The organism is Mycobacterium sp., from assembly GCF_008709575.1.
Taxonomy (GTDB): domain Bacteria; phylum Actinomycetota; class Actinomycetes; order Mycobacteriales; family Mycobacteriaceae; genus Mycobacterium.
Genome location: NZ_VYIK01000030.1, coordinates 1 through 42,392, shown reverse-complemented (window position 1 = coordinate 42,392; position 42,392 = coordinate 1). Strand labels below are relative to the sequence as shown.

Annotated in this window: 39 protein-coding genes and 2 pseudogenes; 13 read left to right on the top strand and 28 right to left on the bottom strand. The window is 69.0% G+C overall.

Annotated elements, in window-relative coordinates; all coding sequences use genetic code 11:
• Nucleotides 1–163 precede the first annotated feature (163 nt).
• A complete protein-coding gene (gene otsB / locus F6Q13_RS08860; protein WP_293055215.1) occupies nucleotides 164–1,315 on the top strand; it encodes a trehalose-phosphatase in 1,152 nt (383 codons plus the stop codon).
• A gap of 57 nt (nucleotides 1,316–1,372) precedes the next feature.
• Nucleotides 1,373–2,569, top strand: a complete 1,197-nt coding sequence (locus tag F6Q13_RS08855) for a serine hydrolase domain-containing protein (protein ID WP_293055213.1) — start codon at nucleotides 1,373–1,375, stop codon at nucleotides 2,567–2,569.
• Nucleotides 2,570–2,576: 7 nt separating this feature from the next.
• Here the strand turns inward: F6Q13_RS08855 and F6Q13_RS08850 are convergent, their stop codons facing one another.
• Nucleotides 2,577–3,455, bottom strand: a complete 879-nt coding sequence (locus tag F6Q13_RS08850; RefSeq protein ID WP_293055212.1) for a MaoC family dehydratase — start codon at nucleotides 3,453–3,455, stop codon at nucleotides 2,577–2,579.
• A gap of 93 nt (nucleotides 3,456–3,548) precedes the next feature.
• Between F6Q13_RS08850 and F6Q13_RS08845 the strand changes: the two genes are divergently transcribed.
• The 3 genes and pseudogenes from F6Q13_RS08845 (at nucleotide 3,549) to F6Q13_RS08835 (ending at nucleotide 7,244) form a co-directional block, all read left to right on the top strand.
• Nucleotides 3,549–4,253, top strand: coding sequence for a histidine phosphatase family protein (locus F6Q13_RS08845; RefSeq protein WP_293055210.1), 705 nt, complete (start codon nucleotides 3,549–3,551; stop codon nucleotides 4,251–4,253).
• Between the two features lie 46 nt (nucleotides 4,254–4,299).
• Nucleotides 4,300–6,177: pseudogene (locus tag F6Q13_RS08840) on the top strand (SDR family oxidoreductase); the annotation flags it as partial.
• A 20-nt stretch (nucleotides 6,178–6,197) separates the two neighbouring features.
• Nucleotides 6,198–7,244: a nucleoside hydrolase gene (locus F6Q13_RS08835; RefSeq protein WP_293055208.1), complete on the top strand. Its 1,047-nt coding sequence runs from the start codon at nucleotides 6,198–6,200 to the stop codon at nucleotides 7,242–7,244.
• A gap of 54 nt (nucleotides 7,245–7,298) precedes the next feature.
• Here F6Q13_RS08835 and F6Q13_RS08830 read toward each other — a convergent pair whose 3' ends face one another.
• The 3 genes from F6Q13_RS08830 to guaA all read right to left on the bottom strand — a co-directional run bounded on the left by F6Q13_RS08830 (nucleotide 7,299) and on the right by guaA (nucleotide 11,193).
• Nucleotides 7,299–8,825 carry a DNA polymerase Y family protein gene (locus tag F6Q13_RS08830; protein WP_293055219.1) on the bottom strand — a complete coding sequence of 509 codons (1,527 nt, stop codon included), beginning with the start codon at nucleotides 8,823–8,825 and terminating at the stop codon, nucleotides 7,299–7,301.
• Between the two features lie 33 nt (nucleotides 8,826–8,858).
• Nucleotides 8,859–9,482, bottom strand: coding sequence for a hypothetical protein (locus F6Q13_RS08825; RefSeq protein ID WP_293055206.1), 624 nt, complete (start codon nucleotides 9,480–9,482; stop codon nucleotides 8,859–8,861).
• Nucleotides 9,483–9,639: 157 nt separating this feature from the next.
• Nucleotides 9,640–11,193: a glutamine-hydrolyzing GMP synthase gene (gene guaA / locus F6Q13_RS08820; RefSeq protein WP_293055204.1), complete on the bottom strand. Its 1,554-nt coding sequence runs from the start codon at nucleotides 11,191–11,193 to the stop codon at nucleotides 9,640–9,642.
• Nucleotides 11,194–11,316: 123 nt separating this feature from the next.
• Here guaA and F6Q13_RS08815 point away from each other — a divergent pair, with 123 nt between their 5' ends.
• Together F6Q13_RS08815 and F6Q13_RS08810 are read left to right on the top strand one after the other, a co-directional pair.
• On the top strand, nucleotides 11,317–12,060 hold the full coding sequence (locus tag F6Q13_RS08815) for a beta-phosphoglucomutase family hydrolase (RefSeq protein ID WP_293055202.1): 744 nt from the start codon (nucleotides 11,317–11,319) through the stop codon (nucleotides 12,058–12,060).
• Complete coding sequence (locus F6Q13_RS08810) at nucleotides 12,057–14,447, top strand: glycoside hydrolase family 65 protein (RefSeq protein WP_293055200.1); 2,391 nt, start codon at nucleotides 12,057–12,059, stop codon at nucleotides 14,445–14,447. Before F6Q13_RS08815 ends, F6Q13_RS08810 begins: the two co-directional genes overlap by 4 nt.
• Before the next feature lie 12 nt (nucleotides 14,448–14,459).
• Here F6Q13_RS08810 and F6Q13_RS08805 read toward each other — a convergent pair whose 3' ends face one another.
• A complete protein-coding gene (locus F6Q13_RS08805; protein ID WP_293055198.1) occupies nucleotides 14,460–15,026 on the bottom strand; it encodes a TetR/AcrR family transcriptional regulator in 567 nt (188 codons plus the stop codon).
• Between the two features lie 65 nt (nucleotides 15,027–15,091).
• On the opposite strand from F6Q13_RS08805, the gene F6Q13_RS08800 reads away from it, so the two are divergent.
• Nucleotides 15,092–15,997 (top strand): TauD/TfdA family dioxygenase, encoded by a 906-nt coding sequence (locus F6Q13_RS08800; RefSeq protein WP_293055197.1) that lies wholly within the window; start codon nucleotides 15,092–15,094, stop codon nucleotides 15,995–15,997.
• On the opposite strand, the gene F6Q13_RS08795 is transcribed toward F6Q13_RS08800, so the two are convergent.
• From F6Q13_RS08795 to guaB, 4 genes are read right to left on the bottom strand one after another with little or no spacing between them, the layout of a single operon-like run.
• The gene (locus F6Q13_RS08795; RefSeq protein WP_293055195.1) at nucleotides 15,994–16,848 is read right to left on the bottom strand and encodes a phytanoyl-CoA dioxygenase family protein; all 855 of its coding nucleotides are present in this window, start codon (nucleotides 16,846–16,848) and stop codon (nucleotides 15,994–15,996) included. The genes F6Q13_RS08800 and F6Q13_RS08795 overlap by 4 nt on opposite strands.
• 48 nt (nucleotides 16,849–16,896) lie before the next feature.
• Nucleotides 16,897–18,633 carry a GMC family oxidoreductase gene (locus tag F6Q13_RS08790; protein ID WP_293055193.1) on the bottom strand — a complete coding sequence of 579 codons (1,737 nt, stop codon included), beginning with the start codon at nucleotides 18,631–18,633 and terminating at the stop codon, nucleotides 16,897–16,899.
• Nucleotides 18,634–18,655: 22 nt separating this feature from the next.
• A complete protein-coding gene (locus tag F6Q13_RS08785) occupies nucleotides 18,656–19,795 on the bottom strand; it encodes a GuaB3 family IMP dehydrogenase-related protein (protein WP_293055218.1) in 1,140 nt (379 codons plus the stop codon).
• A 20-nt stretch (nucleotides 19,796–19,815) separates the two neighbouring features.
• The gene (guaB, locus tag F6Q13_RS08780; protein WP_293055192.1) at nucleotides 19,816–21,390 is read right to left on the bottom strand and encodes an IMP dehydrogenase; all 1,575 of its coding nucleotides are present in this window, start codon (nucleotides 21,388–21,390) and stop codon (nucleotides 19,816–19,818) included.
• 134 nt (nucleotides 21,391–21,524) lie between these two features.
• Between guaB and F6Q13_RS08775 the strand changes: the two genes are divergently transcribed.
• Nucleotides 21,525–21,938, top strand: a complete 414-nt coding sequence (locus F6Q13_RS08775; RefSeq protein ID WP_293055191.1) for a DUF5319 domain-containing protein — start codon at nucleotides 21,525–21,527, stop codon at nucleotides 21,936–21,938.
• Between the two features lie 100 nt (nucleotides 21,939–22,038).
• On the opposite strand, the gene F6Q13_RS08770 is transcribed toward F6Q13_RS08775, so the two are convergent.
• The 6 genes from F6Q13_RS08770 to F6Q13_RS08745 form a co-directional block, all read right to left on the bottom strand.
• Nucleotides 22,039–22,815 carry a hypothetical protein gene (locus tag F6Q13_RS08770; RefSeq protein ID WP_293055189.1) on the bottom strand — a complete coding sequence of 259 codons (777 nt, stop codon included), beginning with the start codon at nucleotides 22,813–22,815 and terminating at the stop codon, nucleotides 22,039–22,041.
• Nucleotides 22,816–22,865: 50 nt separating this feature from the next.
• Nucleotides 22,866–23,567: a hypothetical protein gene (locus tag F6Q13_RS08765; RefSeq protein ID WP_293055187.1), complete on the bottom strand. Its 702-nt coding sequence runs from the start codon at nucleotides 23,565–23,567 to the stop codon at nucleotides 22,866–22,868.
• A gap of 37 nt (nucleotides 23,568–23,604) precedes the next feature.
• Nucleotides 23,605–23,979, bottom strand: coding sequence for a hypothetical protein (locus F6Q13_RS08760; protein ID WP_293055186.1), 375 nt, complete (start codon nucleotides 23,977–23,979; stop codon nucleotides 23,605–23,607).
• Between the two features lie 190 nt (nucleotides 23,980–24,169).
• Nucleotides 24,170–24,820, bottom strand: coding sequence for an anti-sigma-D factor RsdA (locus F6Q13_RS08755; protein WP_293055185.1), 651 nt, complete (start codon nucleotides 24,818–24,820; stop codon nucleotides 24,170–24,172).
• Nucleotides 24,813–25,391, bottom strand: coding sequence for a sigma-70 family RNA polymerase sigma factor (locus F6Q13_RS08750; protein WP_293055183.1), 579 nt, complete (start codon nucleotides 25,389–25,391; stop codon nucleotides 24,813–24,815). The genes F6Q13_RS08755 and F6Q13_RS08750 overlap by 8 nt, the downstream gene beginning before the upstream one ends.
• An 89-nt stretch (nucleotides 25,392–25,480) precedes the next feature.
• Complete coding sequence (locus tag F6Q13_RS08745) at nucleotides 25,481–26,314, bottom strand: hypothetical protein (protein WP_293055181.1); 834 nt, start codon at nucleotides 26,312–26,314, stop codon at nucleotides 25,481–25,483.
• A gap of 336 nt (nucleotides 26,315–26,650) precedes the next feature.
• On the opposite strand from F6Q13_RS08745, the gene F6Q13_RS08740 reads away from it, so the two are divergent.
• Nucleotides 26,651–26,959 carry a WhiB family transcriptional regulator gene (locus F6Q13_RS08740; protein WP_293055217.1) on the top strand — a complete coding sequence of 103 codons (309 nt, stop codon included), beginning with the start codon at nucleotides 26,651–26,653 and terminating at the stop codon, nucleotides 26,957–26,959.
• Between the two features lie 85 nt (nucleotides 26,960–27,044).
• Here F6Q13_RS08740 and groL read toward each other — a convergent pair whose 3' ends face one another.
• Both groL and groES read right to left on the bottom strand, forming a co-directional pair.
• On the bottom strand, nucleotides 27,045–28,661 hold the full coding sequence (gene groL, locus F6Q13_RS08735; RefSeq protein WP_293055179.1) for a chaperonin GroEL: 1,617 nt from the start codon (nucleotides 28,659–28,661) through the stop codon (nucleotides 27,045–27,047).
• Nucleotides 28,662–28,740: 79 nt separating this feature from the next.
• On the bottom strand, nucleotides 28,741–29,043 hold the full coding sequence (gene groES, locus F6Q13_RS08730; RefSeq protein WP_293055177.1) for a co-chaperone GroES: 303 nt from the start codon (nucleotides 29,041–29,043) through the stop codon (nucleotides 28,741–28,743).
• Nucleotides 29,044–29,377: 334 nt separating this feature from the next.
• Between groES and F6Q13_RS08725 the strand changes: the two genes are divergently transcribed.
• On the top strand, nucleotides 29,378–30,031 hold the full coding sequence (locus F6Q13_RS08725; protein ID WP_293055175.1) for a C39 family peptidase: 654 nt from the start codon (nucleotides 29,378–29,380) through the stop codon (nucleotides 30,029–30,031).
• Between the two features lie 9 nt (nucleotides 30,032–30,040).
• On the opposite strand, the gene tsaD is transcribed toward F6Q13_RS08725, so the two are convergent.
• The 9 genes from tsaD to glmS form a co-directional block, all read right to left on the bottom strand.
• Nucleotides 30,041–31,066 (bottom strand): tRNA (adenosine(37)-N6)-threonylcarbamoyltransferase complex transferase subunit TsaD, encoded by a 1,026-nt coding sequence (gene tsaD / locus F6Q13_RS08720; RefSeq protein ID WP_293055173.1) that lies wholly within the window; start codon nucleotides 31,064–31,066, stop codon nucleotides 30,041–30,043.
• Entirely contained in the window at nucleotides 31,063–31,524 is a 462-nt protein-coding gene (rimI, locus tag F6Q13_RS08715) for a ribosomal protein S18-alanine N-acetyltransferase (protein ID WP_293055171.1), read from the bottom strand. The genes tsaD and rimI overlap by 4 nt, the downstream gene beginning before the upstream one ends.
• On the bottom strand, nucleotides 31,521–32,135 hold the full coding sequence (gene tsaB, locus F6Q13_RS08710) for a tRNA (adenosine(37)-N6)-threonylcarbamoyltransferase complex dimerization subunit type 1 TsaB (RefSeq protein WP_293055169.1): 615 nt from the start codon (nucleotides 32,133–32,135) through the stop codon (nucleotides 31,521–31,523). The genes rimI and tsaB overlap by 4 nt, the downstream gene beginning before the upstream one ends.
• 10 nt (nucleotides 32,136–32,145) lie before the next feature.
• Entirely contained in the window at nucleotides 32,146–32,607 is a 462-nt protein-coding gene (gene tsaE, locus F6Q13_RS08705) for a tRNA (adenosine(37)-N6)-threonylcarbamoyltransferase complex ATPase subunit type 1 TsaE (RefSeq protein ID WP_293055167.1), read from the bottom strand.
• Entirely contained in the window at nucleotides 32,600–33,709 is a 1,110-nt protein-coding gene (locus F6Q13_RS08700) for an alpha/beta hydrolase (RefSeq protein ID WP_293055165.1), read from the bottom strand. Before F6Q13_RS08700 ends, tsaE begins: the two co-directional genes overlap by 8 nt.
• The gene (gene alr, locus F6Q13_RS08695) at nucleotides 33,706–34,878 is read right to left on the bottom strand and encodes an alanine racemase (protein ID WP_293055163.1); all 1,173 of its coding nucleotides are present in this window, start codon (nucleotides 34,876–34,878) and stop codon (nucleotides 33,706–33,708) included. The genes F6Q13_RS08700 and alr overlap by 4 nt, the downstream gene beginning before the upstream one ends.
• A 59-nt stretch (nucleotides 34,879–34,937) precedes the next feature.
• Nucleotides 34,938–36,320, bottom strand: coding sequence for a glutamate decarboxylase (locus F6Q13_RS08690; protein ID WP_293055161.1), 1,383 nt, complete (start codon nucleotides 36,318–36,320; stop codon nucleotides 34,938–34,940).
• Between the two features lie 28 nt (nucleotides 36,321–36,348).
• A complete protein-coding gene (locus F6Q13_RS08685; RefSeq protein WP_293055159.1) occupies nucleotides 36,349–37,770 on the bottom strand; it encodes an NAD(P)H-hydrate dehydratase in 1,422 nt (473 codons plus the stop codon).
• A gap of 94 nt (nucleotides 37,771–37,864) precedes the next feature.
• Nucleotides 37,865–39,733 carry a glutamine--fructose-6-phosphate transaminase (isomerizing) gene (glmS, locus tag F6Q13_RS08680; RefSeq protein ID WP_293055157.1) on the bottom strand — a complete coding sequence of 623 codons (1,869 nt, stop codon included), beginning with the start codon at nucleotides 39,731–39,733 and terminating at the stop codon, nucleotides 37,865–37,867.
• A 92-nt stretch (nucleotides 39,734–39,825) separates the two neighbouring features.
• Between glmS and F6Q13_RS08675 the strand changes: the two genes are divergently transcribed.
• On the top strand, nucleotides 39,826–40,668 hold the full coding sequence (locus F6Q13_RS08675) for a hypothetical protein (RefSeq protein ID WP_293055155.1): 843 nt from the start codon (nucleotides 39,826–39,828) through the stop codon (nucleotides 40,666–40,668).
• A 25-nt stretch (nucleotides 40,669–40,693) separates the two neighbouring features.
• Entirely contained in the window at nucleotides 40,694–41,737 is a 1,044-nt protein-coding gene (locus tag F6Q13_RS08670; protein ID WP_293055153.1) for an LLM class F420-dependent oxidoreductase, read from the top strand.
• Here F6Q13_RS08670 and F6Q13_RS08665 read toward each other — a convergent pair.
• Nucleotides 41,701–41,892: a hypothetical protein gene (locus tag F6Q13_RS08665; protein ID WP_293055151.1), complete on the bottom strand. Its 192-nt coding sequence runs from the start codon at nucleotides 41,890–41,892 to the stop codon at nucleotides 41,701–41,703. The genes F6Q13_RS08670 and F6Q13_RS08665 overlap by 37 nt on opposite strands.
• Nucleotides 41,889–42,392 (bottom strand): annotated as a pseudogene (locus F6Q13_RS08660) (hypothetical protein); the annotation flags it as partial. The pseudogene F6Q13_RS08660 and the gene F6Q13_RS08665, both read right to left, overlap by 4 nt.

Here is a 42,392-nt window from a genome sequence, read left to right as displayed (position 1 = left end):
CCAGCAATTCCTACGACGATCGCCGCCTACCATCATCTGCATGCACCCAACGCACGGTGGGCCCATTTTCTTATCCCACGGCGGCGCACAGCGCCTGGAAAACTAGCCCATACAGTCGAGCTTGCCTGGCCGTTGATCCGGCCGGCACGCGGAAGGCGGGTTGATGTCGGTCACCGTTGATCCTCGTCACCACGACGCGGTGCTGTTCGAGTTCGACGGCCTGGGGACCGACGGCGCGCTGTCGGCGCGACTGCGCGATGCCGGGATCCGTACCGACGCACTCGGCCCGCATGCCCTGCCCGAGCCGGAGCTGTTCGTGCGGGCGGCTGACCGGCTGGGGCTGCGGCCGGGCCGCTGCGCCGTGCTCGCGGCGAGCGCGACCGGGGTCGCGGCCGCCCGGGCCGGCGGATTCGCGTTGGTGATCGGCATCGAGGCCGACGGCAACGGTGCGGAGCTGCGTCGCCACGGCGCCGACGCGGTGGTCAGCGGGCCCGGCGAGGTCCAGGTGCGCACCGGATACCGGCGAATGTCGAAGCTTCCCGACGGCCTGCAGGCCCTCGACGTGGTGAGCGCCGCACACCCCGCGGTGTTCTTCGACTTCGACGGCACGCTGTCCGAGATCGTCGACCGGCCCGACGCGGCCCGCCTCGCCGAGGGCATGGCCGAGGTGCTGACGGCCCTGGCCGCGCACTGCCCGGTCGCGGTGCTCTCCGGGCGCGACCTTGCTGATCTACGGCAACGGGTCGGCCTGCCCGGAATCTGGTACGCGGGCAGCCACGGTTTCGAGCTGACCGGACCCGACGGCGCACACCACCAAAACGAGGCGGCGGCGGCGAGCATCCCGCTGCTGGAACGAACCGCCGCCGAGCTGGCCGACCGGCTCGGTCACATCGCCGGTGTCCTGGTGGAACACAAGCGGTTCGGGGTCGCGGTGCACTACCGCAACGCCGCCCGGGACCGGGTCGGCGAGGTGACCGCCGCGGTGCGCGGCGCCGGTCAGCGCAGCGCACTGCGGGTGACGACGGGTCGCGAGGTCATCGAGTTGCGCCCGAATGTGGACTGGGACAAGGGCAAGGCCCTGCGGTGGGTGCTCGATCACATCGACGACCCCGCCGGCCCGCCGCGGTTGCCGGTCTACCTCGGCGACGACATCACCGACGAGGACGCCTTCGACGCGGTGCACGACGACGGCGTGGGCATCGTGGTGCGCCACAGCGACGACGGTGACCGCGCCACCGCCGCACGCTACGCGCTGGACAACCCGGCCCGAGTGCGCGACTTCGCGGCGCGACTGGCGCGCCGGCTCACCGGCTGAGCGACGCCGGCTGCCGGTCGCCGCGCCTGCGGCCGGGCCGGTTTGTCAAGATCGGGTATGACCTTCTCCCGGCGCCTGGGTTCCCTGCTGTGCGCACTGGCCGTGGTTGCGCTGGGGTGCTCGCCGCGGAGCGCCCCGCCCGGTGGGGGCTCGGGCGGCTCCGCCGACCCCGCTACGGCCGGCGCCGTGCTACAGATCGTGCGCGACACCATGGCAGCGGCGCACCTGAAGGCGGTGATCGTTCGCGTCACCAGCGACGGCAAGGACATCGTGACCCGGGCGCTCGGGGAATCGATGACCGGGGTGCCGGCCATGCCCAGCAACTTTTTCCGCAACGGTGCCGTAGCCGGCTCCTACATCGCGGCACTGCTGCTCAAACTCGTCGACGACAAGAAGGTGAGGCTCACCGACACGCTGTCGCAGTGGCTTCCCGAGATCCCCAATGCCGAGCGGGTAACCCTGGGCCAGCTCGCCCACATGACTTCCGGATACCGCGATTATCTACTGGACAACCCCGCATTCAGCGCCGCTGTGGATGCCGACCCGTTTCGGCAGTGGACGCCGCAGGAACTGCTCGGCTACGCGGTGACCAAGCCGCTGCTCTACGAGCCGGGAACCAACTGGAACTACGCCGTCACCAATTACGTGTTGCTCGGTTTGGCGCTGGAGAAAGCCACCGGCCAAGAGATGGCGAAGCTGTTGCAAGACAAGGTGCTCGGACCGCTCGCGTTGATCAACACCGCCAACTCGCTCACCCCGCAAATCCCGGTGCCCACACTGCACACGTTCACGTCGCAGCGTCGATCAGCACTGAAAATCCCTGCCGGCACACCGTTTTACGAGGAGTCTACGTTCTGGGATCCGTCATGGACGATGGCCCGCGGCGCCACCGAGACGACCAACATCTACGACCTGGAGGCCACCGCGGTGGGCATCGGTTCGGGCAAACTGCTCTCGCCCGACTCGTACAAGGCGATGGTGTCGATCGACCTTCGCCGGCGCACCACCGACGGAGTCTGTAGCTACGGGCTGGGGATCGTCGTGTGCGGGCACTGGCTGCTGGCACAGTCGACGATCGCCGGGGAGTCCGTGCTCGAGGCGTACCTGCCGTCGCGCAAGATCGCGATGGCCGTGGCGGTCACCTACCGGCCCGAGGCGTTCGACGACCGGGGCAACTACCGCAACGAGGCCGAAACGCTGTTCCGCCGCATCGGTGCGCAACTGGCCCCCGACGACGCGCCGCCGACGAAGTAACCGGCCGTCAGCTTTGGTATTGCACCTCGCCGTCCTCGAGCACCAGCCGGGCGACCCCGCCCTCGACGTCGTCGGCGCCGGAGGCTTCAGTGGTGAACACCGCCCTGCCGGGCTCGGTGCGCCAGATCGACGTGGTCAGGGTCTCCCCGGGAAACACCGGCTTGGTGAACCGGGCGCTGATCGCGGTGATGTTGGCGGCGACGCCGCCGCCCAGCTCGGCGACCAGCGCGCGCCCGGCCACCCCGTAGGTGCACAGGCCGTGCAGGATCGGCCTGGGGAAGCCGGCGAGTTCCTTGGCGAACCACGGATCGCTGTGCAGCGGGTTGCGGTCGCCGGAAAGCCGGTAGATCAGCGCCTGGTCCTCGCGGGTGGGCAACGCGATGCGGGCATCGGGTTCGCGGTCGGGGATTTCCGGCGCGGCCGGCCGCTGACCCGGCGCTCCGCCGAAACCGCCGGCGCCGCGGATGACCAGAGTGGTCAGGGTCTCGGCGACCAGCTGCCCGGAATCCGGATCGGTGCCTCGGCCGCGCAGCATGATGACCGCGTTCTTGCCTTCGCCCTTGTCCTGGATGTCGGTGACTTCGGAGACCACCGACAGCTTCCCGGCGGGCGGGAGCGGCGCGTGCAGCCGGATGCCCTGCGAACCGTGCAGCAGCATGGCGGGGTTGAAGGTGCCGATCTTGCCCGCCGCCCCGAACGCCGGGCAGCAGATCACCGCGTAGGTCGGCAGCACCTGCTGGGTGATGCCGTGACTGTTTTCGGTGGTGAACGACAGATCGTCGATGCCGGCGCCGACGCCGAGCGCGTAGAGCATCGTGTCGCGGTCGGTCCACTCGAACAGCATCGGTTTGGTCGTCGCTCCGACGGCCGTCGGGTCGATCGCCACGCGGGACTCCTCTCGATCGGGTCGGTCGGGTTGGACCTTATCCGATGTGACAAAGCCGCCACACCGAGATCCTCGACCAGGCAAGCTATGGCTATGCCCAACCGATCCCTCGTCTGGAAGGCGGCGGCCGCACTCGCCGCGACCATCGTCGTCGGGGCCTGCTCGTCGGCGCCGCACCCGAGAACCATCACCCTGACGTTCGTCCGGCACGCCCAATCCGAGAGCAACGCCGCCGGACTGATCAACACCGATGTGCCCGGCGTCGGTCTCACCGAGGAAGGCCGGACCCAGGCCCGTCAGCTCGCCCGCCAGCTCGCCCGCGAAAAGTACGACGGCGTCTACGCCTCCACCATGGTTCGCACCCAGCAGACCGCGCAACCTCTGGCGAAGGAACTCGGCAAGCAGGTCGAGGTCCTGCCCGGGCTGCGTGAAGTCGACGCCGGCTGGTATCAGGACACCCCGGCCTCGACGGCCGAGTTGACGTATCTGCTCGCGCCCAAGGACTGGCTGGCCGGCGACCGCAAAGACGCCATCCCCGGCTCGATCAACGGCGACGAGTTCAACGACCAGTTCAGCGGCGCCGTCCAGAAGATCTACGACAGCGGCAACACCAAACCGGTCGCGTTCTCCAGCGGCGTGTCGATCATGTACTGGACGCTGATGAACGTGAAGAACCCCAAGAACAGCCTGGCCACCAGCCACCCGCTGCCCAACACCGGCAAGGTGGTGATCACCGGCAGCCCGGCGTTCGGGTGGACCTTGGTGGACTGGGACGGCATCCGCGATTTCGGCTACTGACCCTTCAGGTTGACGCGCGGCGGTAGCGGCGGCGACGATGGCTGGCATGCGCTATGTCGTTACCGGCGGTACCGGGTTCATTGGCCGCCGGGTCGTGTCACGTCTGCTGGACACCTGGCCGCAGGCCCAGGTGTGGGTGGTGGTCCGGCGCGCATCGCTGAGCCGCTTCGACCAGCTGGCCGCGCAGTGGGGTGAGCGGGTCAAGCCGCTGGTGGGCACGTTGCCGCAGCTTCGGTTAAGCGACGAGGCCGTCTGTGAGCTCGGTGCGGTGGACCATGTGGTGCACTGCGCGGCGATCTACGACCTGGCCGCTGCCGATGCGGTGCAGCGCGCCACCAACGTCGAGGGCACCCGCGCCGTGATCGAGCTGGCCCGCCGGCTCGGCGCGAGGCTGCATCACGTGTCGTCGATCGCGGTGGCCGGCGACTTCCCCGGCGAGTACACCGAGGCCGATTTCGACGTCGGCCAGCGGTTCCCGACGCCGTATCACCAGACGAAATTCGAGGCCGAGTTGCTGGTGCGCTCGGCCCCGGGATTGCGCTACCGGATCTACCGGCCCGCGGCGGTGGTGGGCGATTCGCGCACCGGCGAGATGGACAAAATCGACGGCCCGTACTACTTCTTTCCGGCGCTGGCCAAGCTGGCTGCGCTGCCGTCGTTCACCCCGATCGTGGTACCCGACATCGGGCGCATCAACATCGTGCCGGTGGACTACGTCGTCGACGCGCTGGTGGCGTTGCTGCACGCCGACGGTCTGGACGGCCGGACGTTTCATCTGACGTCACCGAAAAGTATTGGGCTGGCAGGTATTTACCGGGGGATCGCTGCCGCCGCGGGGTTGCCGCCGTTGCGTGCCTCGTTGCCCGGCTCGATGGCCGCACCGGTGCTGCGGGTCCGTGGCCGGGCCAAGGTGTGGCGCAACATGGCCGCCACCCAACTGGGCATTCCCGCGAAAGCGTTCGACGTCGTCGCCCTGAAAACGACCTTTGCCGCCGAGCAGACGCGGGCCGCTTTGTCCGGCAGCGGTATCGACGTGCCCGACTTCGCCGACTACGCGCCCTGGCTGTGGCGGTACTGGGCTGCGCACCTGGACCCGGCCCGCCGCGACGATCCGGCCGGCCCGCTGGTCGGCAAGCACGTGATCATCACCGGCGCCTCCAGCGGCATCGGCCGGGCCTCGGCGATCGCGGTCGCCCGGCGCGGCGGATGCGTGTTCGCCTTGGCCCGCAACGGCGAGGCGCTCGACGAGCTGGTCGCCGAGATCCGCGCCAACGGCGGACAAGCCTATGCCTTCCCCTGCGACGTCACTGATGCGGCGTCGGTGCAGCACACCGTTACCGACATCCTGAGCCGGTTCGACCACGTCGACTATCTGGTCAACAACGCCGGCCGGTCGATTCGCCGGTCGGTGGTCAACTCCACCGACCGGCTGCACGACTACCAGCGCACGATGGCGGTCAACTACTTCGGCGCGGTGGCGATGGTGCTGGCGCTGCTGCCGCATTGGCGGGAGCGCCGGTCCGGTCACGTCGTCAACGTGTCCAGCGCCGGGGTGCAGGCCCGCAACCCCAAGTACAGCTCGTATCTGCCCAGCAAGGCCGCGCTGGACGCGTTCGCCGACGTGGTCGCCGCCGAGACGCTCTCGGAGCACATCACGTTCACCACCATCCATATGCCGCTGGTGGCCACCCCGATGATCGTGCCGTCGCAGCGGCTCAACGCGGTTCGCGCGATCAGCGTCGAGCGCGCGGCGGCGATGGTGGTGCGCGCGCTGATCGACAAACCCGCCCGCATCGACACCCCGCTGGGCGCGTTCGCCGCGGCCGGACACTATTTGGCGCCCACGCTGTCGCGACGGGTCTTGCACCAGCTGCACCTGGGCTACCCGGATAGCCCGGCCGCGCGCGGGATACCGAATGCTGACCCGGTCACCGCCGTGCGACGATGACAGTCCCTCGTGGGCGCGCCCCGGTCTTCGTCGACGTCGACACCGGCGTCGACGACGCGCTGGCGCTGATGTATTTGCTGGCCAGCCCGGACGCCGAGCTGGTCGGGATCGCCGCCACCGCCGGCAACGTCGCCGTCGAGCAGGTCTGCCGCAACACCCTGGGCCTGCTCGAGCTGTGCCGGGCCCCTGCCATCCCGGTCTCACGCGGCGCCGACAATCCGCTGTGCGGCCCGCTGCGTGCGCCCAGTCACGCCCACGGCGCCGACGGGTTGGGGTATGCCCAGCTGCCACCGAGCGGGCGCGAGCTCAGCGGCGAGGATGCCGCCACAGCCTGGGTGCGCGCCGCCCGCGCCCATCCCGGCGAGCTGATCGCGGTGGCCACCGGCCCGCTGACCAACCTGGCCCTGGCCCGCCGCGCCGAACCCGCGCTGCCGTCGCTGCTGCGCCGGCTGGTCATCATGGGCGGCGCCTACGACCATCGCGGCAACACCACCCCGGTGGCCGAATGGAACATCAGTGTCGATCCCGAAGCCGCCGCCGAGGTGTTGGTGGCCTTCAACCGCGCCGAGCAGCTGCCGATTCTGTGCGGGTTGGACCTGACCCGGCGTATCGCGATGACCCCGGAACTTCTGGCCCAGTTGGCTGCCGCCGCGCAGGTGAGCACACCGGTGATGAGTGCCAGCGACCCCCGCGGCACCCGCAGCACGGCTGCCAACCCGCTGATCCGGGTGATCGAGGACGCGATGCGGTTCTACTTCGAGGCCCACGCTGAGCGCGGCCACGGTTATCTGGCGCACCTGCACGATCCTTTAGCCGCGGCCGTCGCACTGGATCCACAGCTGGTGAGCACCAGACCCGCCACCGTCGACGTCGAGTTGACCGGGACGCTGACCCGCGCCATGACGGTCACCGACTGGTCGGGACGCTGGGGCCGAGACCCCAACGCGCTCATCGGCGTCGACGTCGACCCTGCGGTGTTCTTCGAGCGGTTCACCAGCCGGGTGGCAGGGTTGGCGCGTAAGCGCGCAGTGAAAACCCGCTAAACAATCCACCCCGCGCCAGCGGCCGGTTCACTCTCGGCGCGAAAAGGTGGGCAACTACTCATAAATCCCCTCCAGATACCAGCGCCGCTTCCGGTAGCACAACAGCAGCGCATGCTGGCCCTGCGGCAACACCTGCGCCCGGGCGCTACGCCCAGCCGCTGCGCGAGGATCCCACCAGCGTTCGTCGACGGGCCAGGGCCCCGCCCACCAGCGCAACCGGTCGTCACGGCCGCGGGCGGCCAGCCGCGCCGGGTCCGCGGAGAACAGCCCGCGGCCCGTCACCTGAATCGGATTACCTTGGGCGTCGAGAAGGTCCACCGGCTCATCGAGGAGCACCGCCGGTGACGGCTCGGGCAGTGCTCCCGGCCACGGCTGACGCGGATCGGCAGCCGGCACCGGCTCGTCGCCTAACGGTGCCAGGGTGACGCGTTCGGCGGGCCCGCGGCCACCGGACAGCACCGGCACCTGTACGGCCTGCGGGCCGAGCAGGCCCTGCACCCGCACCAGCGCGCGATATGCCCGCAGCCGGTCGTCGTCACCGAGGCCACCCCAGAGCGGCAACTGCAGCGCTCCGCCCGAGACCACCTCGATCGCCTGCAGCCGTAACCCGGTCACCGGTCCGATGGGCCCGTCGGCGGTCCGCAGGGTCAACCACCCGTCGAGCTGCCAGCGCACCCGATCGGCGATAGCCTCCTCGGTCAGTGGCTCCGCGCAGCGCCACACCCGGCTGCGCTCGTCGCCGGCGGCGGTGACGGCATGAACAGCCAGCCGGGTGCATCCCACCCCGGCGGCCATCAACCGCTGATGCAGCGTGGCAGCCAGCGATCGTGCGGCGAAGGCCGCGGCGTCGATCCGCTCGATCGGCGGGTCGCAGTCCAGCACGGCATCGAGATCGGCCGGCAGCTCGCGCCCGCACGGCGCGCGTTCCGGCTCGCCGCGGGCGAACCGGTGGGCGATCACCGCGTCGGCGCCGAACCTCGACGCCACGTCGCTGCGCGACAGCGCGGCGAACCGGCCGATGGTGCGAATTCCCAGTCTCCACAGCAGATCCGCCAGCTGATCCCGGCCCGGACCGGACAGGCTGGGCTCGACGGCGAGTTGGCGGATCGACAACCCGGCCAAAAACCGCGCGTCGGCGCCCGGCTCCACGATGCGACCCGCGCGGGCGGCGAAGACCGCGGTGGACAACCGGTCGGCGATCCCCACCTGACATTCGGCGCCGGCGGCGGCCACCGCGTCGATCAGTTGCTCGGATGTTTGCTGCTCGGATCCGAAAAACCGGGCCGCCCCGTGTGCCGGCGCCACCACCAGCCCGGGGCGCAGCACCTCGGGGCGGGGTATCAGGTCGTCTATCGCGGCGAGCACCCCTTCGAAGAAGCGCGCGTCGCGGTCGGTGTCCGCGGCCACGACATGCAGATCCGGGCAGTGGGCTACCGCCTCGCGGCGCCGCAGCGCTCGCCGCACCCCCGCCGCCCGGGCGGCCGACGAGCAGGCGATCACCCGGTTGGCCAGAGTGACCGCGACCGGGGCCGTCGCGGGCAGGCCCGCCGCCGCCGCGGCGGCGACCGCGGGCCAGTCCATACACCAGATCGCCAGCACCCGGGAGGCCACGAACTATCCCGCCCGTATCCGGCCGATCGCCCGCCCCCGGGCACTGACCTGCAGCCGCACCCTGCTGATCCGTCCGAACCCGGGCGCACCGGTCTGATAGCCGCAGACCCGGGCCTCCAGCCGCAGCGCCGCCCCCGGCCAGTCACCGTCGGTGACCAGCAGGGTGCAGCCCCGCTGACGCGCCCGGGTCAGCACCGCACGCGTCCGGGTCGGCGGCACCGAGCGTCCGCCCAGCCCCAGCACCACCAGATCCATTCCGTCGGTGAGCACCGCCGCCACGTCGACCGGGTCGGTCCCGGGATCCGGGATCACGGCCAGCCGACTCAGGTCCACCCCCATCTCCGCGGCCGCCAACAACCCGACATCGGGCTGCCCGACGATGGCCGCGTGCCCGCCGGCGGCCGTCACCGCAGCCACCATGCTCAGCGACAACGATCGGGCGCCCGACAGCACCGCCACTATCCCTCGGGGCAGCCCGTCGGGCAGCGTTTCGGCCAGCGACTCCGGGACCGGCAACCGGGCCTCCACCGGCGCCGACAAGCCCTCGGCACCGGCCGACATCGCCGCCATCCGCCGACGCAGCAGTGTCAGCTGCTCGGCGCGGTCGTGAATCCCAGCCGCCGCCATTGCACTCTCCGTTGGCATCGAATATACGTTCGATAGCCTGAGTCAACACCGGCCCACCGACAACGTCAAGCGGTCTGACGCGGCGAGATTGCCGTCATGGCTGCGGTCGAGGCGGCGGCCACGACCGTGGACGCAATCTCGATGAAGGACCGGGCCGTCACTCCCACTCGATGGTGCCGGGTGGTTTGCTGGTCACGTCCAACACCACCCGGTTGACCTCGGCGACCTCGTTGGTGATCCGGGTCGAGATGCGCTCGAGCACCTCGTAGGGCACCCGGGTCCAATCGGCGGTCATCGCGTCCTCGCTGGACACCGGTCGCAGCACGACCGGGTGCCCGTAGGTGCGGCCGTCGCCCTGCACGCCGACCGAGCGGATGTCGGCCAGCAGCACCACCGGGCACTGCCAGATCTGGCGGTCCAGGCCCGCTGCAGTCAACTCCTCACGCACGATCGCATCGGCGCGCCGCAGGGTGTCCAGCCGGGCCGCGGTGACCTCGCCGACGATGCGGATCGCCAGACCCGGACCCGGAAAGGGCTGGCGTGCCACGATGTCCTCCGGCAGACCCAACTCCCGCCCGACCGCGCGCACCTCGTCTTTGAACAACAGCCGCAGGGGCTCGACCAGGGTGAACTTCAGGTCGTCCGGCAGCCCGCCGACGTTGTGGTGGCTCTTGATGTTCGCCGCGCCGGTGCCGCCACCGGACTCCACCACATCCGGGTACAACGTGCCCTGGACCAGGAAGTCAACGGTCTTGTCTCCCATGATATCTCGCACCGCGCCCTCGAAGGCGCGGATGAACTGCCGGCCGATGATCTTGCGCTTGCCCTCGGGGTTGGCGACTCCCGACAGCGCCGCGAGGAACCGGTCTGCCGCGTCGACGGTGACCAGGTTGGCGCCGGTAGCGGCGACGAAGTCGCGCTGCACCTGGGCGCGTTCCCCGGCCCGCAGCAGCCCGTGGTCGACGAACACGCAGGTCAGCCGCCGGCCAATGGCACGCTGCACCAGCGCGGCGGCCACCGCGGAATCCACCCCGCCGGACAGCCCGCAGATCGCGTGGCCCTCGCCGATCTGCTCGGCCACCTGCTCCACCAGTGCGCCGGCGATGTTGGCGGGCGTCCAGTCCGCGCCGATGCCGGCGAAGTCGTGCAGGAACCGGCTGAGCACCTGCTGGCCATGGGGGGTGTGCATGACCTCGGGGTGGTACTGCACACCGGCCAGTCGTCGCGACCGGTTCTCGAACGCCGCGACCGGCGAGCCCGAGGTGGTGGCCACCACCTCGAACCCGTCGGGAGCCGACGTGACGGCGTCGCCGTGACTCATCCACACCGGCTGGACCTCGGGCAGACCCGAGTGCAGCTCACCGCCGAGGACTTTCAGTTCTGTTCGGCCGTACTCACTGGTGCCGGTGCGCGCCACGGTGCCGCCCAGGGCCTGCGCCATGGCCTGAAACCCGTAGCAGATGCCGAACACCGGCACCCCCAGGTCGAACAGCGCCGGATCCAGCTGCGGCGCGCCCTGGGCGTAAACACTGGCCGGGCCGCCGGAGAGCACCAGCGCCCGCGGATCGCGGGCCTTGATCTCCTCGACCGACGCGGTGTGGCCGATCACCTCGGAGAACACCCGGGCCTCGCGCACCCGGCGGGCGATCAACTGGGCGTATTGCGCGCCGAAGTCGACGACCAGCACGGGACGGGGGGATGGCGCTTCCACGGCTGGAGTTTAACGACCGGAACCAGCCGGCACGCCCACGGGCGTAAACCGGCGCGCGGCGCCCAGACATGGTGAACTGGTAGCGCAATCCACCGCGAAAAGCGCCGAAAGCGAGGTTCCGCCGTGAGGCTGGGTCTACCTGATACGGTGCATGCCTGTCTGTTCGATCTCGACGGGGTGCTCACCGACACCGCAAGCGTGCATACCAAGGCCTGGAAGGCCATGTTCGACGCCTACCTTCGGCAGCGGGCCGAGCGCACCGGCGAGCAGTTCGTGCCCTTCGATCCCGCTGCCGACTACCGCCAGTTCGTGGACGGCAAGAAACGCGAGGACGGCATCCGGTCCTTTCTGGCCAGCCGCGGCATCGAGTTGCCCGACGGGGATCCCGACGACCCCCCGGACGCCGAGACGGTGCACGGGCTGGGGAACCGCAAGAACGAGATGTTCCAAAAGACGTTGCACGACGACGGCGTCACGGTGTTCGACGGGTCGCGGCGTTACCTGCAGGCGGTCACCGACGCCGGTCTCGCCGTGGCGGTGGTCTCCGCCAGCGCCAACACCGCCGACGTGCTCAAGGTCACCGGTCTCGACCGGTTCGTCCACCAGCGGGTCGACGGGGTGACCCTGCGCCGGGAACACCTCGCCGGCAAGCCGGCCGCCGACTCGTTCCTGCGCGCGGCGCAGCTGCTCGGCGTCGCTCCCGGCGCCGCCGCGGTGTTCGAGGACGCCCTGGCCGGAGTGGCCGCCGGACGCGCCGGTCACTTCGGCTTCGTGGTGGGCGTCGACCGAGTAGGACAGGCCGAGGACCTGCGCCGCTACGGGGCCGATATCGTCGTCGGTGATCTCGCGGAGTTGCTGGCATCGTGATCACCGACGATGTTTTTCCGGTCGAGCCGTGGCGGGTCCGCGAGACGCGGCTCGCGCTGAACCTGCTGGCGCAGTCCGAATCGTTGTTCGCGCTGTCCAACGGGCACATCGGGCTGCGCGGCAACCTCGACGAAGGCGAACCCTACGGCCTGCCCGGCACGTATTTGAACTCGTTCTACGAAGTGCGGCCACTCCCGTACGCCGAGGCGGGCTTCGGCTATCCCGAAGCCGGACAGACCGTCGTCAACGTCACCAACGGCAAGATCGTGCGGTTGCTGGTTGGCGACGAGCCTTTCGATGTCCGCTATGGCGAGCTGATCGACCACGAGCGCGTGCTGGATCTGCGAGCCGGCACACTGACCCGCCGCGCCCATTGGCGTTCGCCGGCGGGTAAACAGGTGAAGGTAAGCTCCACCCGACTGGTGTCGCTGGCGCACCGCGCCATCGCGGCCATCGAGTACGTGGTCGAGGCGGTCGACGAATTCGTCCGTGTCACGGTGCAATCCGAGCTGGTCGCCAACGAGGATCAGCCGCAAACCTCGGGTGATCCGCGGGCGGCAGCCGTGTTGGACCGGCCGCTGGAAGCGGTCGAGCATGATCAGACGGACTACGGCGCCATGCTCGTCCATCGGACCCGGGCCAGCGCCTTGATGATGGCCGCCGCGATGGACCACGAGATCGAGGTCCCCGGGCGGTTCGAAGCTGCTACCGACGCGCGTCCGGATCTGGCCCGCACCACGGTGATCTGTGGGCTTCGTCCGGGGCAGCGATTGCGCATCGTCAAGTACCTGGCCTATGGCTGGTCGAGCCTGCGGTCCCGGCCGGCGCTGCGTGACCAGGCCGCCGGCGCGCTGGCCAGTGCGCGTTACACCGGCTGGCAGGGCCTGCTGGACGCCCAGCAGTCCTATCTCGACGGCTTCTGGGACAGCGCCGACGTCGAAGTCGAGGGCGACCCCGAATGTCAGCAGGCGGTGCGGTTCGGGCTTTTTCACCTGCTGCAGGCCAGCGCGCGCGCCGAACGCCGCCCGATCGCGGCGAAGGGACTCACCGGAACCGGCTACGACGGCCACACCTTCTGGGACACCGAAGGATTCGTCTTGCCAGTCCTCACCTACACCGCACCGCAGGCGGTTGCCGACGCGTTGCGCTGGCGGGCGTCGCTGCTGAACCTGGCCAAGGAGCGGGCGGCGCAGCTCGGCCTGACCGGCGCCAAATTTCCCTGGCGAACGATCCACGGCGAGAGCTGCTCGGCGTACTGGCCCGCCGGCACGGCGGGCTGGCATATCAACGCCGACATCGCCATGGCGTTCGAGCGCTACCGGGTCGTCACCGGCGACCAGTCGCTGGAGGAAGACTGCGGGCTGCAGGTGCTCATCGAAACCGCCCGGCTCTGGCGCTCGCTGGGACACCACGACCGGCACGGCGTCTGGCATATCGACGGCGTCACCGGCCCCGACGAGTACACCGCTATCGTCCGCGACAATGTGTTCACCAACTTGATGGCGGCGCACAACCTGCGCGCTGCCGCCGAGGCGTGCGTACGCCATCCCGAGGCGGCGCACAGCATGGGTGTCGACACCGAGGAGATCGCTGCCTGGCGCGACGCTGCCGATGACGTGCACATCCCCTACGACGAGGAGCTGGGCGTCCATCAGCAGTGCGAGGGTTTCACGACGCTGGCCGAATGGGACTTCGAGGCCAACCGGCAATACCCGCTGTTGCTGCACAAGCCCTACGTGCGGCTCTACCCGTCGCAGGTGATCAAACAGGCCGACCTGGTGTTGGCGATGCACTGGCAAAGCCACGCGTTCACACCGGAGCAAAAAGCCCGCAACGTCGATTACTACGAACGGCGCACGGTGCGCGACTCGTCGCTGTCGGCGGCCACCCAGGCGGTGATGTGCGCCGAGGTCGGGCATCTGGAGCTGGCCCACGACTATACCTACGAGGCCGCAGTCGTCGACCTGCGCGACTTGCACCACAATGTGCGCGACGGTCTGCACCTGGCTTCGCTGGCCGGCGCCTGGACCGCGTTGGTCGCCGGTTTCGGCGGACTGCGCGACGACGAGGGCGTCCTCTCGCTGGACCCGCACCTCCCCGACGGCATCACCCGTCTGCGGTTCCGCTTGCGCTGGCGTGAATTCCGCCTGCTGGTCGATGCCGACCACACCGAGGTCACCTACACGCTTCGCGACGGGCCCGCCGGGGAACTGACCATCCGGCACGCCGGCGACGATCTCACGCTGACCACCGAGTCGCCGTCGACCATCGCGATACGACGTCGAGCACCGCTGCTGCCCCCGCCGGTTCAGCCGCCCGGCCGCGAACCGGTCCACCGGCGATCGGCCCGGTTGCCCGCCACTCCCATCCCTGCGCCGGGTCCATAACCGCGTCGACTGCTAGCGCGGCGCAACGATCCGCGCCGTCTCGGCCTCGATGGCGGCGCGCAGGTCGGCGCGGGTGATCTCATCGAGCCCGGTCGCCGAGCGCAGGAACGGCTCGAACAACTGCCAGCCCAATCGCAGCGCGAGCGCGTTGGCCACGGCCAGCCGCGCGCTGAGCTCGTCGGGGTGCCGCGGCCGGACCTCATCGAGCATCTGCGCGGCACCCGGAAACCGGGTCTGCAGCTGCCCGGCGGGATAGCCGTCCAGCAACGTGCGCGCCGTCACCCGCATGTGCCGGTCGAAAGCCTGTTCCACCTCGGCGGCCGGCGCACCGGATCGCAACAACGCGGTGGTGGTCATGCCCAGGTGGTCGAGCACAGCGCGAACCAACTGCTCCTTGGTGCCGAAATGGCGAAACACCAGTCCGTGGTTCACCTTGGAGCGGGCCGCGATGTCGCGGATCGACGTCGCGGCCGGGCCGCGCTCGGCGAACAGCTCGGCGGCCGCCGCCAAGACGGCCGCTGCCACCTGTTCACGTCCCGCCGGCGTCTCGGGCTCGCGGGTTGCATTGGGTGTAGTCACGCGACTACACTAGCGGAAGGATCGTGTGTAGTCATCTGACTACGTACCACGGAGAAGGTGATTCGATGACCAGTCCCGCACCAACCCTGCTCACCGTGACCAAGCTGGGCAGCCGCATCGGCGCCCGCGTGGACGGCGTCCGCCTCGGCGGCGACCTCGACACGGCCACCGTCGAGGGGATCCGCGCGGCGCTGTTGGCGCATCGGGTGATTTTCTTCCGCGGCCAGCATCACCTCGACGACGACCAGCAGCTCGCGTTCGCCCGGTTGCTGGGCACCCCGATCGGCCACCCGGCCGCCGCGATGCTGGCCGCCGAGAACACGCCGGTCATCACCCCCATCGATTCCGACTACGGCAAGGCGAACCGTTGGCACACCGACATGACGTTCGTCGCGAACTATCCGGCGGCCTCGATCCTGCGGGCGGTGACCCTGCCCAGCTACGGCGGATCGACGCTGTGGGCCTCCACCGCGGCGGCCTACGCGGCGCTGCCCGAACCGCTGAAATGCCTCGCCGAGCAGCTGTGGGCGCTGCACACCAACCGGTTCGACTACGCGGTGCCCCCGACCTTGACCGCCGAGCAGCGGGCGTTTCGGGACGCGTTCGAAAAACGCGAGTTCCGCACCGAACACCCGGTGGTGCGGGTGCACCCGGAGACCGGTGAGCGCACGCTGCTGGTGGGCAATTTCGTGCGCGGGTTCACCGGTTTCGACGAGCACGAATCGGGCGTGCTGCTGGATTTGCTGCAACGGCGAATCACCGTGCCGGAGAACACCATCCGGTGGACGTGGGAACCCGGCGACGTCGCCATCTGGGATAACCGGGCAACCCAGCACCGCGCCGTCGACGACTACGACGGACAGTACCGGCTGATGCACCGGGTCACCCTGATGGGCGACGTGCCGGTCGACGTGCACGGCCAACCCAGCCGGGTCGTCACCGGAGCCCCGCTGCAGGCGCTCGCCGGCTAACGCTCGTCCAGCAATCGCAGCGGGTGCAGGCCGTCGACGGCGCCGACGAAAGGCGGATGGATGCTGTAGCCGATCATGCGCTGAATGTCCGGGGAGACTGTGCGGGCGGTCTCGCGCGAGATCGAGAGGGTGAAGGCCTCCATCGGTCGCAGCCACGGTTGGCAGTATTGGGCGGTGATGGCAAGGCGCGCGCGGTCGGTCGTGTTGGCGCCGCCGCCGTGCCAGAGGGTGCCCAGGAACAACACGCACGAGCCGGCGGGCATGACGGCGGGCAGGGACGGGTCGTCGGGCCCGGGCCGGCGACGACCCCAGCGATGGCTGCCGGGGTAAAGCACGGTGGCTCCGTTGTCGGCGGTGAAGTCGTCGACGGCCCAGACCGTCGCGGCGGCCAGCGGGGCCCGCGGCCGTGGAATCGGGTAGAACCCGTCGTCGTGGTGAATCAGCTGCGCGGACTCGCCAGGCTGGATGTTGATGGCCTGCAAGGCTGACAGCAGGTAGTTGGGCATCAGCAGCCGGTCGAGCGCCGCCAGCACCCGCGGGTGGTCGACCAACCGGTCGCACACCCGCGTCCGGCTCAGCACGCTGTAGACGCGCTGTGTGCGCCGCCCCTCGAACGAGTTGCGTCCGGTGTGCGCCAGCCAGGGGCGCACGGTGTCGCGGATCTGCCGGCACTCGTCGGCGCTGAGCAGGTTCTCCCAGATGACGTAGCCGTCGCGGTCGAGCACGGCCATGTCGGCCTCGACGAGCGCGGGGTCGACGGCGGCGCCGCTGCTCGGTGTCCACTTGTACCGGCCGGCCAGATCGGTTTTGAGGTCGTCCAGCGTCGTGACGGGATCGTCATCGATGCTCATACCCCCGACCCTGGACCCAACTCGACCGCCGGTCAAGGGCGTGGGACGCTAACCCGCCGCAATGATCGGCGGGGTGCGCGGCCAGCGCAGCGCGCCGGGCGCCCCGGCAGGCACCACCGGATGCAGCGGCGGGATCGGGTCCAACCGGCGATACGGCTCACCCTGGCGCGGCCGCAGATCCGCGTGCCCTTTATTGGGCCACAGCGATGCGGCCCGCTCCGCCTGCGCGGTGATCGACAGCGACGGGTTGACGCCCAGGTTCGCCGAGATCGCCGCCCCGTCGGCCACCATGAGCGTCGGGTAGCCGTACACCCGCTGGTAGGGGTCGATGACGCCGTGCTCGGGGCTCTCGCCGATCACCGCTCCCCCGAGGAAGTGCGCGGTCAGCGGAATGTTGAACAACTCGCCCCAGGTGCCGCCGGCCACGCCGTCGATCTTGGCGGCGATGCGCCGCGTCACCTCGTTGCCGATCGGGATCCAGGTCGGGTTGGGCTGGCCGTGCCCCTGCTTGCTGCTGTAGCGGCGCACACCGAAGAGGCCGCGCTTGGTGAACGTGGTGATCGAGTTGTCCAGGTTTTGCATCACCAGCGCGATCACCGTGCGTTCGCTCCACTGCCGCGGGTTGAGCAGCCGCACGGTGCCGCGCGGATTCGCCCGGGCTTGCTGCAGCAGCTGTTTCCACCGCGGCACGTCGGTGCCCTGCGGGCCGGCGCCGTCGGTCATCAGGGTCTGCAGCAGCCCCATCGCGTTGGAGCCCTTGCCGTAGCGCACCGGCTCGATGTGGGTGTCCGGCGTCGGATGGATCGACGACGTGATCGCCACCCCGTGGGTCAGGTCGAGATCGGGGCTGACCGTCGACCGGGCCGCGCCCAGGATCGACTCGGAGTTGGTCCGGGTCAACACCCCCAGCTTGTCCGACAGTGCCGGCAACTTGCCCCGGTCACGCATCTTGAACAGCAGTTTCTGGGTGTTGTAGGTGCCGGCCGCCAGCACCAGGTACTCCGCGGTGTAGGTGCGCCGCCGCCGACGTACCCAGCTGCCGGTGCGAACCGTATGGACCTCCCACCGCCCGTCGGGCCGCTGTTCGAATCCGGTCACCGTGGTCATCGGATGTACCTGGGCGCCCGCCGATTCGGCAAGATAAAGATAATTCTTCAGCAGCGTGTTCTTGGCGCCGTGGCGGCATCCGGTCATGCACTCGCCGCATTCGATGCAGCCGGTCCGCGCCGGTCCCGCCCCGCCGAAATACGGATCCGGCACGGTTGTGCCCGGCGTCGAAGTGGCGTCGGGACCGAAGAACACCCCGACCGGAGTCGCCACGAAGGTGTCTGCGACACCCATGTCCTCGGCGACCTCTTTGAGGATGCGGTCGGCGTCGGTGAAGGTCGGGTTTTTGACTACGCCCAGCATCCGCTGTGCCTGCTGGTAGTGCGGCATCAACTCGGCGCGCCAGTCGGTGATGCGGCGCCACTGCGGGTCGTTGAAGAACGGCTCGGGCGGCACATACAGCGTGTTGGCGTAGTTCAGCGACCCGCCGCCGACACCCGCTCCGGCCAGCACCATGACGTTGTTGAGCAGATGAATCCGTTGGATGCCGTAGCAGCCCAGCCGCGGCGCCCACAGGAACTGGCGCAGATGCCAGGAGTTCTTGGCGAACTCGTGGTCGGCGTAGCGGCGGCCCGCCTCCAGTACACCGACGCGGTAGCCCTTTTCGGTCAGTCGCAGCGCGGTGACGCTGCCGCCGAACCCCGATCCGATGATCAGCACGTCGTAATCCGGTTGCACCGATCTAGCTTACGACGAGCAGTCAGCACCCGACGGTCAGCCCGACCTTCTGAAATTCCTTGAGGTCGCAGTAGCCGGCCTTGGCCATCGACCTGCGCAGGCCGCCGACAAGGTTCAGCGATCCGAACGGGTCGTCGGACGGGCCGTTCAGCACCTGACGCAGCGGCGCCCGTTCACCGACGGCGATGTGCAGCAACGCACCACGCGGCAGCGACGGGTGCGCGGCGGCCGCCGGCCAGAACCACCCGTCGCCCAGCGCTTCGGCGGCCGCGGCCAGCGGCGTGCCCAGCATCACCGCGTCGGCACCGCAGGCAATGGCCTTGGCCAGATCACCGGACGTGTGGATGTCCCCGTCGGCCAGCACGTGCACGTAACGACCGCCGGTCTCGTCGAGATATTCCCGCCGGGCCGCGGCCGCGTCGGCGATCGCGGTGGCCATCGGCACGCTGATGCCCAGCACCTCGTCGCTGGTGGTCACTCCGTGCGTCGAGCCGTAGCCGACGATGACGCCCGCGGCCCCGGTGCGCATCAGATGCAAGGCGGTGCGGTGGTCGAGCACGCCGCCGGCTACCACCGGCACGTCGAGCTCGGAGATGAACGTCTTCAAATTCAGCGGTTCGCCGGACCCCTCCCGATCCTGGGCGACCCGCTCGGCGGAGATGATCGTGCCCTGGATGACCAGCAGGTCGATGCCGGCGGCCACCAACACCGGCGTGAGCGCCCGGGCGTTTTGCGGGCTGACCCGCACCGCCGTGGTCACCCCGGCCTCCCGAATCTGGGCGACCGCGGCGCCCAGCAGGTCGGGATCCAGCGGCGCGGCGTGCAACTGCTGCAGCAGCCGAATCGCCGCCGAGGGTTCGGGTTCTTTGGCGGCCGCTTCCAGGACCTGGGCGATCTTGGCGGGCACGTCGGCATGCCGGCCGATCAGCCCTTCCCCGTTGAGCACCCCGAGCCCGCCCAGCCGGCCGAGTTCGATCGCGAATTCCGGGGACACCAGCGCATCGGTCGGGTGCGTGATGACGGGGATCTCGAAGCGGTAGGCGTCGAGCTGCCAGTTCGTCGACACGTCTTTAGACGAGCGGGTGCGCCGTGAGGGCACGATGTTGACGTCGGCGAGCTCGTAGGTGCGCCGCGCCGTGCGACCCATCCCGATCTCGACCATGTCCCGCATCGATGACCCGTTCACCGCGCGGAGTAATTCGGCGCTTCGACGGTCATGGTGATGTCGTGAGGGTGGCTTTCCCGCAGCCCCGCCGCGGTGATCTGGACGAACTGAGCTCGCTGCAGCGCTTCGATCGTGGCGGACCCGGTGTATCCCATCGCCGCCCGCAGCCCGCCGGTGAGCTGGTGGATGACCAGGGCCAGCGGCCCGCGGAACGGTACCCGGCCCTCGATGCCCTCGGGCACCAGCTTGTCCTCGGAGAGCGCGTCGTCGGCGAAGTAGCGGTCCTTCGAATACGACTTGGCGTAGGACGACTTGGTGTCACCCCGCGACGAGCCCCGGCCCTGCATGGCGCTCAGCGATCCCATCCCGCGGTAACTCTTGTACTGCTTGCCGTTGACGAAGATGAGATCGCCGGGCGCCTCTTCGGTGCCCGCCAACAACGATCCCAACATCGCCGTCGACGCGCCGGCGGCCAGCGCCTTGGCGATGTCCCCGGAGTACTGCAGCCCGCCGTCGGCGATCACCGGCACCCCGGCCGGACGACACGCGGCGACAGCTTCCAAGATCGCGGTGATCTGCGGTGCACCGACCCCGGCCACGACCCGGGTGGTGCAGATCGACCCGGGGCCGACCCCAACCTTGACCGCGTCGGCGCCGGCTTCGACCAGCGCCGCGGCCGCCGCCCTGGTCGCGACGTTGCCGCCGACCACCTCGACCTGCTCGCCGACCTCGGCCTTGAGCTTGCCGACCATGTCGAGCACCAACCGGTTGTGCGCGTGCGCGGTGTCGACGACCAGCACGTCGGCACCGGCGTCGACCAGTGTCATCGCGCGCACCCAGGCGTCGTCGCCGACGCCGACGGCGGCGCCGACCAGCAGCCGCCCGTCGGTGTCTTTGGTGGCCAGCGGGTGCTGTTCAGTCTTGACGAAATCCTTGACGGTGATCAGCCCGGTCAGCTTGCCCTGCCCGTCGACGATCGGCAGCTTCTCGATCTTGTTCCGGCGCAGCAGACCCAGCGCCGCGTCGGCACTCACGCCCTCCTGGGCGACGATCAGCGGGGGTTTGGTCATCACCTCGGCGACCCGCTTGGACTGGTCGACCTCGAAACGCATGTCGCGGTTGGTGATAATCCCCACCAGCGCACCGGCGTCGTCGATCACCGGAAGCCCGGAAATCCGGAACCGGGCGCACAGCGCGTCGACCTCGGCCAGCGTGTCATCCGGCCGGCACGTGACCGGATCGGTGACCATGCCGGCTTCCGATCGCTTCACCGTCTCGACCTGCCCGGCTTGTTCAGAAATCGGCAGGTTGCGGTGCAGCACCCCGATTCCGCCGGCGCGAGCCATCGCGATCGCCATGCGCGATTCGGTCACGGTGTCCATCGCCGAGCTGACCAGCGGCACCTTGAGCCGGATCTTCCTGGTGAGCTGGCTGGAGGTGTCCGCGGTGGCCGGGACCACGTCGGACGCGGCCGGCAGCAAAAGCACGTCGTCGAAGGTCAGCCCCAGCATTGCGATCTTGTGCGGATCGTCGCCTCCGGTGGGCATTCCATCCGCTGCGGGCCCGCCAAGACGGGACGTGCCAGGAGACATCGCTGCGGCCCTCCATACGCAGGTGGAGTGAGAAGCCCATCCTATCGACTCGCCGACCGAGACCGGGGCCCGATCCGGCACGTGATCGCCGCACTACCGGGCCGAGGACCGCGCCGCTGGCGTAATGTGGAGACGTGCGCGACTACCTCCCACCGGGTTTGCCACCCGATCCTTTTGCCGACGACCCCTGTGACCCGTCGGCGGCGCTGGACGACGTTGAGCCCGGTCAGCCGCTGGATCCGCAAGAGCGGATGGCCGTCGAGGCCGACCTGGCGGACCTGGCGGTCTACGAGGCCCTGCTGGCGCACAAGGGTATTCGCGGTCTGGTGGTGTGCTGCGACGACTGCCAGCAGGATCACTACCACGACTGGGACATGTTGCGCGCCAACCTGCTGCAGCTGCTGGTCGACGGCACTGTGCGGCCACACGAACCGGCCTACGACCCCGAGCCAGACGCCTACGTCACCTGGGATTACTGCCGGGGATACGCCGACGCGTCACTCGATGAGGCCACCTCGGACACCGAAAGATTCCACGGCCGCGGCTAAGTCTGGCTCCGGCGAAGGCCAAGGACCAGATCAGTGGTGTGTCGACGACCAAACCCTCACCCCTGCTCCGGAATTCGATCCGGCAGTGACGATCCGGATTTCAGAATAGTGCGCCAAGATAGTCAATAGGAACGGCAAGGAGTCGAAGGACATCCATTTCGAGGTCGGCCGCAGTGAACGAACCGATTTCATCCGCGTTCACTCCTGAACCGCTCGCGATTGCAGCCGCTAATGCCTGCGCAGCTTCGAGTTCGGTCTCACTGGCGCCGACCCATGCTTGGTCGAGTGGGTTGAAAATCAGCTGATCGATCGGGACGGACAAAAGGCCACTGTGAGACGAAATAGCGTTCTCTGCCGTTTGCAACATGGTAACCGAGGGCAAGTAAGCCTCCAACTGTCCGCCTTGGCTTCCGGCGAAGTCGCCGCCGTCGGAGTTACTGGTCAACGGCGCCAGTGCGTCTGCACCCTGTTGCAAGTTGGTGCTAGCGGCGTCGAGTTCATTTCCCGGAAGAGAGCTTGGCGCGGTCAAAACACTGATTTCATCGATAGCGGTTGCGATCTGACTCCCGAAATATGCAGTGAAGGCACCGATGTCGGCGCCGATAACTTTGGTTGAGTCGCCAAGCTCATCGGCGATCAGCGTCCAGCCGACATCCGCAGCGCCTGCGCTCCCGGCCGGGTCGACGTCGACTCCCGGGGCGGCATGCGAGGTGGCTACGCTTCCGACAACCGAAGCCGCAGTCATCCCTCCGACGCACACTAGCCAGCCGGTCGAGCGCCGGAAGACGGCGTTGGCGTGCGTCTTCGGCATCGGCACCACCGTCCAGTGAAATTTTTTGAGCAACAATCTGGCACAAGAAGACATATTACGTTTCACTACTAGCATCATTAAATGCTCCTACGTCGATGGGGCTACGCCGTAATCTATCAGAACGGATACAATTCCAAAAGGCTGACAGAAGCCTGCACCACTGACTGATTTACTTCGACCGCCGCGTTATTCGCGGCCTCTGCCGCACTGTCCCAAGCGACCGAGAGAGGCTGTCCACCGTCTACTAGATCAGCGGCCAGGGAACTCATATCTTCCGATAAAATGTAAATCGCTCCGTCTAGCGACTCAAGAGGACCAACTAGAGCCGAATTGTTTTCATTACCCGCCAATACCGACTGCGGAATCGTCTCCAAAAATTGTTGGACAGTTTGTTCAAACGTAAGCTGCGCTTGCAGAGGCGACGCTAAGTAATCAGCTATTGAGTTAGGGGGTGGGTGTGCAATGTTACTTTGCGCGAGTTCGACGTCAGAAATAGCATCATCGATAAATGTCAATCCTTGGGCTACTAGCTGACTCGCATCCGCGTCGTCGGCTCGCGCTGGCGGCGGGGAAACGGTACCGATAATTGTTGAAGCAACAAACGCGGCCACCGCGAAACCGAAACTGACACTGACACCGTTCAGCCAGCTAAAAATCGTGCGCCATGGCCCTCCGGTCGAGTCGAAAGATTTAACTATAACGAGAGTCTTCGAAGATCTCCAAAAGTGACAGTTCACCATTATCTGGCCAATCCTTCCCTTATCTAAAATGCGGTAAGAGTAGATCGCAGAAACGACACCTAGACCGCCGGCACTCATCCATTACAATGATGTAGCGAATTAACGGCGCGGAATACTAACAGACGAGGTTGCAAAGTTCTACAACCCCATTCCAAACCCAAGTCGCAATATCATTTCCATCCTGAATTTCTGGCTGGAAGAAATCAAGAAATGCTATAGTATTGTCGAAATTAACATTGAGCTGCTCTCCAAGCTCGTCAAATAAAAGGACAGTTCCGTTTGCGGCACTGGAGGCGGCGTCGAGAAGATCGGGATCGGCGTGAGCAGGCGCGCCAACTAGACACGTACCCGTCAACCCCAGGGCGACAAGCGTCGCAGCCACACCTCCCTTCCGCTGCAGCACACCTATCGGCAACCGATCAGGACGCGTCGCCGCACGATGATCGAGCCGGCAATTGCTGAGTCCGCGCTGAGAATTTCTGAAGATCACGGTGGGGATTCTTAATCGCTATGCCCCCCCCCCGGTCAACGTGATCTGAATCACACCGAGCGGTGAACGAACAACGCCACTTAGAGACTGGCTCCCCAAAGTCCGCAGTCGAGTACCGCAAACTCGAGATAACCAACAGTCGACGGGTTCCTGAGTCGTCTCGTTCGCTCTAATCTAAGTGCTGGCGTGGTCAGCCGATGCCTGATACCGACGCGTTGGGGTCGCGGGTGACCACCTTGGCGTGCAGCCGGTTGACCCGGTCGATCAGCTCCCGCCTGCGCCCCTGGTCGTTGACGGCTTGCACGTTGTTGCCGACGGCCACCAGCTTGCGCTGGGCCTCATCCCACCGACCTTGGTTAATCATGTGCTGGACCTGCTCCAACTCGGTCTTGGCGGTCAGCACGATGCGGTCGTCGTGCACCGTCGGCGGCTCACCGAACAGCGCCGTGTGGACGCCGTAGAGCGGGTCGCCGGGCTCGGCGCCACCCACCAGCGCGCCGAACCCGCCGAGCGCCAGCACGGATGCGGCCACCGAACCGGCCAGCGCCAAGCCCCGGGGGCTGCGCCGGCCGGCCACCCGGCCGGCGTGCAGCGCCGCGATCGCCTCCTGCTCGGAAACCAGGTCGCCGACCGGCGCCCGCCGGCACTCGTCGCGCCAGTCGGCCAGCAGCGCGGCCAGCTCCCGGTCGCCGGGTTCGCCCGCGTCCAACGACTCGAGCGGCGCACCGCTCGCCAGCGCGTCGAGCAGGCGATCACTGCGGGCCAGCGCGGACACGTCCGACGGGCCGCCGGAGTCCGACGCCCAATCCGACATGCGCTCATCAAACCGCTCGTCAAACATGGTCTGGTCCTGTCGCGACAATCTCGGATTTCAGCCGCGCCAACGCGCGGTGCTGGGCCACCCGCACCGCTCCGGGAGTGCTGCCCACCGCGCCGGCGGTCTCCTCGGCACTGAGGCCCACCACCACCCGCAGAAGCAGGATCTCGCGCTGCTTCTCGGGCAAGACGTCCAACAACTCGGCCACCCGGGCGATCGAATCGGCGTCGAGAGCCCGCTGCTCGGGACCGGCTTGCGCCGACGGGAGCTCGGGAAGCGCATCGACGGGATAGGCCAGAGTGCGCCCCGCGGCCCGATGTGCATCGGCCACTTTGTGCGCAGCGATGCCGTAGACGAAGGCCAAGAACGGCCGTCCGCGATCCCGGTAGCGCGGCAGCGCCGTGATGACGGCCAAGCAGACCTCCTGTGCCACGTCGTCAGCCGAAAGCCCGCTCCGCTCCGACGGGCCGATCCGCGCGCGGCAGTATCGGACCACGATCGGGCGGATCGTCTCCAGCACTTGGGCCAGCGCATCCCGATCACCTGTCACGGCTTGGGCAACGACGGCGTCGAGACGTGCTTCCGGTAGTGTCATCGACAGCGCTATCCCCAACGTTACGAACGGGGCGCGATCGGCCCCGGCGACATTCCCCAACGATAGCGGCCCGGTCCGGGATTTCCGTGCTAGCGCGGATTCCAGGTGCCTCCGGCATGGCGCACCCGCTGAGCGCACTCCTCGCGGATGTCACGCAGTTCGAGGATGGTGTGGGTGGAGCTGGTCATGTCGAGCAGCAGGCAGGCCAGCGCCCAGCGCAACGGCACCAGACCCAGCCGGCCGGTGCGGTCCAGCGCCGCGTCGGCGAGCGCGCGGGCCTTCTCGAGCGCGCCGGCAACACCCAGAGCGGCGGCCAGCACCGCGTCGCTTTTGGCGCGGTGCCGAAGCGAGGCGGGTCCGGCGCCCGGATCTGTCGCCAACTCGACCGCGACGTGGGCCTGGCGGACGGCGGCATCGCCGTCGCCGCCCACCATCGCCAGCTCGGCGGCGACCCAGCAGCGGCGCACCGACACCCGGTGCGGCGCGCCGGCCACCAGCTCGTCGGCCCGGCGCAGCAACGCCGCCGACGCCGTCAGGCGGCCCAGGCCGAGCGCGTCGGCGGCCAGCCCGAGCAGCGCGTCGGCCCCCGCCTCGGGATCGTCGCCGGCCAGCGCCAACGCCCGGCCGTCCCAGCCTCGGGCCAGGGCATGCCAACCGAGCTGGCGCAGCAGCGATCCCATGGTGCTGTGGGCCAGCGACGCCAGGCGCGGGGTGGGTGCTCGGTGCAGCAACGCCGCTAGGTCTGCGCGGGCGCTGCCGTACCGCCCCTGCCCGCCCGCGGCGACCGCCCGCAGCCACAACTGCTGCGGCGTGGTGGCCGTGGGCAGCGGCCAACGACCGGGCTCGTCGCCGAAGGCCGCAGCGCTCAGCGCGGAGTCGACCGCCGGCCAGCGAGATAGATCACGGTGATTTCCAGTTAACATTTCGTGGTTGCCGCGTTACCGCGATATTACCGGCGGACCGGGGCAGATCAGCCAAACTTCGGCACCGCCCGGACGCGACCAGGCACATTGCCTGCGGGGCGATTTCTGTTAGCACGCCGGGTGCGCTGCACACAAGCACCTCACGATGAACCCCACGTAAATTCCCACGCCGGGCCGGTCGATCCGCCGGTTTTGACCATGTTGACGGGATTTCGGTAGCACCCCTACCTTGGAGCCGGGCGAGTAGTCATCGGCGACACCGTTCGAAGTGACGCGTGCACTTTCGCAACCTAACCCTCCACCAGACGTTTCATCAGGGGTGCAGAGAGGATGGCCATGCCACAGCCGGAGCTGCTACCAGGCCCGAACGCCGACATCTGGGAATGGCAACTGCGGGGCGTTTGCCGGGGCGTCGATTCGTCGGTGTTTTTCCATCCCGACGGGGAACGTGGCCGGGCCCGTCTGCAGCGCGAGCGGCGCGCCAAGGAGATGTGCCGGCGCTGCCCGGTGATCGTGGAGTGCCGGACCCACGCGCTGGAGGTCGGCGAACCCTACGGCATCTGGGGCGGCTTGTCGGAGATGGAACGCGACATGCTGCTCAAGCGCAACACGAGCCGGTCCCGCGGTATTCGCCACACCGCCTGACCGCGCGTCCACGGCGTCGAGGGTGCCTTTCGGGCAACGACACCCCGGCGGTCGTCGCCCTCAGTGCACAGCCGATAAACCCACCTCAGTGGTGGTGATGCCCGTGGCCGGCGTGCTCGTCCTGTTCGGCGGGCTTTTCGACCACCGCGGTCTCGGTGGTCAGCACCATCCGGGCCACCGACGCCGCATTGAGTACCGCAGACCTGGTCACCTTGACCGGGTCGATCACCCCGGCAGCCGCCAAGTCTTCGTAGGTCAACGTGGCCGCGTTGAGTCCATGCCCGGCGGGCAGTCCGGACACCGTGTTGACCACCACCTGGCCGTCCAAACCGGCGTTGGTCGCGATCCAGTGCAACGGCGCGCTCAGTGCCGCGGAAAACACGTCGACGCCGACCGCCTCGTCGCCGGATAGCGATGCGCGCAGGTCGGTCAGCGCCGTGCGAGCCGCCAGCAGCGCGACCCCGCCGCCGGGCACGATGCCCTCCTCGACGGCGGCCTTCGCGGCGGCCACCGCATCCTCGACGCTTTCCTTGCGCTCCTTGAGCGCGGTCTCGGTGGCCGCACCCACCTTGATGACCGCGACGCCGCCGGCCAGCTTGGCCAGTCGCTCTTCGAGTTTCTCCCGATCCCAGTCGGAGTCGGTGGCCTCGATCTCGGCACGCAGCTGCTTGATGCGGGCAGCAACGGCCTCGGCGGTGCCGCGGCCGTCGACGATCACGGTGTCGTCCTTGGTGACCACCACCCGCCGCGCAGAGCCCAGCACCTCGGTGCCCACCTCGCGCAACAGCAGGCCGACATCAGGGTTGACCACCTGCCCGCCGGTCACCACCGCCAGATCCTCCAGGAAAGCCTTGCGCCGGTCCCCGAAGTACGGCGCCTTGACCGCGACCGCCTTGAGCGTCTTGCGGATCGCGTTGACGACCAGTGTCGCCAGCGCTTCGCCCTCGACATCCTCGGCGATCACCAGGAACGGCTTGCCGGTTTCGGCGACCTTCTCCAGCAGCGGCAGCAAGTCGGGCAGCGAGCTGATCTTGTCCCGGTGCAACAGGATCAGCGGATCTTCCAGGACAGCCTGTTGCGAATCGAAGTCGGTGACGAAATACGCCGACAAGAAACCCTTGTCGAAGCCGACACCTTCGGTGAATTCCAGCTCGGTGGACAACGTCGAGGATTCTTCGACGCTGACCACGCCGTCATGGCCGACCTTGGTCATCGCCTCACCGACCAGCTCGCCGATCTGCTCGTCGCGCGACGACACGGTCGCCACCTGCGCGATCGCCGTCTTCTCGGTGACCGGGGTCGCCGCCGCCAGCAGCGCGTCGGACACCGCGTCGGCAGCCTTGCCGATGCCGGCGCCCAGCGCGATCGGGTTGGCGCCTGCCGCGACATTGCGCAACCCGCCCCTGATCAGCGCCTGCGCCAGCACAGTCGCGGTGGTGGTGCCGTCGCCGGCGACGTCGTTGGTCTTGGTTGCCACCGACTTCACCAACTGGGCGCCCAGATTTTCGAACGGATCCTCCAAGTCGATCTCGCGGGCCACGGTGACCCCGTCGTTGGTGACCGTGGGCCCACCGAAGGCTTTGGCCAGCACCACATGCCGGCCCCGCGGGCCCAGCGTGACCCGCACCGCGTCGGCGAGTTTGTCCGCCCCGACCTCGATGGCGCGCCGCGCGGCCTCGTCGAACTCAATCAGCTTGCTCATAAGGTTGTTCCCTCTGCTGAGCGATCCGCCCCGGCGGTCCCCGGCGAACCGGGGATCGCCGGGGCGGAACACGCCTGCGCTACTTGGCGACCACTGCCAGCACGTCGCGCGCCGACAGGATCAGGTATTCCTCGCCGTTGTATTTGATCTCGGTGCCGCCGTACTTGCTGTAGATGACGGTGTCACCCTCGGCCACGTCCAACGGAATCCGCTTCTCACCGTCCTCATCCCAGCGGCCGGGGCCGACGGCGACGACGGTGCCTTCCTGCGGCTTCTCTTTGGCGGTGTCGGGAATGACCAGACCGGATGCGGTCGTGGTCTCGGCCTCGTTGGCCTGTACGAGGATCTTGTCCTCGAGTGGCTTGATCTTCACGCTCGCCACGATGTGAGCCCTCCACTAGTAGGGCCCGGGGCCGTCCCCGGACCGTTTTGGTAGCCGGCCCGGAGCCAGCCCCGAACCGTCGGATTACCAGGTGTTCGGCTCTCGTCCGTACCCACACGCCGTCGTCGCGGGTGCCGACGCAGGGATTGTCCGATTGCCACCTAGCACTCTATACACGAGAGTGCTAGCACTCAAGGTTGTCCCGTTGCTTGCGCCGCGGCAGCGGCGGCCGCACGCCGCACGAGCGGGATGGGCGCGTGGTCTGTCGGCGACAAACTGCAGGCAGACGCAGCAGCAAGAGCTTCCCGTCGTCACCGAGTGCTAAGAATGGGTCATGTTCCTCGGGCTCCGCACCGCACACCGAATTGCCGCCAGGGCCGCCCTGGCCGCCCTGCTGGCCGTCACCGCCCTCACCGCCGGCGTCGGCCACGCCGACCCCGGCGGCCGCATGTACGGCGACCCCGAGGCCGCCGCGCCTTACTGGCGCTATCAGTTCGGCAACGACTGCGGTCTGATGGCCGTCGCGGACGTGGTCGGCCAGCTGACCGGCCAGGAACCCACCCAAGTCGGGATCGTGCTGCGCGCGATGTTCACCAAAAGCGAAGCCCACCAGGGTGACATCTACTTTTTCGACGGCACTTCCCCCGAAGACCTGGTCGACCTGCTGGGAAAGTACGGGATTCAGTCCGACCTGACCACCGGCAACACCATGGCCGGGCTGGAACAAGACCTGGCCGGAGGCCACAAGGTGATCGCCGGCGTCAACGCCGAAACGATCTGGAACTATCCCCCCGGGGAGGGCCAGCGGACCCGGGCCAACCACGCCGTCGTCGTCACCGGGGTCGACACCGCCGACGACGTCGTGCACCTCAACGACAGCGGCATCCCCACCGGCCGCGACGAGCGGATCCCCATGGACACCTTCAAGCAAGCCTGGGCGACCAGCGACAACCTGCTGATCGTCACCGTGGAGACCAACAGCATCTGATCGCGGCCCTCACCGCAGCTGGCCCGTCACCACCGGCAGGCCCGGGTCGCTGGAGACGTCCAGCGGCGAGGGCGGCGCTTTCGCGGCGACCAGCTGCGCGGCGAAGGCGGCGATCATCGCGCCGTTGTCGGTGCACAGCTGCGGCCGGGGGATCCGCAACCTCAGGCCGGCCTGCGCGCAGCGCTGCGCTGCGAGCTCACGCAGCCGCGAATTCGCGGCCACCCCGCCGGCAATCAACACGGTGCCGACACCCAGGCCGGTGGCGGCGCGCACCGCCTTACCGCTCAGCACGTCGGCGACCGCTTCCTGGAAGCCGGCCGCGACGTCGGCGATCGCCGCGTCGGGGTGTGCCTCCAGGTACCGCGCGACCGCGGTCTTGAGCCCGGAGAAGCTGAACGCGTGCGGATCGTCGCGCGGACCGGTCATGCCCCGCGGGAACACGATCGCCTCCGGATCACCGGTGCGGGCCAAGTCATCGAGCACTTTGCCGCCCGGGTAGCCCAACCCCAGCAGTCGGGCCACCTTGTCGTAAGCCTCCCCGGCCGCGTCGTCGACGGTGCTGCCGAGTTCGACGATCGGCTCGGCGAGCGACCGCACGTGCAGCAGGTGGGTGTGCCCGCCCGAGACCAGCAGCGCCACGCACTCCGGCAGCGGCCCGTGCTCGCAGACGTCGGCGGCCAGGTGCCCGCCGAGGTGGTTCACCGCGTAGAAGGGCACCCCCCAGGCGGCGGCGTAGGCTTTGGCGGCCGCCACCCCCACCATCAGTGCGCCCACCAGCCCCGGCCCGATGGTGGCCGCGACGACGTCGGGCCGGCGTACCCGCGCCGCCGCCAGCGCGCGGCGCATCGTCGGGCCCAGCGCCTCCAGGTGTGCCCGCGACGCGATCTCGGGCACCACCCCGCCGAACCGCACGTGTTCGGCCACACTGGAGGCCACCTCGTCGGCCAGCACCGTCACGGTGCCGTCGAGGTCGAGCCGGACGATGCCGACACCGGTTTCGTCACAGGAGGTTTCGATCGCCAAGATGGTCGTCATGTCTGCTTCCGCGGATCCCTGCGCATGATATAGGCGTCGGCGCCGCTGACCCGGTAATAGCGCCGGCGCAGCCCGACGGTGGTGAAGCCGGCGCTGCGGTACAGCGCGATCGCCGCCGCATTGTCGGTGCGAACCTCCAGGTAGACGACGGCGTCGCCGGCGAAGCCCAACAGCTCGCCCAGCAGCCGGCGCCCGATACCCCGGCCCTGATACGCCGGGTCGACCCCGACGGTGTGCACCTCGTATTCGAACGGCGGCGTGCGGCCCAGCCGCGCGATGCCGGCGTAGCCCACCACCGTACCGCCGTCGCGCGCGGCCACGTAGTGGTGGTGCTTGGCGGCGAGTTCACGAACGAAGGCTTCCGGCGGCCAGGGATCGTCGCCGGCGAACAACCGCGCCTCCAACTCGGCGCACCGGGCGGCGTCGGCGGGGGCCAGTGCACCGAATTCGAGCGTCATCGCGGGCGGGGCCTGGCATCGGGCCGACGCAGGTACCACGGCACCAGCGGCGCGGGAGGCCGCGACCAGTCGGCGACCGCGGCCACCAGCCCGCTCGGGGTGGGGTACGTCGGCTCGCACCGCGGCAGGTCGAACAGCGCGGCGTGCGCGGGTGAGCCCGCTACCGCACGTGCCGCACCGGGATCGACATCGGCCGGGGCGTCGACGGCGGGGCCGGCGATCCGGATCCCGTCGCGGTAGCGCGCCCAATAGACCTCCCGGCGCCGGGCGTCGGTGACGACCAACGTCTCGCCCTCAGTTCGGCGGCCGATGGCGTCGAGGCTGCACACGCCGTACACCGGCAGGTCCAGCGCATGCCCGTAGGCGGCGGCGCTCGCCATTCCCACCCGCAGGCCGGTGAACGGCCCGGGCCCGCAGCCCACCACCACGGCGTCCAGGTCGGCCGTCGTCAGTGCGGCGTCGGCCAGTGCGGCCACCACGTTGGGGGTGAGCCGCTCGGCGTGGGCGCGCGCGTCGAGGGTGACCCGCTCGGCCAGCACCGCGCCGTCGGCCACCACCCCCGCCGTCACGGCCGCGGTGGCGGTGTCGATCGTGAGCACACAACGGCTCATCACCGGCTCATCACCGGCTCCACTGCCAGGTTGCGGTGCGCACATCGGAGTTGGTCAGCCGCTCCAGCCGGATGTCGAGGCAGCGCGCGGAGAGTCGTTCGGCCAGGCCCGCGCCCCACTCGACCACGACGACGGCCTCGTCGAGATCGGTGTCCAGATCCAGCGAGTCCAGCTCGCCCAGCAGGTCCGCGCGGTGGTGATCCAGTAGCCGGTAGACGTCGACGTGGATCATCGCCGGCGCTCCGGCCCGCCGCGCCGGGTGCACCCGGGCCAGCACGAACGTCGGCGACGTGACCGGTCCCTCGACGTCCATCGCCGCAGCGATTCCCTTGGCCAACACTGTTTTTCCAGCCCCGAGCGGACCGGACAGCACCACCACGTCCCCGGCGCGCAGCTGCGCACCCAGCCGTGACCCGAGTGCGAGGGTGTCCTCGACGCGGGCCAGTGTGGCCGTGCCGGCTGTCTCAGGCACGGCGCCGGCTCCGCTCGCGCCACTTTCGGCTCAGCGTCGCCAGCCGGCCCGGGGTTGCCCGCTTGACCAGCCGCAGCAGTCCTTCGTTGACCGGCTCCGGCTTGCCCAGCAACACCAGGTGGCCAGCCCTGCCCACGATGATCATCTCGGCGTTCGGCAGCGCCGCGGCCATCCGCCGCGAGTATTCGTCGGGGGTGAGCAGGTCGTGATCACCACAGACGATCAGCGTCGGGATTTTCGCCAAAGTCGGCAGGGCCGCGGTCTCGTCGTGGGTCTGCAGGGCATGCAGAAATCCCGTCACGGTCGGAATCGGGGTGTCGTGCATCATCTGCTGGGAGAACGCGACCACGCTCGGGCTGACCTCGAAGTCGCCGTAGGACGCCGCCCGCAGGATCGGGCCGATCAGGGACCGCGCCGCGCTGCGGCCGTGGTGGAGGAGTTGCGGTGCGGACCGGGCAGCCAGCCGGACGGCGCCGACCGCCGGATTCTCCAGCACTTCTCCCAGTGGCGACTTCGAAACCCCTTCGGCCGCTGACGAAATCAGTGCAGCCCCGACGACGCGACGGCCGTAGTGGTGCGGGTACTGTCGGGCATGCGACAGCACCGTCATGCCGCCCATCGAATGTCCGACCAGCACGACCGGACCGCGCGGCGCGGCCACCTGCAAGACCGTCTCCAAATCCCGGCCCAGCTGGGTCACGGTGTAGGTGTCCGGCGCGGCATCGCCGGAGCGGCCGTGGCCGCGTTGATCGTAGAAGACCATCCGGACGCGCGAACCCCACTCCCCGTGCAGCCGCGTGCGCTGAAAGTGGAAGGCGCCCATACTAAGACAGAATCCGTGGGCAAACACAACAGTCAGCGGCGCGTCGACGGGCCCGACCTCGCGCACCGCCAACGGCACGCCGTCGGGGGTGGTCACCACGAAGCCGCGGTCGCCGTCGAGCGTCCGGAAATTCTCGTCGGCATAGGGGTCTTCGCCGTTGACGCGGTGGGTCAATCCGCGCACGATCGAGATCGCGACGATCGTGCCGACCGCGCTCAGCCCCGCGGCGCCGGCCAGCCATCGATTCCTGCGAGCGCGGGCCGCACCGTTACCGGTCAACGATTGTCGACCTCGCGGTAGGTTCTGACGATACGCCCGCGGGGACTGGTCACCACCTCGTAATGGATACTGCCGAGCAGGTCCGCCCAATCCTGGGCGGTGGGCTCACCGCTGGTGCCCGGCCCGAACAGGATCGCCTCGTCACCCTCGGCGACGTCGGGTACTCCCGGGCCCAGATCGACAACGAACTGGTCCATGCAGATCCGCCCGACTCCGCGCCGCAGCCGACCGTTGATCAACACGTCCAGACGCCCCGACAGCGCCCGGAACACCCCATCGGCGTACCCGACCGGCAGCAGGGCGATATTGGTATCGCGGTCGGCGATCCAAGTGTGCCCGTAGGACACACCGTCACCGGCTTGAACCGAACGCACAAGCACGACAACGCATTTCACCGTCATCGCAGGAGTCAAGCCGATATCGCGGCGCTCGGCGAACGGGTTGAGCCCGTAGAGGGCGATCCCGGGCCGCACCATGTCGAAGGCGAGATCGGGGCGGACCAGTACGGCCGGTGAATTCGCCAGATGCGCCACCTCGTAGTGCACGCCGTGCTCACGTGCCTGGGTCAGCATGGCGAGAAACCGTTGGGCCTGCAGATCGTTGGCCGGGTGCTCGGGCTCGTCGGCGCAGGCCAGGTGCGACATCATGCCACGCACCCGGATCGTCTCGTCGGCGACGGCGCGGCGCAGGGCGGCCAGCATCGAGGGGTACTCGGCGGCACGCACCCCGTTGCGGTTCATCCCGGTGTCGAGTTTGACCGTCACCGTCGCCGTCCGACCGGTGCGGTGCACAGCGTCGAGCAATTCGTCAAGCTGGCCCACCGAGGACACACCGACCTGGATGTCTGCTGCCAGAGCCGGCGCGAAGTCGGTGCAGGGCCGGTGCAGCCAGGCCAGCACCGGGGCGGTGATGCCGTCGGCGCGCAGCGCGAGCGCTTCCTCGATAGTGGCGACCCCGAGCTCGGCGGCGCCGGCGGCCAGCGCGGCGCGGGCCACGCGCGAGGCGCCGTGCCCGTAGCCGTCGGCCTTGACGACGGCCATCAGCGCCGCGGAACCGGCGTGTTCGCGCAGCAGGCGCATGTTGTGCGTGATCGCCCCCAGGTCGATCACCGCCTCGGCGATCCGGCCCCGGGTCGCCGACGTCGGAGATATCACTGCCATCGTCGACATTGTCTCAGAACGCTCACCCAGCGCCGATCGATCAGCGCCCGGCGCGACCCGGGGCGGCGTCAGTGCGCGAAATGCCGCCGGGTGAAGTGCCCACGGGGCTTGAGTTTGTCCAGGCTGACCACCGCGGCGTGGGTGTCTTCGTGCAGTGCGCGGGCCAGGTCGGCGGAGAAACCTTCCCGGACCACGATACGCAGCACCGAGACGTCGGTGGCGTTCTCCGGCATCGTGTAGGCGGGCACCTGCCAGCCGCAGGTCCGAAGTTCGTGGGAGACGTCGAATTCGGTGTAGCCGCGGTCCTCGCGCAGCCGGAAGCACACCACCGGGATCGCCGATCCGTCGGAGATCACTTCGAAGTGTTCGCTGTCGGCAAACCAGTCGCCCAGCCATCGCGCTGTTTGCGACAACGTCTGCATGACCTGGGTGTACCCTTCGCGCCCCAGCCGCAGAAAGTTGTAGTACTGACCGATGACCTGGTTGCCGGGCCGGGAAAAATTCAGCGTGAACGTCGGCATGTCGCCGCCGAGGTAGTTGACCCGAAAGACCAGCTCTTCAGGCAGATGCTCGGCGCTGCGCCACACGACGAACCCGATCCCGGGGTAGGTCAGCCCGTATTTGTGGCCGCTGACGTTGATCGACACCACCCGCGGTTGCCGAAAATCCCAGGCCAGCCGCGGATGCAGGAACGGCACCACGAATCCCCCGCTGGCGGCGTCGACGTGCACCGGGACGTCGACCCCGCCGCCGGCGGCCAGTCGGTCCAGCGCCGCGCAGATCTGCTCGACCGGCTCGAGTTCACCGGTGTAGGTGGTGCCCAGGATCGCGACCACCCCGATGGTGTCCTCGTCGACGGCGTCGACCACCTGCTCGGGTGTGATGACGTAGCGGCCCCGCTCCATCGGCAGATAGCGGGGTTCGACGTCGAAGTAGCGGCAGAACTTCTCCCAGACCACCTGCACGTTGGAGCCCATCACCAGGTTCGGGGTGCGTTTTTTCCACCCGGGTCCCACCCGCTGACGCCAGCGCCACTTGAGCGCCAGCCCACCCAGCATGACCGCCTCCGACGATCCGATGGTCGATACCCCGGCCGCGCTGGTCGGGTCGTCGTCGCGCAGATTTTCGGCGTGGAACAGATCGGCCACAATGCAAACGCAGCGCTGCTCGATGGCCGCGGTGGCCGGATACTCGTCCTTGTCGATCATGTTCTTGTCGAACGCCTCGGCCATCAACTTCTCGGCCTCGGGATCCATCCACGTCGTCACGAACGTCGCCAGGTTCAGCCGCGAACTGCCGTCGAGCATCAGCTCGTCGTGGACGAAGCGGTAGGCGGCCTCGGGATCCATCGCATCGTCGGGCAGCCGCAGCGCGGGGATGGGCGCGGTGAACAGCCGCCCGGTGTAGGCGGGTCCGATCGAGTGGGCCGGGGCGGACGGGTAGCGCGTCACAGCGGATCCTTTCGCTTCGATATCGGGTTTACAGGCTGGCCAGGGCGGTTCGGAGGTGGCCGATGATGCGCGATGCCGACGTCGGGGCATCGCCCGGGCCGGGGTCACCGGCCGACAACGCCGCCGCGCGCGCGTGCACGAACGCCGCCGCGGCCGCTGCCTCGCCAGCCGGCAACCCTGCTGCCAGCAGGGCGCCGATCACGCCGGAGAGCACGTCTCCGGAGCCGGCGGTGGCCGCCCAGGACTGGCCGGCCGGGTTGAGATACACCGGCCCACCGGGTTCGGCGATGACGGTGACATTGCCTTTGAGCAGCACGGTGGCACCGAGGGTATCGGCCAGCTTGCGGGTGGCGCCGACCCGGTCGTCACCCGGCGGCGCGCCGGCCAGGCGGGCGAATTCACCGGCGTGCGGTGTCAGCACGGTCGGCGCGCGGCGATTGGCGAGCAGGTCGGGGTGGGCGGCCAGCAGGGTCAACGCGTCGGCATCTACGATCACCGGCAGGTCGGTGTCCAAAACGAACCACAGCGCGGCCACCCCGTCCTCCCCGGTGCCCAGGCCGGGCCCGACCACCCAGGACTGGACCCGACCCGCCGCCGCGGGGGTGGGCGCCGCGACCACCTCCGGCCAGCGCGACAACACCTCGCGCCAGGCGCTGCCGGCGTAGCGGACCATACCGGACGTGGCCGCCACCGCCGCACCCGCGCACAACACCGCCGCACCCGGATAGGCCGGCGAGCCCGCCGCGACGCCGGTGACTCCCTGGGTGTATTTGTCGTCGCGGGGCCCGGGGACGGGCCAGCGCGCCGCCACGTCGGCGGCCTCGAAACCGTGGATGTCGGTGTCGGGCAGCTCCAGGCCGATGTCGACCAACTGCACGCGGCCGCAGTCGGCCAGTGCGTGCACGGGTTTGAGCCCGCCGAAGGTGACCGTCAGCGCGGCGCGCACGGCCGGACCGGTGATCGCCCCGGTCGCCACGTCGATGCCGCTGGGGATATCGACGGCCACCACCGGGATCGCGGCCGCCGCGACCGCGGCGAAGACGTCGGCAGCGGCCGGCCGCAGCGGCCCGGAGCCGGAGATGCCGACCACGCCGTCGATGACCAGGTCGGTCGTTTCCCGGACATGGTCCACGATGCGCCCGCCGGCTTTGGTGAACGCCGCCAGGCCCTTGCGATGAGCGCGCTCCGGGTTGAGCAGCACCGCATCGGCGGCGGCGCCGCGGCGCCGCAGGAACGTCGCCGCCCACAGCGCGTCGCCGCCGTTGTCGCCGGAGCCGACGACCGCGCAGACCCGCCGGCCCGACACCCCGCCGGTGCGGGCGGTCAGTTCAGCGACGATCGCGGCGGCCAGCCCGAACGCCGCGCGCCGCATCAATGCGCCGTCGGGCAGGGCGGCCAGGAGCGGGGCTTCGGCCGCGCGGATCGCATCGACGGAGTAGTAGTGCCGCATCGCGTCCAGCATTCCACGCCGCGCCGGACCCGGTTCAGCCCCCGTAGTGCCGCAGGTGTCGCCGCGTCATCAACGCCGCCAGGATGCCCGCCGCCTACTCCACGGTCACCGACTTGGCCAGGTTCCGCGGCTTGTCGACGTCATAACCACGGGCCTGCGCGACCGACGCCGCGAACACCTGCAGCGGAATTGTCGACAGCAGGGGCTGGAAAAGCGTTGATACCGAAGGGATTTCGATCAGATGATCGGCGTAGGGTCGTACCGTTTCGTCGCCTTCCTCGGCGATCACGATGGTGGTCGCGCCGCGGGCCTGGATCTCGCGGATGTTGGACAGCAACTTGGCGTGCAGCGTCGAGGCGTTCTTGGGCGAGGGCATCACGACGATAACCGGCAGACCCTCTTCGATCAGGGCGATCGGGCCGTGTTTGAGCTCGCCGGCCGCGAAACCCTCGGCGTGCATGTAGGCCAGTTCTTTGAGTTTCAGCGCCCCTTCTAACGCGACCGGATAACCGACGTGGCGACCCAGAAACAGCACCGCCTGCGAGCGGGCGAACCGGTGGGCCAGATCGGCGACGGGCCCGATCCCGGCGAGCACCCGCGCTACCAGATCCGGCATGGATTCCAGCTCGCGGTATTCGCGCTGCACCTCGTCGGGGTATTTGGTGCCGCGGGCCTGCGCCAGCGCCAGCCCGAGAAGGCACGTGGCGGCGATCTGCGCCAGGAATGTCTTGGTCGACGCGACCCCGATCTCCGGGCCGGCGCGGGTGTAGAGCACCGCGTCGCACTCGCGCGGGATCTGGCTTCCGTTGGTGTTGCAGATCGCCAGCACCTTGGCCTTCTGCTCCTTGGCGTGCCGGACCGCCTCCAGGGTGTCGGCTGTCTCCCCGGACTGGCTGATCGCCACCACCAGCGTGCTGCGGTCCAGCACCGGGTCGCGGTACCGAAATTCGCTGGCGAGCTCGACTTCCACGGGCAGCCGGGTCCAGTGCTCGATGGCGTACTTGGCCAACAGCCCCGAGTGGTAGGCCGTGCCGCAGGCGACCACGAACACCTTGTCGATCTCGCGCAGTTCCTGGTCGGACAGGCGCTGCTCGTCCAATACGATGCGGCCGTCCACGAAATGCCCGAGCAGCGTGTCGGCCACCGCGGCGGGCTGTTCGGCGATCTCCTTGAGCATGAAGTACTCGTAGCCGCCTTTCTCGGCGGCCGCCAGATCCCAGTCGACGTGGAAGGGCCGGGCACGCGCGGCGTCGTCGTTGCCGTCGAAGTCGGTGATCCGGTAGCCGTCGGCGCTGATCACCACGGCCTGGTCCTGGCCCAGCTCGACCGCGTCACGGGTGTGCGGGATGAACGCGGCCACGTCGGAGCCGACGAACATCTCGCCGTCGCCGATGCCGAGCACCAGCGGTGCGGACCGGCGGGCGGCGACGATCGTGCCCGGCTCGTCGGCGTTGGCGAAGACCAGGGTGAAGTGGCCTTCCAGGCGGCGCAGCACGGCCAGCACAGAGCCGGGAAAATCGCCGGCGGTCGGGCCGTGGCGGTATGCCCGCGCCACCAGGTGCACCGCGACCTCGGTGTCGGTGTCGCTGGAAAATTCCACGCCGGCGGTTTCCAGCTCGCGGCGCAGCGCCGCGAAGTTCTCGATGATGCCGTTGTGGACGACGGCGATCTTGCCCGCGGCATCACGGTGCGGGTGCGCATTGCGGTCCGTGGGGCGTCCGTGGGTCGCCCACCGGGTGTGCCCCAGGCCCGTACCCCCGGTCAGCGCGGCGGGATCGATCGTCTGCAGCGCCTGCTCCAGATTGGTCAACCGGCCCGCACGACGGCAGACGGTCAGGGTGCCGTGGCCATCCAGCAGCGCGATGCCCGCCGAATCGTAGCCGCGGTACTCCATCCGGTGCAACGCCTCGACGACGACGTCGCAGGCCCGCCGCCCGCCGACGTAGCCGACGATTCCGCACATAGCCCCTCAGGGTAGTGCAGGGTTCGCCGTGCGCGGCGCATGCTGGTCGGCGAGCGGCCTCGCTCGCCACCGCGGTGCGCTACCGTCAACGGGTGGCCAGGACTCGACAACTCGTCGCGGCGTTGACCCGCCGCGGCCCGCACCGCGTTTTGCGGGGCGACTTGGCGTTCGCCGGCCTGCCCGGGGTGGTGTACACGCCCGACGCGGGGCTAAGCCTGCCCGCGGTGGCCTTCGGCCACGACTGGCTCACCGGCGCCGACCGCTACACGGGTCTGCTGGAACACCTGGCGTCGTGGGGCATCGTGGCCGCCGCCCCCGACACCGAACGCGGTCTGGCGCCGTCGGTGCTCAACCTGGCCTTCGACATGGGCAGCGCGCTCGACATCGCTGCCGGGGTGCGGCTGGGGCCGGGCAGGATCAGCGTGCATCCGGGCAAGCTCGGGCTGGCGGGCCACGGCTTTGGTGGTTCGGCTGCGGTTTTCGCGGCGGCCGGCATGCCGGACAAAATCCAGGCGGTGGCAGCGATCTTCCCGTCGGTCACCGCACCGCCGGCCGAGCAGCCGGCCGCGACGTTGTCGGTGCCCGGCGTGGTGTTCAGTGCCCCCGGTGAGGCGAAGATGCTGCGTTCCAACGCTATCGAGCTATCCCGGGCCTGGCGTACGGCGACGTTGCGGGTGGTCCGCAAAGCCCGGCCCGACGGATTGGCCGAAGGGCGCCGGTTGCCGAACGTACTGGGGTTGCCCGGTCCGCACCGCAAGACCCAGAAGATGATTCGCGCGCTGCTGACCGGGTACCTGCTCGGCACTCTCGGACGTGACAAGACCTATCGGGCGTTCGCCGATCCGGATGCGGCGCTGGCCGGCACCCAGGTCGGCAAGCATGACCTGCCGCCGGTGTCCGCGCAGGAAAAGATTGTCGCGCTGCTGAAAGGCTGAGAGCCGCCGGTGCTATAACGGCACGATGCGGATCGGCGTGATGCTGGACTACTCGGGCGGTTTCCGCCAGGCCGCGGCCCGCGTCGTCGAACTGGAGAAGGTCGGTATCGACATCGCGGTGGTGGCCGAGGCCTATTCCTTCGACGCGGTCAGCCAACTGGGCTATTTGGCTGCCAAGACCTCGACGGTGGAGCTGGCCTCGGGAGTGTTGCCGATCTACACCCGCACCCCGTCGCTGCTGGCGATGACCGCAGCCGGCCTGGACTACGTCTCCGACGGCCGATTCCGGCTAGGCCTGGGAACGTCGGGACCACAGGTCATCGAGGGTTTTCACGGGGTTGCGTTCGACGCCCCGCTGGGCCGCACCCGCGAGGTGGTGGAGATCTGCCGGCAGGTGTGGCGGCGCCAGCGGGTCAACTACTGCGGCAAGCACTACCAGATTCCGCTTCCGGCCGACCGGGGAACCGGGCTGGGCAAGGCTTTGCAGATCATCAATCACCCAGTGCGTGAACGTATTCCGATATCGATCGCCGCGCTCGGGCCGAAAAATGTCGAGCTGACCGCCCAGATCGCCGAAGGCTGGCAACCGGTGTTCTTCTACCCGGAGAAGGCGCAGTCGGTCTGGGGCGAGGCGCTGGCGGCCGGCCGCGCCAAACGGGATCCCGCTCTGGGTCCGCTCGACGTCATGGTGGGCGCGGCGCTGGCCATCGGCGACGACGTCGAGGACCGCCGGGCGTGGGTGAAACCGCAATTGGCGCTCTACATCGGCGGCATGGGCGCCAAGAACCGCAACTTCTACCACAATTTGGCCACCCGCTACGGCTTCGGCGAGGTGGCGAACCGGATTCAGGAGCTCTACCTGGCCGGCCGGAAAACCGAGGCGATCGCTGCCGTGCCCGACGAGCTGGTGCGCCGGATCTCGCTGATCGGGTCGCGCGGATTCGTGGCCGAGCGGGTGGCGGCGTTCGCCGATGCCGGGGTGACGACGCTGTTGGCGACGCCGCTCAGCACCGACCGTGACGAGGCCGTGCGTTACGTCGAGCAGCTTCGCGCGCTGCTGCCCGGCTGACCGATCATCGGCGGGGTGGGGCCGCGTTGCTCATCGGCCGGCAGCAGCACCCGGCCGGCGAGCCGGCCGGTCGTTGGCGGTGCGGACGCGAGGCCGTCCAGGGTGGCGTTGTGCCGGGCCAGCACCTCGGCCAGCCGGGATGTGAGGTCGCTCATTGGCCCGCCTGCGGCAACTCGTCGGCAGCGATCTCGCATGGGGTTTCGTCAGCCGGCGGAGGCTCGGGCGCCGCGGGCGGCCCCGCCGGTGTCGCGGAATCCTGCGGGGCGGTCGAGTCCTCGACCACATCGGCGGTGGAGGAGGGACTTTGACCTGTTGTCTTCGCCTCTTCGTCGTCGGTGTCGTCGGTGTCGTCGGTGTCGTCGGTGGCGGCCGGATCGGCGGCCTGCTCATCGGGCTGATCCTCGGCGGGATCGTCGGGATCGTCGGCCTGCTCTTCGCCCTCGAGCCGATCCTCAGACGCCGGACCCTCGGGCGCGGGATCGGCAAGACCGTCGGCCAGCGATCCCAGCAGATCGCCGATGCCGTCGACGATCCGGCCCACCACACCGCCGACAGCCCCAGCCAGACCGCCCAGTCCGACCGGCCCGCCGGCGCCGCCGAGGTCGCCCGGGCCGCCCGGCAGGCCCGTGGCATCACCGGCCGGCGGCGCGACCGG

Bases quoted from the DNA above. Each gene is read 5' to 3' on its own strand.
- F6Q13_RS08725 (WP_293055175.1), top strand. From the start codon at position 29,378: ATGTTCCTCGGGCTCCGCACCGCACACCGAATTGCCGCCAGGGCCGCC.
- F6Q13_RS08855 (WP_293055213.1), top strand. From the start codon at position 1,373: ATGACCTTCTCCCGGCGCCTGGGTTCCCTGCTGTGCGCACTGGCCGTG.
- F6Q13_RS08795 (WP_293055195.1), bottom strand. From the start codon at position 16,848: ATGAGCATCGATGACGATCCCGTCACGACGCTGGACGACCTCAAAACC.
- F6Q13_RS08785 (WP_293055218.1), bottom strand. From the start codon at position 19,795: ATGGTCGAGATCGGGATGGGTCGCACGGCGCGGCGCACCTACGAGCTC.
- F6Q13_RS08750 (WP_293055183.1), bottom strand. From the start codon at position 25,391: ATGACACTACCGGAAGCACGTCTCGACGCCGTCGTTGCCCAAGCCGTG.
- F6Q13_RS08745 (WP_293055181.1), bottom strand. From the start codon at position 26,314: ATGTTAACTGGAAATCACCGTGATCTATCTCGCTGGCCGGCGGTCGAC.
- F6Q13_RS08755 (WP_293055185.1), bottom strand. From the start codon at position 24,820: ATGTTTGACGAGCGGTTTGATGAGCGCATGTCGGATTGGGCGTCGGAC.
- F6Q13_RS08765 (WP_293055187.1), bottom strand. From the start codon at position 23,567: ATGAGTGCCGGCGGTCTAGGTGTCGTTTCTGCGATCTACTCTTACCGC.
- F6Q13_RS08800 (WP_293055197.1), top strand. From the start codon at position 15,092: ATGACCAGTCCCGCACCAACCCTGCTCACCGTGACCAAGCTGGGCAGC.
- alr (WP_293055163.1), bottom strand. From the start codon at position 34,878: ATGTCGACGATGGCAGTGATATCTCCGACGTCGGCGACCCGGGGCCGG.
- rimI (WP_293055171.1), bottom strand. From the start codon at position 31,524: ATGACGCTCGAATTCGGTGCACTGGCCCCCGCCGACGCCGCCCGGTGC.
- tsaD (WP_293055173.1), bottom strand. From the start codon at position 31,066: ATGACGACCATCTTGGCGATCGAAACCTCCTGTGACGAAACCGGTGTC.
- F6Q13_RS08685 (WP_293055159.1), bottom strand. From the start codon at position 37,770: ATGCGGCACTACTACTCCGTCGATGCGATCCGCGCGGCCGAAGCCCCG.
- F6Q13_RS08830 (WP_293055219.1), bottom strand. From the start codon at position 8,825: ATGGACTGGCCCGCGGTCGCCGCCGCGGCGGCGGCGGGCCTGCCCGCG.
- F6Q13_RS08740 (WP_293055217.1), top strand. From the start codon at position 26,651: ATGCCACAGCCGGAGCTGCTACCAGGCCCGAACGCCGACATCTGGGAA.
- glmS (WP_293055157.1), bottom strand. From the start codon at position 39,733: ATGTGCGGAATCGTCGGCTACGTCGGCGGGCGGCGGGCCTGCGACGTC.
- groL (WP_293055179.1), bottom strand. From the start codon at position 28,661: ATGAGCAAGCTGATTGAGTTCGACGAGGCCGCGCGGCGCGCCATCGAG.
- guaB (WP_293055192.1), bottom strand. From the start codon at position 21,390: ATGTCTCCTGGCACGTCCCGTCTTGGCGGGCCCGCAGCGGATGGAATG.
- otsB (WP_293055215.1), top strand. From the start codon at position 164: ATGTCGGTCACCGTTGATCCTCGTCACCACGACGCGGTGCTGTTCGAG.
- F6Q13_RS08845 (WP_293055210.1), top strand. From the start codon at position 3,549: ATGCCCAACCGATCCCTCGTCTGGAAGGCGGCGGCCGCACTCGCCGCG.
- F6Q13_RS08825 (WP_293055206.1), bottom strand. From the start codon at position 9,482: ATGGCGGCGGCTGGGATTCACGACCGCGCCGAGCAGCTGACACTGCTG.
- F6Q13_RS08835 (WP_293055208.1), top strand. From the start codon at position 6,198: ATGACAGTCCCTCGTGGGCGCGCCCCGGTCTTCGTCGACGTCGACACC.
- F6Q13_RS08670 (WP_293055153.1), top strand. From the start codon at position 40,694: ATGCGGATCGGCGTGATGCTGGACTACTCGGGCGGTTTCCGCCAGGCC.
- tsaB (WP_293055169.1), bottom strand. From the start codon at position 32,135: ATGAGCCGTTGTGTGCTCACGATCGACACCGCCACCGCGGCCGTGACG.
- F6Q13_RS08665 (WP_293055151.1), bottom strand. From the start codon at position 41,892: ATGAGCGACCTCACATCCCGGCTGGCCGAGGTGCTGGCCCGGCACAAC.